This window comes from Leucobacter sp. OLIS6 (assembly GCF_002752355.1).
GTDB lineage: Bacteria > Actinomycetota > Actinomycetes > Actinomycetales > Microbacteriaceae > Leucobacter.
Genome location: NZ_MRAV01000011.1, coordinates 510,769 through 554,438 on the forward strand (window position 1 = coordinate 510,769; position 43,670 = coordinate 554,438).

At 70.3% G+C, this 43,670-nt stretch carries 39 protein-coding genes and 1 tRNA gene (1 of these 40 running past the window's edge); 22 read left to right on the forward strand and 18 right to left on the reverse strand.

The genetic code is table 11. The features are described from left to right. The 3 genes in view from BMH31_RS08810 to BMH31_RS08820 are tightly spaced (each overlapping or abutting the next) and all read left to right on the forward strand, a layout consistent with a single transcriptional unit that may run on beyond the window. On the forward strand, positions 1 to 328 hold the final stretch of the coding sequence (locus BMH31_RS08810) for an iron chelate uptake ABC transporter family permease subunit (RefSeq protein WP_241898205.1). 731 nt of this gene lie to the left of the window's left edge; the window shows 328 of its 1,059 coding nt (coding positions 732–1,059); its start codon lies off the left edge, out of view; the stop codon is at positions 326 to 328. After that, positions 325 to 1,356 carry an iron chelate uptake ABC transporter family permease subunit gene (locus BMH31_RS08815; RefSeq protein ID WP_099722758.1) on the forward strand — a complete coding sequence of 344 codons (1,032 nt, stop codon included), beginning with the start codon at positions 325 to 327 and terminating at the stop codon, positions 1,354 to 1,356. Before BMH31_RS08810 ends, BMH31_RS08815 begins: the two co-directional genes overlap by 4 nt. Further along, positions 1,353 to 2,168: an ABC transporter ATP-binding protein gene (locus BMH31_RS08820; RefSeq protein WP_099722728.1), complete on the forward strand. Its 816-nt coding sequence runs from the start codon at positions 1,353 to 1,355 to the stop codon at positions 2,166 to 2,168. Before BMH31_RS08815 ends, BMH31_RS08820 begins: the two co-directional genes overlap by 4 nt. Before the next feature lie 51 nt (positions 2,169 to 2,219). Here the strand turns inward: BMH31_RS08820 and BMH31_RS15570 are convergent, their stop codons facing one another. Continuing rightward, complete coding sequence (locus BMH31_RS15570; protein WP_199068086.1) at positions 2,220 to 3,404, reverse strand: amidohydrolase; 1,185 nt, start codon at positions 3,402 to 3,404, stop codon at positions 2,220 to 2,222. Next, entirely contained in the window at positions 3,401 to 4,774 is a 1,374-nt protein-coding gene (locus BMH31_RS15575; RefSeq protein ID WP_199068083.1) for a hypothetical protein, read from the reverse strand. Before BMH31_RS15575 ends, BMH31_RS15570 begins: the two co-directional genes overlap by 4 nt. 198 nt (positions 4,775 to 4,972) lie before the next feature. Between BMH31_RS15575 and BMH31_RS08830 the strand changes: the two genes are divergently transcribed. After that, positions 4,973 to 5,986, forward strand: a complete 1,014-nt coding sequence (locus BMH31_RS08830) for an AsnC family transcriptional regulator (protein WP_158234922.1) — start codon at positions 4,973 to 4,975, stop codon at positions 5,984 to 5,986. Positions 5,987 to 6,061: 75 nt separating this feature from the next. Here BMH31_RS08830 and BMH31_RS08835 read toward each other — a convergent pair whose 3' ends face one another. From BMH31_RS08835 to BMH31_RS08870, 8 genes are all read right to left on the reverse strand, one after another. Further along, positions 6,062 to 7,429, reverse strand: a complete 1,368-nt coding sequence (locus BMH31_RS08835; protein WP_099722730.1) for a carbohydrate-binding domain-containing protein — start codon at positions 7,427 to 7,429, stop codon at positions 6,062 to 6,064. 10 nt (positions 7,430 to 7,439) lie between these two features. Then, positions 7,440 to 8,213 (reverse strand): polyphosphate polymerase domain-containing protein, encoded by a 774-nt coding sequence (locus tag BMH31_RS08840; RefSeq protein WP_099722731.1) that lies wholly within the window; start codon positions 8,211 to 8,213, stop codon positions 7,440 to 7,442. Then, on the reverse strand, positions 8,210 to 8,863 hold the full coding sequence (locus BMH31_RS08845; RefSeq protein WP_099722732.1) for a DUF4956 domain-containing protein: 654 nt from the start codon (positions 8,861 to 8,863) through the stop codon (positions 8,210 to 8,212). The genes BMH31_RS08840 and BMH31_RS08845 overlap by 4 nt, the downstream gene beginning before the upstream one ends. Next, on the reverse strand, positions 8,860 to 10,038 hold the full coding sequence (locus BMH31_RS08850) for a bifunctional glycosyltransferase family 2/GtrA family protein (RefSeq protein WP_099722733.1): 1,179 nt from the start codon (positions 10,036 to 10,038) through the stop codon (positions 8,860 to 8,862). Before BMH31_RS08850 ends, BMH31_RS08845 begins: the two co-directional genes overlap by 4 nt. Further along, entirely contained in the window at positions 10,035 to 10,946 is a 912-nt protein-coding gene (locus BMH31_RS08855) for a phosphodiester glycosidase family protein (RefSeq protein ID WP_241898215.1), read from the reverse strand. The genes BMH31_RS08850 and BMH31_RS08855 overlap by 4 nt, the downstream gene beginning before the upstream one ends. 219 nt (positions 10,947 to 11,165) lie before the next feature. Continuing rightward, positions 11,166 to 12,677 (reverse strand): HAMP domain-containing sensor histidine kinase, encoded by a 1,512-nt coding sequence (locus BMH31_RS08860; RefSeq protein WP_099722735.1) that lies wholly within the window; start codon positions 12,675 to 12,677, stop codon positions 11,166 to 11,168. Beyond that, positions 12,674 to 13,426: a response regulator transcription factor gene (locus BMH31_RS08865; RefSeq protein ID WP_099722736.1), complete on the reverse strand. Its 753-nt coding sequence runs from the start codon at positions 13,424 to 13,426 to the stop codon at positions 12,674 to 12,676. The genes BMH31_RS08860 and BMH31_RS08865 overlap by 4 nt, the downstream gene beginning before the upstream one ends. Before the next feature lie 124 nt (positions 13,427 to 13,550). Beyond that, positions 13,551 to 13,627 (reverse strand) — tRNA-Arg (locus tag BMH31_RS08870). A gap of 178 nt (positions 13,628 to 13,805) precedes the next feature. Here BMH31_RS08870 and BMH31_RS08875 point away from each other — a divergent pair. From BMH31_RS08875 to BMH31_RS08900, 6 genes are all read left to right on the forward strand, one after another. Next, positions 13,806 to 14,339 (forward strand): adenine phosphoribosyltransferase, encoded by a 534-nt coding sequence (locus BMH31_RS08875; protein ID WP_099722737.1) that lies wholly within the window; start codon positions 13,806 to 13,808, stop codon positions 14,337 to 14,339. A gap of 75 nt (positions 14,340 to 14,414) precedes the next feature. Beyond that, on the forward strand, positions 14,415 to 16,145 hold the full coding sequence (locus tag BMH31_RS08880; protein WP_099722738.1) for an AMP-binding protein: 1,731 nt from the start codon (positions 14,415 to 14,417) through the stop codon (positions 16,143 to 16,145). Positions 16,146 to 16,235: 90 nt separating this feature from the next. Continuing rightward, positions 16,236 to 16,805, forward strand: a complete 570-nt coding sequence (locus BMH31_RS08885) for a SipW-dependent-type signal peptide-containing protein (protein WP_241898206.1) — start codon at positions 16,236 to 16,238, stop codon at positions 16,803 to 16,805. 15 nt (positions 16,806 to 16,820) lie between these two features. After that, positions 16,821 to 17,498 carry a SipW-dependent-type signal peptide-containing protein gene (locus tag BMH31_RS08890; RefSeq protein WP_099722739.1) on the forward strand — a complete coding sequence of 226 codons (678 nt, stop codon included), beginning with the start codon at positions 16,821 to 16,823 and terminating at the stop codon, positions 17,496 to 17,498. Between the two features lie 10 nt (positions 17,499 to 17,508). After that, entirely contained in the window at positions 17,509 to 18,783 is a 1,275-nt protein-coding gene (locus tag BMH31_RS15405) for a signal peptidase I (protein WP_143469831.1), read from the forward strand. Beyond that, on the forward strand, positions 18,783 to 19,334 hold the full coding sequence (locus tag BMH31_RS08900; protein WP_099722740.1) for a hypothetical protein: 552 nt from the start codon (positions 18,783 to 18,785) through the stop codon (positions 19,332 to 19,334). Before BMH31_RS15405 ends, BMH31_RS08900 begins: the two co-directional genes overlap by 1 nt. 9 nt (positions 19,335 to 19,343) lie before the next feature. Here BMH31_RS08900 and BMH31_RS08905 read toward each other — a convergent pair whose 3' ends face one another. Continuing rightward, positions 19,344 to 20,345, reverse strand: coding sequence for an o-succinylbenzoate synthase (locus BMH31_RS08905; protein ID WP_099722741.1), 1,002 nt, complete (start codon positions 20,343 to 20,345; stop codon positions 19,344 to 19,346). A gap of 72 nt (positions 20,346 to 20,417) precedes the next feature. On the opposite strand from BMH31_RS08905, the gene BMH31_RS08910 reads away from it, so the two are divergent. Further along, positions 20,418 to 21,359 (forward strand): 1,4-dihydroxy-2-naphthoyl-CoA synthase, encoded by a 942-nt coding sequence (locus tag BMH31_RS08910; RefSeq protein ID WP_099722742.1) that lies wholly within the window; start codon positions 20,418 to 20,420, stop codon positions 21,357 to 21,359. Between the two features lie 19 nt (positions 21,360 to 21,378). Here BMH31_RS08910 and BMH31_RS08915 read toward each other — a convergent pair whose 3' ends face one another. Next, positions 21,379 to 23,547 (reverse strand): malate synthase G, encoded by a 2,169-nt coding sequence (locus BMH31_RS08915; RefSeq protein WP_099722743.1) that lies wholly within the window; start codon positions 23,545 to 23,547, stop codon positions 21,379 to 21,381. A gap of 99 nt (positions 23,548 to 23,646) precedes the next feature. On the opposite strand from BMH31_RS08915, the gene BMH31_RS08920 reads away from it, so the two are divergent. The 3 genes from BMH31_RS08920 to BMH31_RS08930 are packed head-to-tail and all read left to right on the forward strand — an operon-like array spanning position 23,647 to position 26,712. Further along, positions 23,647 to 24,429, forward strand: a complete 783-nt coding sequence (locus tag BMH31_RS08920) for an IclR family transcriptional regulator (protein ID WP_099722744.1) — start codon at positions 23,647 to 23,649, stop codon at positions 24,427 to 24,429. 52 nt (positions 24,430 to 24,481) lie between these two features. Continuing rightward, complete coding sequence (locus BMH31_RS08925; protein WP_241898207.1) at positions 24,482 to 25,756, forward strand: AMP-binding protein; 1,275 nt, start codon at positions 24,482 to 24,484, stop codon at positions 25,754 to 25,756. Then, positions 25,753 to 26,712: a 1,4-dihydroxy-2-naphthoate polyprenyltransferase gene (locus tag BMH31_RS08930; protein ID WP_099722745.1), complete on the forward strand. Its 960-nt coding sequence runs from the start codon at positions 25,753 to 25,755 to the stop codon at positions 26,710 to 26,712. Before BMH31_RS08925 ends, BMH31_RS08930 begins: the two co-directional genes overlap by 4 nt. On the opposite strand, the gene BMH31_RS08935 is transcribed toward BMH31_RS08930, so the two are convergent. The 3 genes from BMH31_RS08935 to BMH31_RS08945 form a co-directional block, all read right to left on the reverse strand. After that, entirely contained in the window at positions 26,676 to 28,037 is a 1,362-nt protein-coding gene (locus BMH31_RS08935) for an acyltransferase (protein ID WP_158234923.1), read from the reverse strand. The two genes, BMH31_RS08930 and BMH31_RS08935, sit on opposite strands and share 37 nt — an antisense overlap. Positions 28,038 to 28,147: 110 nt before the next feature. Beyond that, entirely contained in the window at positions 28,148 to 28,819 is a 672-nt protein-coding gene (locus tag BMH31_RS08940) for a response regulator transcription factor (protein ID WP_099722747.1), read from the reverse strand. After that, positions 28,816 to 30,009 (reverse strand): histidine kinase, encoded by a 1,194-nt coding sequence (locus BMH31_RS08945; protein ID WP_099722748.1) that lies wholly within the window; start codon positions 30,007 to 30,009, stop codon positions 28,816 to 28,818. Before BMH31_RS08945 ends, BMH31_RS08940 begins: the two co-directional genes overlap by 4 nt. 344 nt (positions 30,010 to 30,353) lie before the next feature. Here BMH31_RS08945 and BMH31_RS08950 point away from each other — a divergent pair, with 344 nt between their 5' ends. The 3 genes from BMH31_RS08950 to BMH31_RS08960 all read left to right on the forward strand — a co-directional run bounded on the left by BMH31_RS08950 (position 30,354) and on the right by BMH31_RS08960 (position 34,598). Continuing rightward, positions 30,354 to 32,162, forward strand: coding sequence for an ABC transporter ATP-binding protein (locus tag BMH31_RS08950; RefSeq protein ID WP_099722749.1), 1,809 nt, complete (start codon positions 30,354 to 30,356; stop codon positions 32,160 to 32,162). Beyond that, on the forward strand, positions 32,159 to 33,991 hold the full coding sequence (locus BMH31_RS08955) for an ABC transporter ATP-binding protein (protein WP_099722750.1): 1,833 nt from the start codon (positions 32,159 to 32,161) through the stop codon (positions 33,989 to 33,991). Before BMH31_RS08950 ends, BMH31_RS08955 begins: the two co-directional genes overlap by 4 nt. Positions 33,992 to 34,100: 109 nt before the next feature. Continuing rightward, on the forward strand, positions 34,101 to 34,598 hold the full coding sequence (locus BMH31_RS08960; protein WP_099722751.1) for a hypothetical protein: 498 nt from the start codon (positions 34,101 to 34,103) through the stop codon (positions 34,596 to 34,598). Between the two features lie 7 nt (positions 34,599 to 34,605). On the opposite strand, the gene BMH31_RS08965 is transcribed toward BMH31_RS08960, so the two are convergent. Next, positions 34,606 to 34,920 (reverse strand): DUF4229 domain-containing protein, encoded by a 315-nt coding sequence (locus BMH31_RS08965; RefSeq protein WP_099722752.1) that lies wholly within the window; start codon positions 34,918 to 34,920, stop codon positions 34,606 to 34,608. A gap of 84 nt (positions 34,921 to 35,004) precedes the next feature. Here BMH31_RS08965 and BMH31_RS08970 point away from each other — a divergent pair, with 84 nt between their 5' ends. Both BMH31_RS08970 and menD read left to right on the forward strand, forming a co-directional pair. Next, on the forward strand, positions 35,005 to 35,499 hold the full coding sequence (locus BMH31_RS08970) for a PLD nuclease N-terminal domain-containing protein (RefSeq protein ID WP_099722753.1): 495 nt from the start codon (positions 35,005 to 35,007) through the stop codon (positions 35,497 to 35,499). Next, complete coding sequence (menD, locus tag BMH31_RS08975; RefSeq protein ID WP_099722754.1) at positions 35,496 to 37,310, forward strand: 2-succinyl-5-enolpyruvyl-6-hydroxy-3-cyclohexene-1-carboxylic-acid synthase; 1,815 nt, start codon at positions 35,496 to 35,498, stop codon at positions 37,308 to 37,310. The genes BMH31_RS08970 and menD overlap by 4 nt, the downstream gene beginning before the upstream one ends. 9 nt (positions 37,311 to 37,319) lie before the next feature. Here the strand turns inward: menD and BMH31_RS08980 are convergent, their stop codons facing one another. Both BMH31_RS08980 and BMH31_RS08985 read right to left on the reverse strand, forming a co-directional pair. Continuing rightward, positions 37,320 to 38,192: a PPK2 family polyphosphate kinase gene (locus tag BMH31_RS08980; RefSeq protein WP_099722755.1), complete on the reverse strand. Its 873-nt coding sequence runs from the start codon at positions 38,190 to 38,192 to the stop codon at positions 37,320 to 37,322. Positions 38,193 to 38,269: 77 nt separating this feature from the next. Further along, positions 38,270 to 39,556: an isochorismate synthase gene (locus tag BMH31_RS08985; protein WP_241898208.1), complete on the reverse strand. Its 1,287-nt coding sequence runs from the start codon at positions 39,554 to 39,556 to the stop codon at positions 38,270 to 38,272. A gap of 144 nt (positions 39,557 to 39,700) precedes the next feature. Between BMH31_RS08985 and BMH31_RS08990 the strand changes: the two genes are divergently transcribed. Genes BMH31_RS08990 through BMH31_RS09000 form a run of 3 tightly spaced genes read left to right on the forward strand, consistent with a single transcriptional unit; the run spans position 39,701 to position 43,075 of the window. Continuing rightward, complete coding sequence (locus tag BMH31_RS08990) at positions 39,701 to 40,600, forward strand: class I SAM-dependent methyltransferase (RefSeq protein WP_241898209.1); 900 nt, start codon at positions 39,701 to 39,703, stop codon at positions 40,598 to 40,600. Continuing rightward, on the forward strand, positions 40,597 to 41,655 hold the full coding sequence (locus BMH31_RS08995; protein WP_168187877.1) for a polyprenyl synthetase family protein: 1,059 nt from the start codon (positions 40,597 to 40,599) through the stop codon (positions 41,653 to 41,655). Before BMH31_RS08990 ends, BMH31_RS08995 begins: the two co-directional genes overlap by 4 nt. A gap of 43 nt (positions 41,656 to 41,698) precedes the next feature. Beyond that, positions 41,699 to 43,075 (forward strand): FAD-dependent oxidoreductase, encoded by a 1,377-nt coding sequence (locus tag BMH31_RS09000; RefSeq protein ID WP_099722757.1) that lies wholly within the window; start codon positions 41,699 to 41,701, stop codon positions 43,073 to 43,075. Positions 43,076 to 43,670 lie beyond the last annotated feature (595 nt).

A 43,670-nucleotide genomic window follows, 5' to 3' on the forward strand; every position in this document is an offset into this window, starting at 1 on the left:
GAGGTCGGTCGGCGTCCGGATCGGGGCGACGCGAGGCGCAGGATTCATCGCGATCCTGCTGCTCTGCGGCGCAGCGACCGCTGCGGCGGGCCCGATCGCGTTCGTCGGGTTGATGATTCCCCATGCGGTGCGCCGCATCACCGGTCCGGACCAGCGGTGGATCTTCGCCTACGCCCTCGTGCTGGCACCGGCTCTCGTCCTCGTGTCCGACGTCCTGGGGCGGCTCATGGTCTGGCCCGCGGAGCTCCAGCTCGGTGTGGTGACCGCGTTGGTCGGAGGGCCGGTGCTGATCGCGCTCGTGCGATCGTCGAAGAAGGTGGTGTGGTGAGGAACCGCACGCTCGTGCTGCGCATCGGCGAGGTGAGCGTCCGGTTCCGCGAACGCCACGCGCTGAGCGGAGGCGCCGTGCTCGCTGCGGCGCTCGCCACGGTCTTCCTCGCGTTGACGATCGGGGACGGCGGAATCCAGCCGAACTCGATCCTGCACGCGCTCGCCCCGGACGCATCCGGTTCGGAGCGTCTCGTGTTCGAGTGGCGGGGGGCCCGTGCGATCGCGGCCCTCCTATTCGGAGCCTGCCTGGCGATCGGCGGCGCGATCTTCCAGACCCTGACGCGCAATCCTCTGGGGAGCCCGGACATCATCGGGCTGGGTGCGGGATCGTACGCGGGCGTCGTGGTCGTGCTGATGGCCGGCGGGTCGGGTCTGCTCACCATGGCACTCGGGGCGGTCGCGGGCGGACTCGGCGCTGCAGCGCTCGTCTACGTGCTGGCGTTCAGAAGAGGCATGCACGGGTTCCGCTTCATCGTGGTCGGAATCGCGCTCGGCGCCATGCTCAGGGCGCTGACGAGCTGGTTCAGCGTGAAGGCAGACCTGGACGCCGCACTCCGTGCGGCGATCTGGGACGCCGGCACGCTCGCGGGCATGACCTGGGAGCAACTCGGCGGCGCATCGATCGTCGCTGCGGTCCTCTTCTGCTCCCTCCCGTTCGTGGCTCGTGTGCTTCCGCAGCTCGAACTCGGAGAGGACGCCGCAGCATCTCTCGGACTGCGAACGGAGAGCGCAAAAGCGATGCTGGTGCTCGCGGGGGTCGGGTTCACCGCACTGGTCACCGCGATCACCGGACCGATCTCGTTCATCGCGCTCGCCGCACCGCAGATCGCGAAGAGACTCACCGCACACGGGCAGCGCGCCGGCCTGATCCTCTCGGCGCTCGTCGGCGCGGCGCTGCTGGGTGCAGCCGACCTGGCGGCCCAGCACCTGCTGGCCGGGGTGAGCCTGCCGGTCGGCGGCGTGACCGTGGTGATCGGAGGCCTCTACCTCGTCTGGCTCCTGATCCGGGAAGGGAATCGAACATGAACGAAGCGGGCGGGGCCGCCGGGCCGTTCGGTCTGCGCGCCGAGGGGCTCACCGCGGGGTACGGGAGGAATCCGCTGTTGACTGATCTGGATGTTCGGATTCCCGGAGGTTCGTTCACCGCGATCATCGGCCCCAACGCCTGCGGCAAATCGACGCTGCTGCGCGCACTGGCGCGCCTGCTGCCGGCGCGATCGGGCGCGGTGCTCCTCGACGGTACGGACATCCGCGAGTTCTCGACCCGAGAACTGGCCAGGCGGATCGCGTTGCTGCCGCAGTCTCCGATCAGCCCCGAGGGCATCACGGTCGAGGACCTCGTGAGCCGCGGCCGTTACGCGCATCAGAGCGTGCTGAGCCAGTGGTCCCGGGAGGACGAGCGCGCGGTCGCCGCGGCGCTCGCCGCTGCCGGCGTCTCGGAACTCGCCGAGCGCCATCTGGAAGAACTGTCCGGGGGGCAGCGACAGCGGGCCTGGATCGCGCTGGCGCTCGCGCAGGAGACCGACGTACTGCTGCTGGACGAACCGACGACCTTCCTCGACATCACGCACCAGGTCGATGTGCTCGAACTCGCAGTGGACCTGCAGGATGCCGGGCGCACGGTCGTCGCCGTGCTGCACGAGCTCGCGATGGCCGGACGCTATGCGACGCATCTCATCGCCATGCGGGACGGGCAGATCGTCGCGGAGGGACCTCCGCGCGAGATCGTCACCGCGGAGCTGGTCCGTGAGGTCTTCGACCTCGATGCGCAGGTGATCCCCGACCCGGAAACCGGGGCCCCGGTCGTCCTGCCCCGCGGGGTCCGACGGGGGCGATGATCTCCGCTGCGCGGGTGGCCGCCCCGTCTCCGCCTGAAGCGTGCGGGCGCCTCAGGCCGCAGCAGCGCCTTCGCGTCCACCCCCGATCAATCGTGCCCGTTGCTCGGGATCCATCGCTGCGGTCGCTGCGGTCGCAGCGAGACCGAAGGCGGCATCGAGCACCGCTCGGTCCGCCGACGGAGAGGCGCCGTGAGCTGCGAACTCCGCGGTGTGATGAGCGGCGCCGCCGACGTCGTACCCGATCATGGGATGCAGGCTCGGGACGAGGAGCGAGACGTCCCCGAAGTCGGTCGATGCGATCGGGGCGCTCGCCTGGGGTACGGTGCGGCCCCGCAGTTCCATCGCCGCTCGGTAAGCGGCGCAGAGGCGGGCATCCTGCTCGAGGTGCGAGAAGCTGTTCCCGGGTTCGAAAGTGCTCAGGGAGCAGCCGGTCGCGAGCGCTCCGGCTTCCAGGCACTTCCGGATTCGCGCCGTGATGACCTCGAGCGCATCTCGGGTCGGGGCGCGCATCTCGACTCGTCCGCGAGTGCGCCCGGGGATGACGTTCACCGCTGATCCGCCCTCGTCGATGACGATCGAGACGATAGCGCCTCGGGGGAGCTGCTGCCTGGCGAGCGCGATCGCGGTCTGGGCGACGACCGCCGCGTCCAACGCATTGATCCCCTCATCGGGAGCGGCGGCGCTGTGCGCAGCCCGCCCGACGTACTCGAAGGACCACATGGTCATCGCGAGGGAGGAATTCCCCACGGAGTCCTCACCCGAAGCGTGCGCCATCATGGCGAAATGGACGCCATCGAAGGAGCCCTCCCGGATGAGGTCGATCTTCCCTCCGCGGGTCTCCTCGGCCGGAGTGACGAGCGCCAGTACGGTCAGCCCGGCCTCCTCCGCGATCTCGGCGAGCGCCAGAGCGGCGCCGAGCGTCGATGCGGCGTTGACGTTGTGCCCGCACGCATGGCCGATGCCGGGGAGGGCGTCGACCTCGATGCAGCAGGCGACGACCAGTTCTCCGTCTCCGAACCTCGCGGAAAGAGCGGTCGGTGCACTCGGCTGCCGCGAGCCGCATACGAACCCCGCAGCGGTGAGCAATTGCTGGATGCGTCCGCGTGCGCGGTGCTCTTCGCCGCCGAGCTCCGGATCCTGGTGCAGCGCATGGCTGAGCTCCAGCAATCGGGGCGACCAGCGCTCGAGAGACTCTGCGATCCGTGCTCCGGTTCCGGGATCGAGCGGCGCGCTCACTCCGTCACTCCAATCGTCCCGGTCGGGCTCACCTCGTAGGCAGGCTTCCGATAGCGGACCCCGGCGAGCCCTGCGACTACCGCCGAGGCCGTCATGACGGCCCAGATGGACCACAGACCGGTTTCCGATATCTTGCCGGCGTCGGTCACGGACGCCGCGGAGATCATGCGGATCGTCGCGGCCCCGATCGCGATGCCGACCGACAGTGCGAGTTCGTTGAGACCCGCGGCCGAAGACGTCTGATGGATGGGGACTCCTTCCACGGAGAGCGCGCGAGTGGCCGCCTGGTACATCCCGAGGGCGATGCTGAACAGCGTGAAACCCGCGCAGTACATCGTGAAACTGGAGTGCCCGAACGCCATGGTCAGGAAGCCGGCTCCCAGAATCGCGCCGGCGGCGAGCAGCACGGCGCGCTCCCCGAAGAGCGACATGAGCCGCATCGTGGACAGGGAAGAGGCGAAGGAGGCGATCGACGTGAGCGCGAGGACGAGGGCGACGCCGAACGGCGACAGCGCGAACCCGTACCCGACCTCGGCCGGGTCGGCATGCAGGAAGATCCCGTTCGTGCCGAAGTAGCTGATCGTCGCGAAGCCGAAGAAGAAGGTCGACAGGGTGATGGACCTGATCTGCGGGATCTGCAGCATCTGCAGATCGAGGAAGGTCCGGCGCTTCTTCGTCTTCCGGCTGTCGACCCGCACCCAGATCGCCAGGAATGCAAGTCCGAGCAACCCGATGCCGAGCGTGCGGACATCGAACCAGCCCCATTCCGGGCCCATCGCGAGGGCGACCACGAAACCGATCAGACCGAACGAGCACAGCGCGAGCGGCATGATCGCGAGCGGCTGGCGCGTCGGGGTTCCGGCGTCGGGCAGTACGAACGTCGCCGCGAGCGCGAGCGCCGCGATCGGAACCGCGATCCAGAATCCTCGCAGCGGATCCTCGGCACCGATGAGACCCGCGATGAGCCCGCCGAACCCGACCGTGATCATCAGTACGCCGATCATCACGCTGACGCCCTTGCGGGTGTGGGCCGGGCTGGTCGTGCGCAGGATCCCCATCATGAGCGGGATGAATCCGACCACGCAGGTGAGCAGCACCACGCCGACGGTGATGGTCGCGAGCGACGGAGCCCAGGCCATCGCCAGCGCCCCCGCCGTCACCGCGACGGTCGACCAGCGCAGCACCAATCGATAGCCGTAGCTGTCGCCGAGCCGCGAGACGATCGGTGTCATCACTGCGAACGAGACGTTGGAGATGAGGAAGAGGCCGTTGATCCCGGGATCGTCGATACCGATCACCGGTCCGAGGGCGGGGAGCAGCGGAGGCAGGTAGCCCTGCGTGACCCCGCTGAGCATCTCGACGACCGCCATGGCCAGGATGACCAGGACCGCGGATGGGGTGCGAGACGGTCTCGGGCCGGGAGGGATGTGCCTGATCATGTGGTGTCCTCTGTTGGAACTCAGCCGCAGCGTTGCGGCGCGACGCAACGCTGCGAAGCAGGATCAGGATAGGAAGCGAAGTGCAGATACGCTCAGAATGTGCATGATTCTGAATCGAAGTTGCGATCCGTGCAAGATACTGACGAACTATCGGAGTTCGACCTCGAACTGATCAATGCGCTGCAGATCGATCCGCGGGTGAGCTGGCAGCGCCTCGCGGGCATTCTCGACGTCGCACCGTCCACGCTGTCACGCCGGTGGCAGAGCCTGGTTTCCGCGGGCCTCGCATGGGTGACGACGTCGCCCGGGACACGCCATCTGGATATCGGGGCGACGGCGTTCCTCCTACTGGACGTCGTACCTGGGCGGATCTCCGCGGTCATGTCCCGCCTCGCTTCGGAGCCCATGTTCTCAACGGTCTCGCAACTCGCGGGGTCGAGCGATCTGCTCATCGACTGCCATGCCCCCACCGCGGAGGAACTGACGCAGCTGCTGACGGCCGGTGACCTCCTCGGAGCGGATACGAACCGCCGCGAGGTGCTGGTCGCGACGCGCATGCACCGTGAAGCGAACTGGTGGCGCGCGGGGGCGCTCGAACCGCTGAAGGCCCGACGGATCCACGAGCAGAGCTCAGCTCGGAGCAGAGGGGCGGCATTCGACGGCATTGATGCGTCCATCATCGCCGCGCTCGGCGAGGACGGTCGGATGAGCTGGGCAGAGGTCGGGGCTCGAAGCGGTGTGGCCGCAGCGACCGCTCGACGCAGGGCCGAGGCCATGCTGGCGTCTGGGGCGTTCTCGCTGCGCTGCGATGCGGCGGCGGCGCTCCGGCAGGGGCGGCACGGGGTGACCCTGCTGCTCGACGTGCCTGCGCCGCAGTTGGACGACATCGGACGTTGGTTCGGCAAGCGCAACGACTGCCGGGTGTGCGTCGAGGTGATCGGGCGAGCGAACCTGCTCGTCACCCTGTGGGTTCAGGACTGGACGGAGTTGCGGGCTTGCGAGCGAGAGGTCGCCGTGATCGCGCCGGGGACGAGAACCGTCGGCCGTCACACCGAGCTGCGGACGACGAAGCGTCTGGGGGTCCTGCTCGACGAGCGCGGCAGGAGACGCGGACGGCAGCCGCTCAGGCTGGTGAGCGGCTGAGCCGAGGAACGGAGCGGTGCAGTCGACGGGTCGCCGGACGGAGGAACCTCCGGCGACCCGGACCAGGGACGGGGCCTACTGCCCGGGGGCACCGCCACCGGGACCGCCCATCCCGCCGCCACCGGGACCCGCGTTCGCCTGCGAGGCGTCGTAGGGCGAGCCGTTCGCGGTGATCGTCGCACCCGTCACCGAAACCTCGCCGTTGCCGTCGAGGGGAGCGTCGCCGCCGTTGTCGGCGCTCGTGATGTCGAGCGTGCCACTGCTCACGGTGATCGTGCCGTTCGAATCGAGGCCGTCGAAGCCTGCGTGCACGGTGATCGTGCCGCCCGAGATTTCGAGGCGTTCTCCGGTGTCCGTCTCGCGGTCCTCGCCGCCGGTGTTCAGGCCCGCGGCGTTGATCCCGTCGTCGGCCGCGGTGATGTCGAGCGTGCCGTCGAAGATCGCGACATTGATCGCCTCGATGCCTTCGTCCGACTCGGAGATCGTGATCGTGCCACCGCCGATCGAGACGATCTGCTCGGCCTTCACGCCGTCGCCCGTCGCGGCAGCGGTGATCTCGCCGCCCGTGATGATGGTGTCGGTCTGGCCCTGGATGCCGTCATCGCCGGCGGTGATGTCGATGGCGCCGTCAGTGATGAGGATGTAGCCCTTGGTCCCGTCGTCCTCCTGATCGCTCTTCAACCCATCGCCGCCGGTCGCGGTCAGACGCAACGCGCCGCCTTCGACCACGAGCGAGTCCTTGCCGCGGAGCGCGTCGTCAGCGGCCGTGACGGCGATATCGCCCGAGAGGACGACGAGGTCGTCCTTGCTCGTGATGCCGTCGTTGCCGTTCGCGGTGACGGTGAGCGCGCCCTCGCCGCTGATGGTGAGATCGCTCGACGCGGAGATCGCCGCGTTCGCTTCGGCGTCGTCGGCATAGCTGGAGGCGTCGGAGACGCTGTTCTTCGTGCCGTCGGCGAGATGGATGGCGACGTCGTCAGCGGTCTGCACGTCGATGGCCGGACCTGCGCTGTTCGTGATCTCGGCGGCGTTCAAGATCAGCACGACCTGCGCGTCCTCGGGCGCCGCGACGACGACGCCGCCGGTGAGCGAGCCCGAGAGCTCGTACACGCCGGCTTCGGTGATGGTGACGGTTCCGTCTGCGGCCGTGACGCCCGAGGCACCGGACGCGAGGGTCGCCGAGTCGCCCGAGAGCTTCACCCGGACGGCGTCGTCGGCCGACCACTCGTCGGTGTTGACGGTCGTGTATTCCGCGTTGGCCGCGAGCACCTCATCCGGGCTGAGATCACCCGTGAAGGCGGACAGCGCTTCGGCGCTGCTGCCACCGGTGGTGGCGGCCTTCGCGGTCGAGGCGCCGCTCGCCTCGGTCACTGCGGTGGAGCATCCGGCGAGCAGCGAGGCTGCGAGCACGAGGGCGGCGGGAAGGATGATGCGTCGTTTCATGGGATGCCTCCTAGGCGATGTGAGCGGAAGTACGGAAGGGGCCGTTGAGCGTGCGAGACCACTTGTTGCTCGGCAGCTCCGGGTGGAGCGCCGCGGTGCCGGTGCCGAACTTGCTGATGCCGCTCGGGCGATGACCGGCTCGCCACAGGGCCCGATCGAGCCGGCTCGGGCTGCCGAGCGACTTCGACTCGATGATGAGGTGCTCGGGGAGGGCGATCGTGGTGTCGTCTCGATCGTGCCAACGGAGCCTCTGGTCGATGGTGACGCGGCTTCCGTCGGTCATGAGGAGTGTGGTTCGCTCGTACTGGCTGATGAGCGACGGGCGCAGGTCGTCGACGAGGGCCGCATCGTGCGCGTGCTGGGTGAGGAGCGAGGCGAGGAAATCTCGGCCCTCCCGCGTGAGTTCCTCTCGGTGCGATGGCCGGTACTCCATCCGCTCCTTCACGGTGCTCCCGCGGCCGCTCTTCGTCTTGAGCTCGAGGTAGGCGGAGCCCGTGTCGACGTAGGTGCGGGTCCGGATCTTGAACCGGCGGCGGCGGCGCTGGGCCGTGAGCCGGTAACTCAGGTGATCCTCGGTGTCGAAGTAGACCGAGTCGTAGGCGAAGGATCGCCGGCCGCAGATCTCCAGGATCCGGGCGCCCCGGGTCCCTTCCTCGATCGCGTCCCGAGCCTCCGCGAAGGGGAGGAGGTACTTGCGGTCCATCCGGGTGAGGAGTGCAGCCTCCGAGACGACCTCATCGAGCGAGGCGCGCGGGTACCGGTCGAGGTCCAGGCGGCCGTTCATCGTACGAGCCCGACTTCGCCGGCCTCTGCGACGCGGGGTGCTCCCTGTGCCTGCGGCGAGGTCCGTGCGGCACGGACGCCGGGGCGCCCGTGCGCGCCGCTGCGTGCGACCCGGTAACGCACGTCCACGAGCACCGAATCGTTCACGAGATCGAGTTGCTGCACGGTGACCTGGTGCACGGTTCCGCCGAGGCGACGGCCGAGCTCGTCGCGGAGTTCGTCCTCGTTCGCGATCGCGCGATCGAGGCGCACCACCTGGTGACGGGCGTGCGAGAGGAACGCCGGGTGGTCAGCGATCCACATGGTGAGGAGGATCAAGCCGATGAGCGCGGCCGGAATGAGGGGGCCCGACGAGGAGAGACCCCCGATGAGGCCCATCGCGAGCGCCGCGAAGTAGTAGGCCACCTCGCGTTGCGAGATCTCCGATGAACGCAGACGGATGATCGACAGGACACCGAAGAGGCCGAGGCCGAGACCTGCGGCGATCTCGGCGGTGCTGAGCACCGAGGTCACTGCGAGGACACCGACGTTCACTCCGATGAAGGCGACGACGAGGTCGCGCCGGCGATGGCGCGGGTAGTACAGGCCGAGCGCGAGGATCGTCGCCGCGACGAGGTCGATGCCTGCGATGATGAGGCCGTTCGTGGTCAAGATTCGCTCCTGAAGTCTCGGTTTCGGGTCTGGGTGTCGAGCGTGCGGACGGGGTCCGTCGTCCCCGTGATTACGAGTAGATCCGGAACGTCTAAGCCGTTCTTATGCGGAATCTGTACGGAGGCTTCAGGCTCGGTGCGGAAGACCGTGCGGCGCTGCACCCGGTAGCTCATGATGAAGAGCACGAGCTCGGTGATGATCTTGGCGGCGAGGAGCGGGACACCGATCCCGGTGAGGTACGACATCCATGCGATGTTCGAGAGCAGGAGGACGCCCGCGAGCAGCGCGTAGGAGACCGCCTGCCGGGCCGCTCCATCGCGGCCGCGGTGCAGGAACACGACGCGGCGGTTGACCCAGAAGTTCACGCTCGAACTCAGGAGCCGGGCGAGCACGATCGAGAGGGTGAGCATGCCCGTGAGCGCATCGAACACGAACAGCGCCGCGGCATCCACGAGGAACGACGCGAACGAGGATGCGGCGAACGCGAGCACCGGGGCGAGGACCCGGATCGAATCGAGGAGCGGTCTGAAGTGGCTCGACGCGTTGTCATCGAGATACACGGTCCGGATCGGCACCTCCTCGGCTCGGAGGCCGGCGCCGCGGAGCTCGAGCAGCGTTCGCTGCTCGTACTCGAAGCGATCGCCTTTCACGGTGAGGAGCCATCGCAGCGCTTCCGGCGGAAACCCGCGGAGCCCGGTCTGGGTATCGCTCAGCGACCATCCGGCGGCGAGCCGGAAGAGACCGCGAGAGGCCATGTTGCCGAACCGGCTGCGGAACGGGACCTCGCCGGAGAAGTCCCGGCAGCCGAGCACGATGGTCTGCGGCCGCTTCTGCCGCTCTGCCCCGACACGGTCGGCGACCGCGAGGATGTCGGCGACGGCGTGCTGTCCGTCGCCGTCCGCGGTCACCACCTCGTGGCCCGGATACCTCTCGAGCACCCGACGGAAGCCCGTCTTGAGCGCCGCGCCCTTGCCCCGGTTCTCGGAGTGTGCGACGACATCGGCACCCGCGCGGGAGCACTCGGCGAAGAGCGGTGCGAAGCCGGCGCCGGAGCCGTCATCCACGACGAGGACCCGGGACATCGAATCGCCCCGCTCGGACAGGGCGTGCACGAGCCGTCCGACGAGCGCGGGGAGCTGCTCGTTCGGCTCGTAGGAGGGGATGAGGATGATCATGATTCCGCTCCTGCGATGTAGAGGATGTCGCTCGTGCCGCGCTCTCCTCCGTTCGACGGGCGGTTGATGACCTCGCCGTTGAAGTACATGGTCGATGAGCCGCCGCCGTCGAGGTTGTACGCCGTCGTCGCGCCGAGGCTCTGCATGATCTTCGCGAGTTCGGTCATCGTGACGCCGCGGCTGTAGCCGGTGTCCCGGCCATCGACGACCACGAACACGAGGTGGTTGTCATCGATCACGCCGACGGCGGTTCGCGGCTGTTCGCCCTGGATCGAATGGTTGCCGAAGTTCGTGTCGACCTCCGTGGCGTCGATCCCGTCGAGGATCTGGCTGTCCTCGATGAGTGCCGGTCCGAAGCTCAGCGTGTTCCACACGCCGTCGGCGACAAGCTCGTCGGCGTCGGTGCCGGTCTCGTCGTAGATCTTCACCGAGCCGTCGGAGGAGAACGCGAGTCCGGTGCGGGCGGGCTCGTCGCGATACACGACGCCGTTCCGGATGACGATGCCGGTGTCGCGGAAGCCGTAGTAGTCGCCGTTGATCGCGAACACGGCGCCGTTGTCTTCGGCGATCCCGCTCGTCGTCTCGGTGATGTTCTCACCGAACTGGTTGTTCGCGAAAGCGGAACGGAGCTCCGTCGCATCGCCGAGGGTGACGTCGGCGACGTAGTAGGTGACCGTGTCATCGCCCGACCCGGTCGTCACCTGCTTCACGGCGACCGAGGTATCGCCCTTCGTGTACGAGTCGTCGCCGAGGGTCGCGGTGTCATCGGCGCCGTCGGCGTTCGCGGTGGTCGACGAGCGGGCCGTGCCTGCGTTCGCCGCCTCGTAGCTCGCGACATCCGAGATCTCGACCTTCGGGATGAGGAAGCGATCGACGGCCCAGGCCGCACCGCCGCCCATGCTGAGCATGACGACGAGTCCTCCTGCGAGGAGCGCGCTGCGGCGGTTCTTGCGTCGACGCTGACGGTCCGCGTCCGCTGCGCTGCGGGACGCCGGGGGATCGGGTCGGGGCTCCGTGGGGACGTCCGCGGCATCCGGAACGTTCTCATTTCGCGTCGGTTCGGAGTCGGGGTGGGAGCGATGCTGCGGGTTCATGCCCCCAGGAAACGGGACGGGACTAAGCGACTGTTATGGGGAAGCCGGTTGTTCGCCGTGGACGCGCCCGGGGGCCGTCGCGGCCGGCAGGCGGATCCGGAACACGGTCTCACCCGGCCGGCTCTCGAGCGAGAGTTCACCGTCGTGCGCGTCTACGATGGCGGAGGCGATCGCGAGCCCGAGCCCGGTGCCTCCGGTGTGCCTGGCACGCGACGCATCACCGCGCACGAAGCGTTCGAACACCGCTGCAGCGAGGGCCTCGTCGATTCCCGGTCCGTCGTCGCGGATCTCCACGATCGTCGTGTCGGCCTCCAGACGAAGGGCTGCGGTCACAACGGTTCCGGCGGGCGTATGCACGCGGGCGTTGTTCAGGAGATTCATGAGCACCTGATGGAGACGCATCGAATCGCCTGTGATCGTCACCCCGGTCTCCGGGACGTCGAGCAGCCACTCGTGGTCGCCTCCGGCGGCGCTCGCGTCGCTCACGGCATCGACGATGAGCTGCGTGAGGTTGACCGGTTCGGTGCGTACTTCGGTGCCTTCGTCGAGACGGGCGAGAAGCAGGAGGTCCTCGACGATCTTCGTCATTCGTACCGACTCCGACTCGATCCTGCCGAGCGTGTGCACCGCGCTCTCGGGCAGCTGCTCGGGAGACCGGCGCGTCAGCTCGGCGTATCCGCGGATCGAGGCGATCGGGGTGCGCAACTCGTGGCTTGCGTCGGCCACGAACTGGCGGAGCTTCTCCTCGCTCTCCTGCCGTGCGGAGAGCGCGCCGGAGACATGGTCAAGGAGGATGTTCAACGCCTGGCCGACCTGGCCGACCTCGCTCTCGGGCCGTGCATCACGCTGTTCGACACGCACGGGAAGCGCGACGTCCCCCTGGTGCAGCGGGATCTCGGCGACCTGCGTCGCGGCCTCGGCGATCCGGTCGAGCGGGCGCAGCGCTGCGCGTACGAACAGCGTGCCGGCGAACGCGGTGAGCACGATGCCGGCGAGGCCCGCCGCTCCGATGAGGAGCGAGAGCTGAAGCACCGTCGCGTTCGTGTCTGCGAGCGGGAGACCCATGATGAGGGCGCTGCTCCCGGTATTCGACGTGCCCCCGGCCTGCTGAGCGGTGCGCATGATCATCCGGTAGCTGCCGAGACCGCTGACCTCCACCGTTCTCGGGGTCCCGTCTTCGAAGCCCGCGTTCAACGCCGCGAGCTCCTCGTCGGTGAGGTTCCGCACCTTCCCGTCGCTTGCGATCACCTGCGCCGAGGTGGCCTCGCCGTTCCTGGACAGGCCGGCGATGGTTCCCTCGCGCTGCCCGGGCATTCCGAGTACTTCGGCGCCTGGCGGGGCGCCCCGACTCCCGGGGGGCTTGCCGTTCGGGGCGAACTGGTCGAAGGAGCGATCGGTCGCGGTGGCCAACTGCGTATCGAGGCGTTCGATGAGGTCGTTCCTCAACGCGATCGTGCTGAAGGTACCGACCGCGGCCGTGAGCACCGTGACGAGGACGATGATCCCGACCACGAGGGTGCGCCGGAGCGGCTGAGCCCGAGTCACTGCGCGGGCCTCAAGGCATAGCCCATGCCGTGGACCGTGTGGATCATCGGCGGACCCAGCCGGTTGATCTTCTTCCGGAGGTACGAGATGTAGAGCTCGACGACGTTGCTGCGCTCGTCGAGCTCATCGTTCCAGACGCGGCTGAGGAGCTGCGCCTTGCTCATCAGGTGCGACGGATTGTGCATGAGGAAGCTCAGCAGCTTGAACTCGGTGGCCGTCAGACTGATCGGAGTGTTCGCGCGACTGCACTCGAACGTCTCCTCGTTGAGCACGAGATCGCCCACGCGGAGCTCCGCTGCACCGCTCGAGACGAGAGTGAGGTTCGACCGGCGGAGCAGCGCGCGCAGGCGGGCGATGAGCTCTTCGAGACTGAAGGGCTTCGTGAGGTAGTCGTCTCCTCCGATCCCGAGGCCGGTGACGCGGTCGGATACGGCGTCCTTCGCGGTCAGCAGAAGAATCGGCATGAACAAGCCGTCGGCGTGCAGTCGCTGCACCACTCGGAGGCCGTCGATATGCGGCATCATGATGTCGAGCACCACGATGTCCGGCGTGACCTCACGGATCACGCTGAGCGCTTCCTGGCCATCCTTCGCGGTGCTGACGTCCCAGCCTTCGTAGCCGAGCGCGGTCGAGATCACCTCGACGAGCGACTCCTCGTCGTCGACCACGACCGCCCGGATCGGCGACCCGTCGGCGCGCGTGAGGACCGCCCAGTCGATCGCCGGGTCGGGGTACTGCTCGCAGCTCATACTCCCAGTATTCGAGCGGAGTTAAGCGGAAGCTGTGCGCGGTCCCGCGAGGGAACGCGTCGACGAAGCGCGCGCGGGGTAAGAAGAAACCCCCGCCGCTTCCGCGACGGGGGTTTCTGGTGAGTGGCGCGCCCCGAGGGATTCGAACCCCCGACCTTCTGATCCGTAGTCAGATGCTCTATCCAGCTGAGCTAGGGGCGCACTGTTGATCTCTCAACCCGGAAAACATTACCCGAAGTCCCGGGGAATGTGAAATCGGGTCGAGGATCCCGGGCGTGTTCGGCTCGGTGGCGCCGCGAGCGGTCACGCGAAAGCGCCTGCGGTGGGTCGCCCGGGCCGGTGCGCTGCGCGCCGTCGCGACAGCGGTTACGCTTGCTCCGTGTCTACCGAACTTCCGGCCGATCTGCAGCGAGCCGAGTCCCTGATCCGTGACGTCCCGGGCTTCCCGAAGCCCGGCATCGTCTTCCGCGATATCGCGCCCCTGCTGGCCGACGGGCCGGCGCTGCACGCGACCGCCGCGGCGCTCGTGGAGCCGTTCCGCGGTCAGTTCGACGTGGTCGCCGGGGTCGAGGCCCGCGGCTTCATCCTCGGCACGGCCGCCGCGGCGGTCGAGGGCGTCGGTTTCGTGCCGGTGCGCAAAGCGGGCAAGCTGCCGCGGCCGGCGGCATCGGAGGACTTCGCGCTCGAATACGGCACCGCCACGATCGAGGTGCATGACGACCTGCCGCGCGGTACCCGCGTGCTGCTCGTCGACGACGTGCTGGCCACGGGTGGCACGCTGGCGGCCGGACGCCGCCTGCTGGCGCGCGTCGGCTACGAGGTGATCGGCACCGCGGTGCTGTTCGAGATCGACGAACTCGGCGGCCGGGCGGTCGTCGGCGACGATCATCTGCACACGGTGTTCCGCGGCTGAGGGGCTCCGTTCCGCGACCCGCGAGACGGGCGCGCATGCTGCGCTGCGCAGGGGTCGCGCGGCAGAATAGCCGCTATGACCGAGAACGATGCCACCGCCGCCTTCTTCGCCGCACGCGATCAGCTGCTCGACCTGGCGGGGGATCCGGCGCGGGCCCGCTCCGAGTTCCGGTGGCCCGATGTCGGGCCGTCGTTCAACTGGGCCCACGACGTGTTCGACCGGATCGCCGAGGGTAACGAGATGACCGCGCTGCGGATCGCCGAGGAGGACGGGACCGAGCAGGCGCTGAGCTTCGCCGAACTGCGGCGCCGCAGTGATCAGGTCGCGAACTGGCTGCTGCGCATCGGTGCGCGCCCGGGCGACGTCGCGATGCTCATGCTCGGCAACCGGGTCGAGCTCTGGGAGCTCATGCTCGCGGCCATGAAGGTCGGCGTCGTGATCCTGCCGACCTCGGTGGTCCTGAGCGCGCACGAGCTCGCGGATCGGGTGGAACGCGGCCGAGTGCGCTTCGTCTTCGCCGGGCCGGAGGACGCGGTGAAGTTCGCCGAGGTCCCGGGCGACTACCGCGGCGTGGGAGTGGGCCTCGACGCGGGAAGTCAGGATCAGCGTGCGGCCCTCTACGATTGGCTGCGTTTCGAGGAGTCTCGCGCCGGCTCCGATGCGCCCGTGGCGAAGACCACCGCGAGCGATGATCCGGCGCTGCTCTATTTCACGAGCGGCACGACGAGCCTGCCGAAGATCGTGGTGCACACGCACACGAGCTATCCGCTGGGCCACCTCACCACCATGTCGTGGATCGGCGTGCGGCCGGGTGACGTGCACCTGGTGATCAGCGCACCGGGGTGGGCGAAGCACGCCTGGTCGAGCTTCTTCGGTCCGTGGCACGTCGGCGCCACGATCTTCGTCGCGAACTACGCGCGCTTCGAGCCGGCGCGTCTCGTCGCCGAGCTCGACCGGGCCGGCGTCACCTCGTTCTGCGCGCCTCCGACGGTGTGGCGCATGCTGATCCAGCAGAGGCTCGACCAGAAGCCCCGTGCGCTGCGCGAGCTGGTCTCGGCGGGAGAGCCGTTGAACCCCGAGGTGATCGCCCGGATCCGCGAGTGGTGGGGGCTCGAGATCCGCGACGGCTACGGCCAGACCGAGACCACCGCGCTGATCGGCACCATGCCGGGCGAGGCCGTGGTGCCCGGCGCCATGGGTCGGCCCCTGCCCGGGGTCGACGTGGTGCTCGTCAACCCCGCGACGGGCGAGCGCGGCGACGAGGGCGAGATCTGCCTGCCGATGGAGCCGCGTCCCACGAACCTCATGCCGGGCTACTTCGGCAACGACAAGGCGACCGCGAAGGCCACGAGCGGGGGCCTGTTCCACACGGGCGACGTCGCCCAGCGCGATGCCGACGGGATGCTCACCTTCGTCGGGCGCACCGATGACATCTTCAAGTCCAGCGACTTCAAGGTGTCCCCCTTCGAGGTCGAGAGCGCGCTGCTCGAGCACGCGGCGGTGGCCGAGGCCGCGGTCGTCGGGGCTCCCGACGACACTCGGCTCAACGTGACGAAGGCCTATGTCGCCCTCGCCGCTGGCTGGGACGAGAGCGCGGAGACGGCGCGGGCGATCCTGGCGCACGCGCGCGTCGCCCTGCCGCCCTACATGCGGGTGCGCCGCGTCGAGTTCTTCGAGCTGCCCAAGACGACCTCGGGGAAGATCCGTCGCGTGGAGCTGCGGCAGCGCGAAGAGGCGGCGCACGCCGCCGGCGAGCGGCCTGCAGGCGAATGGCGGGAGGGTGACTTTTCCGATCTGAAGGGGTAGCTTCGGGCTTGAAACCGGATGGGCGTTACTGTAGCGTTCAACTAAATCCGGGTGGCAACGGTGCTCCCCGGAGTTGCATGGGGGAAAACAATGACCGTTTCCAGTCAGACCGAATCCATTGACACCGACCGCCGGGCCGCGAAGCGGCGCAAGATCGGCGCCCTGCTCGCGGGCGGGCTCGTGCTCGGCGTGGGCGCCGCAGTCACACTCGCATCGTGGAACGATTCCGAGTTCGCGAAGGCCAACCTGACGGCGGGTACCTTCGTATTCCAGGGCTCCATCGACGGCACCACCTTCGCCGATCACGCCAGCTCCGGCGGTGCGGCCTCGTTGACCTTCAGCACGGGCTTCGACAAGCTCAGCCCGAACGCCGTGGTCTACGCGCCCTACGCGCTCAAGCTCACCGGCTCGTCGCCGGCGACGCTCACCCCCGCCACTCCGACGGTGACGGGTGCGCTCAGCGGCAAGGCGACCTTCGCCGCGGTGCAGACGACGACCTTCGGGTGCAACGCCGGCGCGTTCACGGGCGGCACCGCTCTGGTGACGACGATGTCTCCCGGCGACACGGTGAACCTCTGCCTCCAGGTGACGGCGGGATCCACCATCGCGCAGGGCGATACCGGAACCGTCGTCTGGCAGTGGGACGCCGTCTCGCAGTAGGTGCGGAGCACTGCTGTGACTGCGCCTGCGCCGAACGGGTCGGGGCGGTCGCGCCGAGCGCGCCGCCTCGACCTCGTCGCGCGCCGACGCGGCCTGACCTTCCGCCGAGTCCGCGCGCTCATGGCCGGGGCGCTCGTGCTGGGCGTCGGCGCGACCGCGACGCTCGCCGCCTGGACCGATCAGGAGAACGCGAAGACCACCCTCACCGCGGGCACCTTCGCGTTGGAATCCCTCGTCTCGGGCGGCAGCTGGACCGAAACGACGGCGCCGGCCGCGGCCGCGGTGCTCCCGCTCGCGGCGACCGGCATGATGCCGGGAACGAGCAAGGCCGCCTGGATCCAGATCCGGACCAAGGCCGGCAGCGGAGCCGGCACCGTGAACCTCACCGGCGTCACGCTCGCGACGACACCCGCCGACCCGGCCGTCGACCCGAACAAGTCGTTCGGCGACGCGCTCACGGTGCGCATCGGCACGGTCGCGACGACGGGCGACTGCGTTCCGACCTGGACCGGCGGCTCCCTCGCGACCAAGATCAGCACGTTGCCGACCGGGCTCGCCCCGGCGACCGTCGGTGCGAACTCCGCCACCGTCGCGATCTACTGCGTCGTGGTCACGCTCCCCACGAACGCGGCGAACACGGCGCAGGGCGGCAGCGTGACCCCGACCTGGGCGTTCACGGGAACCTCGAGCTGAGCGGGCACCGATGACTCAGGAACGCGCGGGCTGGGGGCGGGCGGCGCGGACGACGGGACGCGTCGTCCGCGAGACGCTGCTCACCGTCGCGGCGCTCGGGGGCGCCGCGTGCATCGTGCTCGTGATCCTCGCGTTCACGGGCGGCTACTCGCTCATCATGTTCAAGACCGGATCGATGTCGCCGACGATCCCGACCGGTTCCGTCGCGCTGGTGCGCGAGATCCCGGCCGCGGAGGCGAAGGTCGGCGACGTGCTCACGGTCGACCGGCCGGGCAAGCTCCCGGTGACCCACCGCGTCACCTCGGTCGCGCCCGCCGACGGCGACCCGAGCGAGCGCGTGATCACCCTGAAGGGCGACGCGAACCAGACCGAGGACCCCGAGCCCTACCGGATCGCCCACGCCCGGGTCGTGATCGGTTCGGTGCCGGGGCTGGCGACCGTGATCGTCTGGTTCGGCAGCCCGTGGATCATGGGCGGGATCACCGTCGCCGCCGCGATCCTCGTCACCTGGGCGTTCTGGCCACGCGAGCGGGAGTACCGCGATCGGAGGTCGACGAAGCGATCCGCTGCTCCGGTGGTGAGCGGCGCCCTGGCGCTCGCGGCGGTGCTGGGGGCCGGCGGCTCGGTGCTCCTCTCGGCCCCGACTCCGGCCGGCGCTGCTCCGATCGTGGCTGCTCCATCGAGCGCCTCGGACATCCTGAGCCTGAGGTCCGACCTCGCGCCCGACGCTGTGCTGCAGCTGAGCCGTGATCGTCCGGTGTACTGGCACGTGGACGCCGACGCATCGCGGGCGCCCGGCGACGGGTCTCTCTCGATCTCGCTCGCCGGGGCGGGTGACTCGTCGCTCGGCCTGCGCGCAGAGGTGCGGACCTGCGCGGCGGCCTGGACCTCGGATGGATGCCGCGCGGGGGAGCAGCTGCTCCGGGCCGATGGACCGGTGCTGCTCGACGGGCGGTTCTCGCGCGTGCTCACGGTCGCCACGCCGTTCGATGCGCACCTGCGGATCGCGCTCACCGCAGACCCGCGGCCCGGAGCCGGGGCGGACGGCGCCGAAGCCGGTCCGCTCGCGCGCGGCAGCCTCACACTGCGCGCCGACGCGGGCGAAGATACCGAACAGGTCGGGATCGGCGGGGAGGGCCCGCTCGCCCGCACCGGCTGGGAACCCGCACGCCTGATTGCGGCACCGGCCGCCGCCGCTGTGGGCCTCGGGATCGCGCTGCTCGCGCGACGTCGGGTTCGAGATTCTGCGGGCGATGCCGTCTCCGCCGAAGGGATCGCCCAGTGATGCGCCGACGAAACCCGGGGTGGAGCAGGGGGATCGCCGCGATCCTGTCGCTCGGCCTGCTCACCGGGCTCGCGGTCGGAACTCCCACGGTGTTGCGTCCCCAGCCCGTCGCCGCAGCGTGGACGGATCAGGAGAACGGGAAAACGACGATCACCGCCGGCACGGTGCCGAACCCAACCAATCTGACGTGCACGCTGAACGGAGTCCTGGGCCTGGGCGGGCTCCTGCAATCCATCACGCTGACCTGGAAGTCGGCTCTCCCGCCGACCGCATCCTTCCGAATCGGAATCGTGAACGGCGCGAACGGGACGCCGACGACGGGCAACGTCACGGTGACCCCGACCCTCGTCGGAGGGACGCAGGACACCTACACCGCGACGATTCCGATCGGATTGCTCACCGGCCTGCTCGCGAGTCTCATCGGAGGAACTGCGACCATCGGAGTGTCGGGAACCGCCGGCGATCACTGGGTCTCTCCGGGGTGGGCTCGAGCCGAGATCAAGGTCGCCCTGCTCGGCCTCCTCCTGGGCTCCAGCTGCACGCCGCTCTGATCCAACCGCTCACCCGAGCAGCGCGGCGCAGCGCGCGATCCGCTCCCGCCACCAGCGTTCGCGCTCGACGGGCGCGCGGAACCGTTCGAGGGCAGCGGCGTCGAGGTCCGGGCGGCGTACGGCGATCGCGCCGTCGATCGGGAGGAGCGGGTCGGCGGCCACATCGCCGTCGAGCAGCGCGACCGTGCCGAGTCCGCAGGCGCCCGCGAGCATCCCGTCGGGGAGCGCCGCGGCGAGGTGCAGACCCATCGAGATGCCGACCGAGGTGTCGAGAGCGCTCGACACGACCACCGGCAGCCCCGCCTCGGTCACGATGTCGAGCGCCCGGCCGATTCCGCCGAGCGGTTGCGCCTTCACGATCAGCAGATCGGCGGCACCGGCGCGGGCCACCGCGAGCGGATCCTCGGCCTTGCGCACGCTCTCGTCGGCCGCGATGCGGACCGGGGTGCCGTTCGCGGCGAGCCGCCGGCGCACCTCGGCGAGCTCGGGAACGGTGGCGCAGGGCTGCTCTGCATAGTCCAGGTCGAACTCGGCGAGCGCGGTGAGCGCGAAGACCGCCTCGTCGACGCTCCACCCCGTGTTGGCGTCGACGCGCACGCGCGCATCGGGTCCCATCTCCGCGCGCACGGCGCGCACCCGCGCGGTGTCATCCGCGAGGGATCGACCCCGTTCGGCGACCTTGACCTTCGCGGTGCGGCAGCCGGGGAAGCGCGCGAGGATTTCGGGCACTTCAGCGGCGGGTACGGCGGGCACCGTGGCGTTGACGTCGATCGACTCCCGCAGCGGTGCCGGGCTGCCGCCCCAGCCGAAATCGACGGCGGCACGCAGCCAGTGCGCGGCCTCGGCGTCGCCGTACTCGACGAAGGGCGAGAACTCGCTCGCGCCCAGGGGCGCGTCGAACAGCACGGCCTCGCGCACCGCGATGCCCCGGAACCGGGTGCGGGTCGGGATCGCGACCACGCGAGCGCTGGCGAGGAGCTCGTCGACGGGCACGTGCGGGATCTGTTCCATGCCCCCATTCTCGCGGGTGCGCATCCGCTCGGAGTGCAATCAAATTGCAAGCGGCCTGCGTAGGCTTGAGCCATGAGTGATCCCGCAGCGTCCGGTGCAGCAGCGAACCCGGTCTCCGACATCTTCGAACCCGCCGAGTGGGAGCTCGCTCCCGGCGCGGAGCGCTATACCGACATCACCGCGCACCTGAGCCGCGACGGGCGGATCGCCCGCGTCGCCTTCGACCGGCCCGAGGTGCGCAACGCCTTCCGTCCGCACACCGTCGACGAGCTGTACGACGCGCTCGAGCGGGTCCGCGTTAATCCCCGGGTCGGCGTCGTGCTGCTCACGGGTAACGGGCCGAGCCCGAAGGACGGCGGCTGGGCGTTCTGCTCGGGCGGCGACCAGCGGATCCGCGGTCGCGACGGCTACAAGTACTCGGACGATGAAGCGAGCGTGGGTCCCGAAGGCCTGGCGCGGGCAGGCCGGCTGCACATCCTCGAGGTGCAGCGGCTCATCCGCTTCATGCCGAAGGTCGTCATCGCCCTGGTGCCCGGATGGGCCGCGGGCGGCGGGCACTCGCTGAACGTGATCTGCGACCTGTCGATCGCGAGCGAGGAGCACGCGCGGTTCAAGCAGACCGATGCCGACGTGGGATCGTTCGACGCGGGCTACGGCAGCGCCTACTTCGCGCGGCAGATCGGCCAGAAGAACGCGCGCGAGGTGTTCTTCCTCGCCCGCGAGTACTCGGCGCAGCGCGCCTACGAGATGGGGGCCGTCAACGCGGTCGTGCCGCACGCCGAGCTCGAGCGCACCGGGATCGAGTGGGCGCGCGAGATCCTCGGCAAGTCGCCGACGGCGATCCGCATGCTGAAGTACGCCTTCAACGCGGTCGACGACGGGCTCGTCGGGCAGCAGCTGTTCGCGGGGGAGACCACCCGTCTCGCCTACGGCACCGACGAGGCCGTCGAGGGTCGCGACTCGTTCCTCGAGAAGCGCGAGCCCGACTGGTCGCCGTTCCCGTACCACTACTGAGCGGTCGGGCCGGCGCGGCCTACGCGGCCTGCTCGGCCTTCTTCGCGCGGCGCAGTTCGTGCAGCAGCGGCTCGGTGTAGCCGCTCGGCTGCACCGCGCCCTCGACGATCAGTCGTCGGGCCGCGGTGAACGCGAGCCCCGGCGTCGCGCCGTCGGCGCCGAGCAGCGGTTCGTAGGAGTGGTCGGCGGCGTTCTGCCGGTCCACGACAGCCGCGAACTCGACGAGCGCCGCGTCCACCTGCTCCTCGGTGATGACGCCGTGCAGCAGCCAGTTGGCGAGCAGCTGCGCCGAGATGCGCAGGGTGGCGCGATCCTCCATGAGCGCGACGTCGTGGATGTCGGGCACCTTCGAGCATCCGATGCCCTGATCGATCCAGCGCACCACGTAGCCGAGGATCGACTGCGCGTTGTTCTCCAGCTCGGCCCGCACCGTCTCGGGGTCGAGGTCAGAGGGGGCGGCGAGCGGGATGTCGAGCAGCCGGTCGAGACTGTCGGCACCCGCCGGGGGCAGCGCAGCCCGCTCGGCGAAGGCGTCGGCGAGGTGGTAGTGGATCGCGTGCAGCGTGCCGGCGGTGGGCGACGGCACCCAGGCGGTCGAGGCGCCCGCGCGCACGTGGCCGATCTTCTGCTCGAGCATGTCGTGCATGAGGTCGGGCATCGCCCACATGCCCTTGCCGATCTGGGCGTGCCCGGTCAGGCCGCAGGCGACGCCGATCTCGACGTTGCGCGCCTCGTACGCGGGGAGCCAGGGACGGGTGCGGACCGCGGCCTTCGGCAGGAACGGCCCCGCGTGCATGGAGGTGTGGATTTCGTCGCCGGTGCGGTCGAGGAAGCCGGTGTTGATGAAGACGACCCGATCCTGCGCCTCGGCGATGCAGGCTGCGAGATTCGCGGAGGTGCGGCGTTCCTCGTCCATGATCCCGATCTTGAGGGTGCGCTCCGGGAGTCCCAGCAGCTCCTCGACCCGGGAGAACAGGGCGACGGTGAACGCGACCTCGTCGGGGCCGTGCATCTTGGGCTTCACGATGTAGACGGAGCCGGTACGCGAGTTGGCACGGTCGCCGCGCAGGTCGTCGAGGGATCCGAGCGCGGTCATGATCGCGTCGACGATCCCCTCGGGCACCTCCCGGCCGTCGCGGTCCAGGATCGAGTCGCCGGTCATGAGGTGACCGACGTTGCGCACGAACAGTACCGAGCGGCCGGGCAGCGAGAGCTCGCCTCCGCCGGGCGCCGTGTAGACGCGGTCGGGGTTCATCGAGCGGACGAAGGTCTCTCCGCCCTTCTCGATCCGCTCGGCGAGCGAGCCGTCCATCAGTCCGCGCCAGTTGCGGTAGCCGAGCGCCTTGTCCTCGGCGTCGACCGCGGCGACGGAGTCCTCGAGATCCATGATCGTCGTGAGCGCCGATTCGAGCACGATGTCCTGCACCCCGGCGGCATCGCCGGTGCCGATGCGGCCGGAGCGATCGATCAGGATCTCCACGTGCAGGCCGTGGTGCGCGAGCAGGATCGAGTCGGGCGCCCCGGGTGCACCCGTGTACCCGACGAACCCGGCGGGATCCGCGAGGCCGACCGCGCCGCCGGCGGTCGCGACTGCGAGCGCGCCGTCGCGCACCGAATAGCTCGTCGAGTCGGTGTGGGATCCCGAGGCGAGCGGGGCGACCGTGTCGAGGAGTTCGCGACCGCGGGCGATGACGGCGGCGGCGCGCGTCGTGTTGAAGGAGGAACCCGGGGCCAGGTCCCCGTCGCGGGGGATCGCATCGGTGCCGTAGAGCGCGTCGTAGAGGGAACCCCAGCGGGCGTTGGCCGCGTTCAGCGCGAAGCGCGCGTTCAGGATCGGCACGACGAGCTGGGGGCCGGCGAGCCGGGCGATCTCGGGTGCGACGTCGGCGGTGCTCGCGGAGACCGCCGCAGGTTCGGGGCGCAGGTAGCCGATCTCGGCGAGGAACGCGCGGTACGCCGTCGGCTCCGGGGTGCCCGGCGCGGCGCGGTGGTAGTCGTCGATCCGTTGCTGCAGTTCGGCGCGCACCCGCAGCAGTTCGGCGTTGCGCGGGGCCAGTTCGTGCACGAGGTCGCTCACCCCGGCCCAGAATGCGGCGCGGTCAATGCCGTGCCGGTCGAGGGATTCCTCAGCGAAGGCGGCGATGGGCTCCGCGACGGAGAGGTCTGCGCGGGTGGCGTGAACGGTCATGCGGGACTCCTGTGTCTGGCCGACTCCGGGTCGGGGCGATGCGGTCAACGATAGCGACTTGATCCACGATTCGGAGTAAGCATTCCGTATAGTGGAATCATGATCGACAGTGGGCAGAGTGGAGCCGGTCCGTCCGGACAGGTGCAGTCGGTGGCCCGCGCCTTCGGGCTGCTCGAGGAGCTCGCGGCCGCGGCGGTCACGGCCCACGACGGGGCGATGCAGCTGGCCGAACTCGCATCGCGGACGGGGCTCGCCGTCCCCACCGCGCACCGCCTGCTCCGCACGCTCCAGGGGCTCGGGTACGTGCGGCAGCTCGAATCGCGCGCGTACGCGCTGGGCCCCGGACTCATCGGCCTGGGCGAACGCGCCACGCCGCGCCTCGCCGAGCGGGCCCGCGCGACGCTCGTCCGTATGGAGGAGGCGGCGCAGGAGACCGCGAACCTTGCGATCCTCGACGGCGACGACGTCGCATACATCGCGCAGGTGCCGTCGCGGCATCGGATGCGCATGTTCACCGAGGTCGGGCGCCGCGTACTGCCGCACGCGAGCGGCGTCGGCAAGGCCATGCTCGCGACCCTGCCGGAGACGCGGGTGCGCGAGATCGTGGCGCGCACCGGCCTGCCCGGGTACACGCCGACGACGCTCACGACGGTGGACGCGCTGCTCGCCGATCTCCGCGGGATCCAGCACCGGGGCTTCTCCATCGACGACGGCGAGCAGGAGGTCGGGGTGCGCTGCATCGCGGTCGCGGTCCCCGGGGCGCACCCGCCCGCCGCGCTCTCGATCTCGGGACCGGCAGCCCGCATGACGGACGCCATCGTCCGCACGGCCGTCGACGAGTTGCTTCGCGGAGCGCGGAGCCTCGGCGACTCGGCGGGCTGAACGGGCTCCGGTGTTCGGCCCGGATCCTGCGACGGCCGGTATCCTGGAGGGTGTGACTTCGAAAGCTCCGATCCGAGCGATCCCCACCGGTGATCGGGCCTGGCTGCTGGCCGCGCTCGCCGACGCGCTCGACGGCGGAACCCCCGTGCTCCCCGTTCCCGACGGCTCCGAGAGCGCGGCGCTGGGGGCGCTGCAGCAGCTGCCGGAGAACGAGCTGCTCGAGGGCACCGCGCTCGTGATCCTGACCTCGGGGTCGAGCGGAATTCCCAAGGCCGTCGCGCTGTCGGCGTCCGCGCTGCGGGCCAGCGCCGAGGCGACGCACGAGCGGCTCGGCGGGCCGGGCCAGTGGATCGTGGCGCTGCCGACGCACCTGATCTCGGGCGTGCAGATGCTCGTCCGGTCGATCGTGTGCGGCACCGAGCCGGTGTTCTTCGACGACCCGAGCGGCCGCCCCTTCGACCCCGCCGCCTTCCTCGACGCCTGCGACGCGGCCGACGGCGGTTCGACGGGCCGTCGCTACGTCTCGCTCGTGCCGGTGCAGTTCGCGCGGTTGCTCGAGCTCGCCGAGCAGGATCCGGACGCTGCCGAGCGGCTGCGCGCCATCGACGGCGTGCTCGTCGGCGGGCAGGCCGTGACCCTCGAGGTGCGTCGTCGCGCCCACGCTCTCGGCGTGCGGCTGCGCCGCAGCTACGGCATGACCGAGACCGCGGGCGGCTGCGTGTACGACGGCGTCGAGATCGGCGACACCCGGGTGCGGATCCGTGCCGGGGAGGTGCAGCTCGCGGGGCCGAGCCTCGCGCTCGGGTACATCGGGGACCCGGTGCTCACCGCCGAGAAGTTCGCCGAGGAGGTCGGCCGTGACGGCGTGCCGACGCGCTGGTACCGCACGGGGGACGCCGGCGAACTGCTCGGCGGCATGCTGACCGTGACCGGTCGTCTCGACCGCGTCCTCGTCTCGGGCGGCGTCAACGTGTCGCTCGACGAGATCGAGCGGATCGCACGCGAGCACGCCGGATGGGACTCCGCCGTCGCGGTACGGGTGCCCGACGCCGAGTGGGGCGAACGGCCCGGGCTCGTGGTCGAGATCGCCGATTCGGCGGGTGCCGCGCGCGCCGACTTCGACGCGATCCGCGCCGTGATCCGCGAACGGCTGGGCGCGGCGGCCGCCCCCGAGTGGTCGACCGAGATCGACCGCATGCCGCGCCTGCCGGGCGGCAAGCCCGATCTGCGGGCGATCGACGAGTGGATCGGCCGGCTCCGCGCGAGCTTCGCCGAGACCCGCGCGGCAGGCAGCGCCGCCGCGCACAGCCAGGAGGACGACGCATGAACCAGCACGCCAAGGACCCCCGCCACTCGGGCAACCCCGCGGTGCGCGCCGCAGCGGAGCGCCTCGAGCGCGAGGGGCACCGCGCGGCCATCACCTGGCGGGACTGGGTGGGCGGTGCGCGTCTGCGCACGCTGCCGCTCGCGATCGCGCCGGTCGCGGCCGGCGCCGGCGTCGCCCACATGGTGCGCGGCTTCTCACTGCCGCTGACGCTGCTCGCGCTCGCCGTCGCGGTGTTCCTGCAGATCGGCGTGAACTACGCGAACGACTACTCCGACGGGATCCGCGGCACCGACGCGTTCCGGGTGGGCCCGGCCCGCCTCACCGGCTCCGGCCTCGTCGACCCGAAGCGGGTGCTGCGCACCGCGCTCGTGTTCTTCGGCCTCGCCGCGGTCGCGGGTCTCGCCGCGGTGATCATCAGCGGCCGCTGGTGGTTCCTGGCGCTCGGCGTTGTCGCGATCCTCGCCGCCTGGTTCTACACGGGCGGCAAGCGGCCCTACGGCTACGCCGGTCTCGGCGAGCTCATGGTGTTCATCTTCTTCGGTCTCGTCGCGACCGTCGGCACGGTGTACCTGCAGACCGACGTGCAGACGCAGGAGGCCTGGATCGCGGGCGCCGGTGTCGGGCTGTTCGCCGTCGCGGTGCTCGTGGCCAACAACCTGCGCGACATCCCGACCGACACGCTCGCGGGCAAGAAGACGCTGTCGGTGCGGATCGGCGACCGCGCGTCGCGGATCCTCTACGTCGTCTGCGTGCTGCTGCCGTTCGTGGTCCCGGCGCTCTACGTCGTGGTCGACCCCGGCATGGTGCTCGTCTGGTTCGTGCTCTTCCTCGCGGTGCCCTGCGCGGTCATCGTGCTGTTCGCCAAGACGGCGAAGGAACTGGTGCTGGTGCTGGCGCTCACGAGCTTCGCGGCGCTCGCCTACGGCGTGCTGGTCGGCGTCGCCTTCGCCTTCTGAACCGGACGGCCCGTCGCCGGGGCTCTACCGGTGCGGCTGGCGATCAGACCCGCGCCCATGAGCGCGGCGCCGACGATCCAGGCCCAGAGCGCTCCCGTGCCGACGAGCACGGTCAGCACGCCCGCCGCCCCGGCGACGGTGCCGAGCACGGCACGTGCGAGCGGTGACCGCTCGGCCGCTCGGGCCGCAGCGGTCCCGGCCACGGTGACCGGCGCCCGCTTCGGCCCGCGCTCGAAGCGGGCGAGCGCGAGGACGACCGGGGCGACGGCCAGGCCTGCGGCCACCAGCCAGGCGGGTCGGGTCGCCCACCACTCGATCGACAGCGGGACGGGGAGCGCGGAGCCGCCGACGAGCAGCAGCCCGGCGAGCAGCACGACGACGGGCATGTGCCAGGAGTACACCGTCATCGCGCGCGAGTTCAGCGCGTCCGATGCCCGCTGGACCGCGGGCAGCTCGGCCCAGCGCGCGAGCGTCGGGCGGACCGCCGCGAACAGGGCGCACTGCGCGATCCCGAGCAGCGCGAGCGCCGCGGTGGGCGGGTTGAGCGCCTCGAAGAGGTTCGCCGGGGACGCGCCGATCGCGACCAGGGCGACGATCCCGCCGATCGCGATCGCCGCGGTGCGCGGGCTCGGTGCGATGCCGTCGGCGAGGCGGTAGCCCAGCTGCTGCACGAACACCCAGACGAGCAGCAGGTTCGCGAAGCCGATCGCGTCGACGCCGGTCAGCAGGCGCAGGCCGTCGACGGCGCCGATCGCCAGGCCGAGCCCGAGCAGCGTCGCGCGAGGGGCGCGCTCGTGCAGGCGGAGGGTGAGCGGGACGAGCGCCGAGCAGAGCACGTAGACCCCGAGGAACCACAGCGGCTGGCTGATCCGCCACCCCGCGGTCGCGACCATCGCGGGGTCGAGCCCGGCGGCGCTCAGACCGGCGAGCGCGAGCGCGGTGGCGGCCGCCGCCAGGAGCGGCACGGGAAGCAGGCGCCGCAGTCGCGCGGAGACGTAACCGGCGGCGGATGCTCCCCGTGCGCGCATGCGGCGGGAGTGCAGGGCCGAAGCGAACCCTCCCATGATGAAAAACAGCGGCATCATCTGCGCGACCCACGAGAACACGGTGAAGCCGTCCCAGCGTTCGAGCGCGTTCTCGAGCACGACGGTGCCGTCCGAGACGCTCACACCCACCATGAGCGCGTGCACGCCGACGACCGCGAGCAGGCAGGCCGCGCGCACGAGGTCCACGGCGCGGTCCCGCCCGCTCGGCGCGGCGGCGGGGGCGGAACGGGCGATGCGATGGGCGGTCGCGGTGCGCGGAGCCGGAGCGATGATGGCCATGGGGCGGTCCTTCCGATGGGGTCGGAAGAAACGGTCCCGCGCAGGGTCTGCGGCCGGCATCGCCCCCGGGCGCCAAACCGACCCCCTACCGCGGTGCTACCCCGCCTCGTTCAGCGGTCGGGCTGCACGAGGCCCGCATCGTAGGCGAGGATCACGGCCTGCACCCGATCGCGCAGCCCGAGCTTCGCGAAGATCCGCGTCACGTGGGTCTTCACGGTCTGCTCGGCGATGAACAGCTCCGCCGCGATCTCGGTGTTCGACCGCCCGCGCGCGATCCGCTCCAGGATCTCGCGCTCCCGCTCGGTCAGACCCGCGAGCCGGAGGGCGTGGCGGTCGCTCGGCGGTCGCTGCTCGGCGAAGCGTTCCAGCAGCCGACGGGTCACGCTCGGGGCGAGCAGGGCATCGCCCGAGGCGACGACGCGCACGGCCTGCACCAGGTCCGCGGGAGGCGCGTCCTTCAGCAGGAACCCGCTCGCCCCGGCGGCGAGGGCGTCGTGCACGTACTCGTCGATGTCGAACGTGGTGAGGATCACCACGCGCGGGCGGTGGTCGACCCGAGGCGGTGGATCCATGAGGCGGCGGGTGGCCTCGAGCCCGTTCGTGCCGGGCATGCGCACGTCCATCAGCACGACATCGGGGCGCAGCCGTTGCGCGAGCGCGACGCCCTCCTCGCCGTCGGCGGCCTGCCCCACCACCTCGATGTCGGGCTGCGCGTCGAGGATCGCCGCGAAGCCGGCGCGAACCATGGCCTGGTCGTCGACGATGAGCACGGAAACGGTCATGGGGTTCGAGCCTCCGGGGGCTGGGGGTGCAGGGGGACGAGCGCGGTGACCGCGAACCCGCCATCGGGCGAGGGCTCCGCGGTCAGGACTCCGCCGAGCGCGACCACGCGTTCGCGCATCCCGCGGATCCCGTGACCGCTCGGGTCGGCCGCGGGCACGGCGCGACCCGGCAGTGTCGTGTTGCGGACCCGGACGATCAGCGCGTCGGCCTCGGGGTCGAGGTCGAGCTCGACGACGGCGTCGGCGCCGGGGGCGTGCCGAGCGACGTTGCCGAGCGATTCCTGCACGACGCGGTACACGGTGAGCGCAGGGAAGCGATCCACCGACTGCCGTACCTCGGCCGGCAGTCGGTCGAGCAGCTCGGCCCGCGACCGCGAGACGAGCTCCGGCAGCTCGGCCAGGCCCGGCTGGGGCGCGTCCTCGGCATCGCCGTCGGCGCGCAGCACGCCGAGCAGCGTGCGCATCTCGCCGAGCGCGAGCCGCGCGGTCGCGGCGAGCTCGTCGAACTCTGTGGCGACCTCGTCGGAGATCCCCGAGTGCCGGTAGCGCGCGCTCGCGGCCTGCACCTGGATCACCGACATCCCGTGCGCGACCACGTCGTGCATCTCGCGTGCGATCCGGGTCCGCTCCTCGGCGACCTGTCTGCGGGCGAGCGATAGCTCGGAGGCCTCTTCGGCCTCGGCCAGACGTTGCCGGTTGCGGATCCAGGACCGGGTGAAGAGCGCGATCAGGATCGCGAGGCCCGCGAGTGCGACGAAGACGATCAGGTCGGCGATGACGGGCCCGACGGCGAGGCGCTGGCCGCGTGCCAGCGTCACTGCGAGCGCGGTGCCCGCCGTGAGGATCCCGCCTCCCGCGGACATGAGCCACTGGCCCTGCAGCGCGGCGATGCCGAGGGTCGCGGCGAAGCCGATCGTGGTGGCGACCGGGACCGGCCACGGCGCGGCGCCCGTCGCCGCGAGCGCGTTCAGCTCCGAGACGGCTCCGACGACGGCGACGGCGACGCCGAGCACGGGGAACCGGACCGACAGGAGCAGCCCGGCGGAATGGAGCAGCGCCACGACGATGCTCACGACGGGCGGGACCCCGTAGACGGTCGCACCCAGCGAGGCGCTGACGGCGAGCAGCGCGAGCGCGAGCGCCGAGACGGCCGCCCAGGCGAGGAGCGGGATGCGAGGCCGGGCGGTCATGCGGCAAGGGTACCGCGCGGGGTGCGCGGGATTCCGAGGTCACTTCGAACGGGGGCGGCGTAGCGCGGCGGGCTCGGTGCGGGAATCCGTCGCCCGATTCGAAATCGACCCTTGCCTCCGGCTCCGCGGCGGCGATAGGCTGACTTCCGGTATCCCACGACCCGGAAAGGAGCAGGCACATGGTACGCATCATCCCGTCCCAGTTCGCAGCTCTTCCGGGCATCGCGCTGTCCGGACGCTAGTTCCGCCGCTCCGCTGGCCGCTCCAAGAGCCCGCCAGCAGCAGAGCCAGCCGCACGACTCCAGCTCACGCGCATCTTCGCGCACGCACGCACCTCAGGGAACATGACCACTTCACACGCCGACACGGCACCTCAGTCCCAGCGACTCTCGACGCTGCGCGCACTCGCGCGGCTCCTGCCCTTCGCGAAGCCCGCCCTGCCCCGCCTCATCGGCGGGCTGATCGTCGGCCTCGCCGCGGCAGTCACCAGCCTGCTCATCCCGCTCGCGCTCCAGTACGTGATCGACGGCCCCCTCACCTCGGGCGACCGCACGGCGTTCCTCTGGGCGGCCTTCGGCGTGCTCGCGCTCGGAGTCGGCGAGGCGCTGTTCGTCTTCCTGCGCCGCACCCTCGTCCTGACGCCCGCCGCCGCGGTCGAGTACTCGGTCCGGCAGGCCTTCTACCGACGACTGCAGCGCCTGCAGGTCGCCTTCCACGACCGGTGGCAGTCCGGGCAGCTGCTCAGCCGAATGATGCAGGACATCGGCCTCATCAGGCGCTGGCTGGCCTTCGGCTCCATCCTGCTCGTCATCAACGTGACCACCATGATCATCGGGATGGCGCTGCTGTTCCGCTGGCACTGGGCGCTGGGCGTCGGCTTCGTCGTCTGCAGCATCCCGATCTGGGTGGTCGGCTGGCGCTTCGAACAGCGCTACGGCGCGCTCACGCGCACCAGTCAGGACCAGGCGGGCGATCTCGCGACCGCGGTCGAGGAGAGCGTCCACGGCATCCGCGTGCTGAAGGCCTTCGGGCGCGGCGGCCACGCGCTCGGCGACTTCGAGCGCAAGGCCGAGACGCTGCGCGCGACCGAGATGAGCAAGGCGCGCGAGATGGGCGTGATCTGGTTCTGGTACGAGCTGGTGCCGATCATGGCGCAGAGCACGTGCTTCATCATCGGGGTCGTGCTGGCCGCGCAGGGGCAGCTCACCGTCGGCGAGCTGTTCGCCTTCTTCGCGCTGGCCGCCGCGATGCTCTGGCCGATGGGATCCCTCGGCTTCCTGTTCTCGTTCCTCATCGACACCCGCACTGCGACCGATCGCGTCTTCGAGGTGTTCGATGCGCCGATCCTCATCGAGGACCCCGCCGAGCCGCGCACGATCGCGGAGCCGAACGGCGCGCTGGCGTTCCGCGGGGTGCACTTCCGCTATCCGGATGCGAAGGAGCCCGAGGCCGATCTGATCGACGGGCTCGACCTCGTGCTGCGCCCGGGCGAGACGATGGCGCTCGTCGGTGCGACCGGCAGCGGCAAGACGACCCTCACCGCGCTGCCGACCCGGCTCTACGACGTCACCGCCGGATCGGTCGAGATCGATGGCGTCGACGTGCGCGAACTGCGGCTCGAAGAACTGCGCAGCCTCATCGGCGTCGCGTTCGAGGAACCGATCCTGTTCTCGGCCAGCGTGCGCGAGAACGTGCTGCTCGGGCGCCACGATCTCGCCCCGGGAAGCGCCGAGGCGGACTCGGTGCTGCGCGAAGCGCTCGACGTCGCGCAGGCCGGTTTCGTCCACGATCTGCCCGACGGGGTCGATACCGAGGTGGGGGAGGAGGGGCTCAGCCTCTCCGGTGGTCAGCGGCAGCGCCTCGCGCTCGCCCGCGTGGTCGCGGCCAACCCGTCCGTGATGGTGCTCGACGACCCGCTGTCCGCGCTCGACGTCGACACCGAGGCGCTCGTCGAGGCCGCGCTCCGGCGCGTGCTCTCCGGCACCACCGCGCTGATCGTCGCGCACCGGCCGTCGACGGTCGCCCTCGCCGACCGCGTCGCGGTCATGCGCGACGGCCGCATCGACGCGGTCGGTACCCACGGCGAACTGCTCCGCAGCAGCGAGCACTACCGCTATCTGATCTCCAGCATCGAAGAGGAGGGCCGGCGATGAGCCCCGAGACCGTCCGCGGAACCCGCGGAGAGGATCGCGAGCACTACACCCGTGCCGAGAGCCGCGCGATCCGGCGGCGTTCGCTGCGCCTGCTCGGTTCGATCCTGAAACCGTTGCGCCGGCTCGTCCTCCTCACGATGGTCGTCGTGATCGCGTCGACCGCGCTGCGGGCCGTCGGGCCCACGCTGCTCGCCTTCGGCATCGACGAGGCGCTGCCGCGCGCCGTGGACCAGGGCGACTGGTGGCCGGCGATCGGCATCGGTGCCGCGTTCCTCGCGACCGGCGGCATCGGCGCGGCACTCGTCGGCTGGTACGTGATCCTCATCGCCCGGGTCACCCAGGCGGTCATGCTCGAGCTGCGCATGCGGATCTTCCGGCATACCCAGCGACTCAGCCTGGAGTTCCACGAGGGCTACACCTCGGGCCGCATCATCTCGCGCCAGACGAGCGACCTCGAGTCGATCCAGGAACTGCTGCACGGCAGCCTGAACGAGCTCGTGGACGCCGTGCTGCTGGGCACGTTCACCCTGATCGCGCTGTTCCTGCTCGACTGGCGCTCCGGTCTCGTGCTGCTCGGCTTCGGCCTGCCGCTCGTCGCGCTCATGTGGTGGTTCGTGCGCGAGTCCCAGAAGGGCTTCCGTTCGACGCGCGTCGTCAGCGCCCGGCTCATCGTCCAGTTCGTCGAGACCATGACGGGCATCCGCGCTGTGCAGGCGTTCCGTCGTGAGAAGCGGAACGATGCGGTGTTCGGCAGGGTGTCCGACGACTACCGCCGGGCGAACGTCCGCGTGATCCGGCTGTTCGGCGCGCTCGATCCGGGCCTGATCCTGCTCGCGAACCTGACCATCGCGGTCGTGCTGCTCTGGGGCGGCCTGCGGGTGATGGATGCCGGCCTCGCGATCGGCGTGCTGCTCGCGGCGGTGCTGTACGTCCGCAACTTCTTCGGGCCGATCGAGGACGTGGCGATGTTCCTCAACTCCTACCAGTCCGCGGCGGCGGCGCTCGAGAAGGTGTCGGGCGTACTCGAGGAGGAACCGACCGTGCGCGATCCGGAGGCGCCGGTGCGGCTGTCCGCCGCTCACGGTGCGCTCTCCTTCGAGAGCGTGCGCTTCGGGTACGCGAGCGGGCGCACGGTGCTCGACCTCATCGGTCCCGAGCAGCGCGATCTCGTGCTGCCTGCGGGGCAGACGGTCGCGCTCGTCGGCACCACGGGAGCCGGCAAGTCGACCCTGGCCAAGCTGGTGGCGCGCTTCTACGATCCGAGCGAGGGCCGGGTCGCGCTCGACGGCGTCGACCTGCGCGACCTCGCGCCGGCGGACCTGCGGCGCGCGATCGTCATGGTGACGCAGGAGGCCTACCTGTTCAGCGGAACCGTGGCAGACAACATCGCGCTGGGCAAGCCCGACGCGACACCGGATGAGATCCGGGCGGCGGCGCGGGCGGTCGGGGCCGATGCCTTCATCGAGTCCCTGCCCGACGGTTATGCCACGGACGTCAACAAGCGCGGCGGCCGCGTGTCCGCGGGGCAGCGCCAGCTGATCTCGTTCGCGCGCGCGTTCCTCGCGGATCCCGCGGTGCTGATCCTCGACGAGGCGACCGCGTCGCTCGACCTGCCGAGCGAGCGCCAGGTGCAGGACGCGCTGCAGCGCCTGCTCGCCGACCGCACGGCGATCATCATCGCGCACCGGCTGTCGACGGTCGCGATCGCGGATCGGGTGCTCGTGATGGAGCACGGACGTGTGATCGAGGACGGGGCCCCGAGCGAGCTCATCGCTTCGGGGGGCAAGTTCGCCGGTCTGCACGCGGCGTGGGAGGACTCTCTGGCGTAGCGGGAGGCGGAGTTATCCACAGATCAGGGGATCCGGGCCCACCGCCTCGGCTCCCCTGACAGCATGGGTACTCCACCCCCTTCCCACCTCGAGAACGGAGCCCCGTGGCATGACCGAACCCCAGATCTGGACCATCATCGGCGTGCTCGCGGCGAGTACGGTCGGCCTGGCGGCCTTCATGACGCAGACGCTGCAGCGCAGCGTCGCGGGACTGCGCGACGAGATGGTGGGTCGGTTCACCGCACTCGACGGGCGCATGGATCAGTTCGACGGCCGTGTCGAGCGACTCGAGCGCAAGGTCGACGGTCTCGATCGAGATATGCGTCAGTTGTCGGGCAAGGTCGATGGTCTGGAACGCGATATGCGGGTGGTGTCCGAGAAGGTCGATGGTCTGGACCGGGACATGCGGGTGGTGTCCGAGAAGGTCGATGGTCTGGAACGGGACATGCGGGTGGTGTCCGAGAAGGTCGATGGTCTGGACCGGGACATGCGGGTGGTGTCCGAGAAGGTCGATGGTCTGGACCGGGACATGCGCGTGCTCTCCGGCAAGGTCGACGGTCTGGAACGGGATGTCCGCGTGATCTCGGAGCAGATACTTCCGGAGTGAACTGTGGCTACTGCTCGCGAGGTGCGGAAGACGCTGCAGAATCCGAAGAGTCGTCTGCAATGCGCGGCTCGGCGGCGTCCACCGCATCGTCCTCGATCACATCGTCCTCGGTGCGCTCCTTGGTGCGCCAGGCGTAGATGCTCTCCGACGCGGCCGACCGCTGGCGGTTCAGGAAGATGACCGAGAGGCTCACCGCAGCGAGCGTCGCCACGATCGCCGACAGCCACCACGTCCATCCGATGAGCATGAGAGCGGCGAAGGGCACCACGAAGAACAAGAGGCGCAGCACGATGTAGACGAGCCAGGCAGAGCGGGATTTCACCCTTCGAGTGTACGCGGGCCGGCTGGGCCGCCCCTCAACGGGCGGATCCAGCGCACCGACAGCCGGGCTGGGTACGATGGATGCATGGTACGAGTGGCGATCATCGGAGTGGTCGTCGCCGTTGCATTCACGCTCTATGCGCTGATCGACGCGGCGATGTCGGAACCGTCGCGGGCCCGTGGCGTGAGCAAGCCGGTCTGGGTGGTGCTCACCGTCGTCCTGCCGGTGATCGGAGGCATCCTCTGGTTCACGATCGGCAAGGGCCAGCCGCAGCCCGCGCGTCCGGCTGCACGCCCCGACGACGATCCCCGCTTCACAGCGACGCGGCTCACCCACGATCAGCTCGACGACCACATGCGGGAGCTTGAAGACCGCCTGCGCGAACTCGACGCCGAGACCTTCCCCGGCGAAGGCCCCGCAACCGACATTCCGGATCCTCCCCGAGGCGCCGAGCCCGAACGGAACGGGGATCGGGCCGCGGATGCACCGGAGTCGGGCACCGACGATCCGCGGCATCCGCAGGATCGGCTGAGCGGGACGGACCGCCGGCCCGACGACCCCGAGCCGGGTCGGAAGTGAGCACGGCGCCCGCTGCCGAATTCTCGATCGCGCTGCTCGCGGACCTGATCCGCGGCGGAGTGCGCGACCTGGTGGTTTGCCCCGGATCCCGGTCGCAGGCGCTCGCGCTGGCCGCCGCAGCCGCGGAGTCCGGTGACGCGGTTCGCCTGCACGTGCGCGTCGACGAGCGCTCGGCCGGGTTCTTCGCACTGGGCGTTGCACGTGAAACGGGCGTTCCTGCGCCGATCATCGTGACGAGCGGCACCGCGGTCGCCAACCTCGTGCCTGCCGCCCTCGAAGCGCACGAAGCTCGGGTGCCCATGCTGCTGCTGACCGCGGACCGGCCGGACGAACTCCGGGGTATCCGGAGCAATCAGACCACCCGGCAGGGGGAACTGATCAGCACGTTCGCCCGGCTGGTGCTCGAGGTGCCGGCCCCCACCGCAGCGCCGGCCTCGACGGAACCGCCCTGGATCGCCGGTTTCGAGCCGGATCGTCTGGCTCGGACAGCGCTGCAGGCCGCCCGCGGAACATCCGAGCGACCGGCGGGTCCCGTGCAGCTCAACCTCGCGTTCCGCGAGCCGCTCTCCGGTCCTCCGCTCGGCGGGAACGTGTCTTTCGGAACTGAGACGATGACTGTTCCCGAACTCTTCGGTGCTGCGCGGGCGGAGTCGGAACGCGGGACGGAGCTCGCCGTGCCTCCCGGCATGGGCGCCTCGGCGCTCGACGGCCCGAATCCCGAGATCTACGTGCACGACGATGACGTCCGCACGGTGGTCATCGCGGGTGCTGACGCCGGAGATCGGGCCGAGGCCTTCGCTCACGACGCCGGTCTGCCGCTGCTCGCCGAGGTTGTCAGCGGCGTGCGGTTCGGACGCGAGGCGGTGACCGCCTACGCCACGCTGCTCGACGATCCCGAGCTCGGAGGCGCGGTGGAGCGGGCGATCGTCTTCGGACACCCGACACTGACTCGACACGTGCCGGCGCTGCTGAAGCGCGATGGCGTCGAAGTCGTCGTCGTCGACCCGCACCTCGGCCGCGGAGTGGAACACTACGATCCGAGCGGCGCTGCGCGAGTGGTGCGCACCGTGAGCGTGGGCGAGGCCCACGATCCGCGGGCGGGCAGGCAGTGGCTCGGTGCCTGGATCGTCGCCGATCGTGCATTGCGCGAGGCGCGGAGCACGGTGCACGAGCCCGACCTGGCGGCTGCGCTCGCCCCCGGATACCGGGAGCGCAGCGACTACGCGCGCGCCGAGGTCGCCGTCATGCGCGAACCCGTCACGCGCGAGCTGCTCGCCGAATCCGTGTGGCGGGCGACCTGGCCGCACGACCGTCTGGTGGTCGCCGCTTCGCGGCTCGTGCGCGTGCTCGACGGGATCGCCCCACCCCGACGGATCCGGGTGGTCGCCAACCGCGGCCTCGCCGGGATCGACGGGACCGTGGCGACCGCGCTCGGCGTCGCCGCCGTGAGCCAGTCCGCGGACGATCCGCGGCAGGCGGCGGGAACCACGCGCGTGCTGATCGGTGATCTTGCGCTGATGCACGACGCGGGGTCCCTGCTCCTCGACCCCGAAGAGCCCCGCCCGCGGATCCAGGTGTTCGTCGGCGTCGACGGCGGCGGCACGATCTTCGACGGGCTCGAGGTCGCGGCAACCGCGGATCGCGACTCCTACCGCAGAGTCATGACGGTGCCGCGTTCGATCGGGTTGCGCGAGCTCGCCGAGGCCTACGGGTGGGCCTACGAGCGGGCTGCGACGCGCAGCGAACTCGACCGGATCTTCACCGCTCCTGTGATGGGTCCGACGATCGTCGAGGTTCCGCTGGTCGAGTAGACCGCGGGCTCAGGCCGGCCAGCGCAGGTCGATCGAGTCCTCGATCCGCGCGCGTTCGGCTGCGACATCGAAGTCCGGTTGCGGCCATTCCGGGGCCATGCGGTGCAGCTCCGAGATGACGATTCGCTGCACCGCGGCACGGGCGTACCACTTGGCGTTCGCCGGGACGACGTACCAGGGCGCGTGCTCGGCGTTGGTGCGCTCGATCGCGATCTCGAAGGCAGCCATGTAGTCGGGCCAGAGCAGACGCTCGTCGACATCGCCCGGGTTGTACTTCCAGTGCTTCTCGGGGTCGTCGAGGCGTGAGAGGAGCCGGGCGGCCTGCTCCTCGGGGGAGATGTGCAGCATGATCTTGACGATCCGCACGCCGGCGTCCGCGATGCGGCGCTCGAAATCGACGATGGCGCTGTAACGCCGCTCGATCTCCGCCGGGGGTGCGAAGGCGCGGACGCGTTGAATGAGCACGTCCTCGTAGTGGGACCGATCGAAGAGCCCGATGACTCCGGGGCCGGGGACCCGGGGCTCCACGCGCCAGAGGAAGTCGTGCGTGCGTTCCTCCGGCGTCGGACCCTTGAACGCGGTGAGGGCGAGCCCGTACGGCTCGAGCTGGGAGAACACGTGGTTCACGATCCCGCCCTTGCCGGCGGCATCCATGGCTTGGAGCACGACGAGCAGCCGATCCTCGGCTCCGAGGCGGCTCTGCGCGAAGAGCTTCTCCTGCAGGCCGCGCAGTTCCTGTGCGGACGCGGCGAGCTCGGCCGCTCCCGCGCGCTTGTCGGCGGCGGTTCCGGGAGTCGCGGAGGGATCCACCCGCCGCAGATCGAAGCCGGGGCCGACGCGCAGCAGCGCCGAGACGTCGTCGGTCCAGAAGTGCTTCGTCATGGGGGCCTCCTTCGGCCTGGGGCGCGGACGTTCAGCCAACGCTACCCCCGAACCGCTGAGAACCGCCGAAGTCGCGATCAGGCGGAGAAGGCCTCGACGACGGGGCGGAACTTCGAGACGGTCTCGACGAACTCGTGCTCGGGATCCGAGCCGGCCACGATCCCGCCCCCGGCGGTCGCGGTCAGGGTCCGGGTGCCGTCGGGTGCGGATTCGAGCTGTCCGCAGCGCAGCGCGATCACCCATTCGCCGTCGCCGGCGGCGTCGATCCACCCAACCGCTCCCGAGTACCGTCCGCGGTCGAACGGTTCGAGCTCCGCGATCGTCTCGATCGCCGTGCCGGTCGGCGTGCCCGCGACCGCTGCGGTCGGATGCAGTGCTCCGACGAGTTCCAGCGCGCCGCGGTCGGCGCCGAGCCCGGCGCCCAGATCGGTCGCGAGGTGCCAGACGTTGGGCAGGCGCAGCGCGAACGGCTCCTCGCTCGTGTGCAGCGATCGCACGTGCGGGGCGAGCGCCGTCACGACGCTCTGCACGGCGAAGGCGTGCTCGTGCTGGTCCTTCGCGCTCGTCAGCAGTTCGTCGCGCGCGCGTCCATCGGCGGCGGCGTCCCCGGCGACCCGTGCGCGTGTGCCGGCGAGCACCCGCGCCGAGACGGCGCCGCCGGTGGACCGGATGAGCGTCTCGGGGCTCGCGCCGATCAGGCCGTCGACCGCGAAGGTCCAGCAGTCGTCGTAGCGCTCGGCGAGGCGGCCGAGCGGCACGCGCAGGTCGTCTCCGGCGGGGATCTCGGCCACGGTCTGCCGGGCCAGCACCACCTTCTCGAGCGCTCCGTCGTCGATGCGGCGGACGGCCTCGCGGACTCCCGCGAAATATGCGTCGGTCTGCGGTCCCCGCGCAGTGACGTCGAGCGCGGCTCCGCGCCACCCGCCGGCGGGGCATGCCTCGGGCAGCTCGGGATCGAGCGCGGTCGCGGTGGCGTCAGCGCCGGTCGGAGCGACCGTCACCTCGGTGATCCATGCGAGGCCGCGGTGCCGTGCGATGAGTAGGCGGGGGACCACGAGCACGCTCTGCGCACCGCTCGTCGCGGCGAACGCGAAGGTGCCGAGGGCGACCAGGCCGCTGCCCGGCAGGCGCACCGGGTCGTGGATCTCGGCCGCGGTCGCGATCTCGCGCCAGGCGGCCGCGGCGCGGTCGAAGCGGTCGGGGCCCGAGAATACGAGGCGCAGTGCTTCGCCGACGCCGACGCAGCCGCGATCCCCGCGGGTCCAGACGAGCGGCTCGGCCGGATCGGCGAACGCAAGGAGGTCGGGGAGCTCGGCGAGGGGTCGCGTGACGGCACGAAGGCTCGGAACGGACACGCTGCTCACCCTGACAATCTACTCTCCCGCGATGCGTGAGCCGTGCGAGGCCCGCGCGCGGAGCCGTCCGCCCGCGCCCGCGCAGGAAGAGGCGCGTCCGGGCGCGCGGAAAGCCCATGCGATGCGTCCAGCGGAACGGGCTAGCATGGTGGGGTGACCCGCCCCGATACCGCCACGAAGCTTGCAGCCGATGTTTCCGCGATGTTCGACGAGGTGTCACCGCGCTACGACCTCATCAACGATGTGCTCTCCGTCGGCAACTCCCGGCTGTGGCGCGTCGCCATGACCAAGGCGCTGCAGCCTCGCAAGGGCATGCGGATCCTCGACCTCGCGGCCGGCACCGGAACGGCGAGCGCCGCGATCGCGAAGCATGGCGCCCACGTCACGGCCGCGGATTTCTCCGAGGGCATGCTCGCCGAGGGGCGGATCCGCCAGGCCGGCAACGACCTCATCGACTTCGTCTGGGCCGATGCCACGCAGCTGCCCTTCGAGGACGACAGCTTCGACGCGGCGACCATCTCCTTCGGCCTCCGCAACGTCGAGGGGCCCGAACGGGCGCTCGCCGAGATGTTCCGGGTGGTGAAGCCCGGGGGCCGCGTGGTCATCTGCGAGTTCTCACGGCCGACCTCGTCCCTCATGCGCGGTCCCTACACGGCGTACTCGCGAGCGGTGCTGCCGCGCATCGCGGGACTCATCAACAAGTCGGCGGCCGAGGCCTACCGCTATTTGAACGAGTCCATCGAAGCGTGGCCCGCGCAGGACCGCCTGGCCGCCATGCTGCGCGAGGTGGGCTTCGAGCGGGTGGCCTATCGCAATCTGACCGGCGGGATCGTCGCACTGCACCGCGGCTTCGTGCCGCGCGAGCCCGTTGAGATCCCGACCGCGGAGCCTGCGGCGAAGACGCCTGCGCGGGCGAAGAGCACCTCGAAGCCGAAGGTCGCCGCGTCGAAACCGAAGGCGGCTGCCCGGACGAAGTCCCCGGCCGAGCCGAAGACCGCGCCGGCGAAGCCCGCACCGAAGCGCACCGACGCACCGTCAGAGGAAGAGGCATGAAGCTGACGAACGCCGCAGACACCGCAACTCAGGCCCTGCCCATGCGGCTGTTCCGCGGGGCGCAGGACCGGAGGCACGCGCAGCGCGTGCAGGAGCAGCTCGAGCTGGTCGAGGCCGGGCTCATCGAGCACCTCGGCTTCGCCTCCGATGTCGCGGACGCGCCCGCCCGGTACCTCATGGAGGCCGGCGGCAAGCGGATCCGACCGATGCTCACGCTGCTCACGAGCGAGCTCGGCACGGGCCCGAACGAGCTCGTGCGCCGTGCTGCGCAGGCCGTCGAGATGACCCACCTGGCCTCGCTCTACCACGACGACGTGATGGACGACGCGAAGCTCCGCCGGGGCGTTCCTGCCGCACAGACGGTCTGGTCGAACTCGGTCGCGATCCTCGCGGGCGATCTCCTGTTCGCCCGCGCGTCCAGCCTGGTATCGGGCATGGGCGAAGAGGCGATCCTGCTGCAGGCGCAGACCTTCGAACGGCTGTGCCTCGGGCAGTTGCACGAGACGGTCGGCCCGAAGGCGGGCGACGACCCGATCGGGCATTACATCCAGGTGCTCGCCGACAAGACGGGCGCGCTGATCGCGACCGCCGCGCGCATGGGCGTGATGTTCGGCGAGGCCGCGGCCGAGTACGCAGACCCCGTGACCGAGTACGGCGAGCGCATCGGCGTCGCGTTCCAGCTCGTCGACGACGTGATCGATCTGTCGCCGAAGAAGGAGGCGACGGGCAAGCGGGCCGGCACCGATCTGCGCGCCGGCGTCGCCACGCTGCCGGTGCTGCTGCTCCGCCGTCGGGCCGAGAACGGCGATGCTGCCGCGAGCGAGCTCCTGGCGCGCATCGACGCGGGCGTGGCCCGCATCGCCGCGGGCGAGGATCCCGCGCTGCTCGACGCCGAGGTCGAGGCGCTGCGCGAGCACGAGGTGACTCGTGAGACCGAGGCCGAAGCGAAGCGGTGGGCGTCCGAGGCGGTGGCGCAGCTCGATGCGCTGCCCAAGTCCTCGGTGCGCCGTGCGCTCGAGCGCATGGCCGATTCGATCGTGAACCGCGAAGGCTAGATTCCGCGAGCGTGCGGAGGCGACTGGAAGAGATAGAGGGCTGATGGAGAAGATGCGACTGGCGATCGTCGGCGCCGGGCCGGCGGGTATCTACGCCGCCGACCTGCTGATCAAGGCCGAGCGCGACTTCGAGGTCGAGATCGACCTGTTCGAACAGCTGCCCGCCCCGTACGGGCTGGTGCGCTACGGCGTCTCTCCCGACCACCCCCGCATCAAGGGCATCATCACCGCCCTCCGCGAGGTGCTCGATCGGGGCGATATCCGCTACTTCGGCAACGTCCGCTACGGCACCGACATCACGCTCGACGACCTCAAGAAGCACTACAACGCGGTGATCTTCTCGACGGGCGCGATCCGGGACGCCTCGCTGAGCATCCCGGGGATCGACGCCGAGGGCTCCTACGGAGCCGCGGACTTCGTGAGCTGGTTCGACGGGCATCCCGATGTGCCGCGCACCTGGCCGCTCGAGGCCGAGCAGGTCGCCGTGATCGGCAACGGCAACGTGGCGCTCGACACCTCCCGCATGCTGATCAAGCACGCGGACGACCTGCTGCCCACCGAGATCCCGTCGAACGTCTACGAGGGGCTCAAGGCGAGCCCGATCCAGGAACTCCACCTGTTCGGGCGTCGCGGTCCGAAATACGTGAAGTTCACCCCGCTCGAGCTGCGCGAACTCGGCGAGGTGCGCGATGTCGACATGGTCGTCGACGAGCGGGACTTCGACGTCGACGACGCCTACGCCGACGAGACCCTGGCGAAGAACAAGCAGGTCATCGTGATGTCCCGAATCATGGACAAGTGGCGCCAGGAGCAGCGTGACCGCGAGGCCGGCGAAGTCGCTCCCGCGTCGCGACGCCTGCACTTCCACTTCTGGTCGAAGCCCGTCGAGGTCGTGACCGAGGATGGACGGGTCGCCGGTCTGAAGATCGAGCGCACCGCACCCGACGGCAACGGCGGGACGATCGACACCGGCGAGTTCGAGGTGATCCCGGTGCAGTCGCTCTACCGCGCGATCGGCTACTTCGGGTCCCCGCTCGACGAGATCCCCTTCGACGACCGCCGCGGAGTGATCCCCAACGAGGCGGGCCGAGTGCTCGATGCCGCGGGGGAGCGCGTGCACGGGGTGTACGCCACGGGCTGGATCAAGCGCGGCCCCGTTGGCCTCATCGGCCACACCAAGTCCGACGCGATGGAGACGCTCGAGTGCCTCATGGAGGATCGCGGCACGTGGTGGAGTCCCGAGGACGCGTCGCTCGAGGCGATTCCCGCGCTGCTGTCGGCACGCGAGGTGCCGTACACGACGATCGAGGGATGGCACCGGCTCGACGAGCACGAGCTGGGACTCGGCGAGGCCGAAGGGCGCACCCGCATCAAGGTGGTTCCGCGCGATGAGATGACGCGCATCGCCCGGGGCGAGTAGTCCCCCGTCCGCTCCCGCGGACGCGCCGAACCCAGGCCGCTCGGCATCGCCGTCCTCCGCTCCGGAGGCGCGAAGCCGGGCGGCTTTCGTCGTATCCGGAGACGGCTTCGCGGCCGCGGCATCGGCCGAACAACGGGCAAACGGCGGAAACATGCGGAGACACGCGCGAGATACGGTCTCGTGTTGCGGGTGGGGTGGGGTGCGCGTAATGTATTCCCTTGTCAGCGCGACAGTGCGAGACGCGGAAGCGGCTCGGGCGGTTGGCGCGGATGGATCCCTCTGGATCATCGAAACCCCGACTTGTTGTGTCGGCAGGCGCGGTGCTAGAGTGAGGATCCGCTTCTTACCACTACCGGGTGGTTCTGGTTCCTTCGGGGGCTGGGGTTCTGCAGGGCTGTTGTCGTGTGGGTTCTGGTGCTGGCTCGTTTGGGTTGGTTGCTGGTTCGGTTTTGGTGTGGTAAGTTGGAGAGGTTGTCTTTCGGAAAGCTTTGGCGAGTACGGGGGGCGTCTGGTCCTTGAGAACTCAATAGTGTGCACTTGATTGTCAAATGCCAATTTATTATCCCGTCCATCTGCGCCCTTTGGGGTGTGGGTG

Bases quoted from the DNA above. Each gene is read 5' to 3' on its own strand.
- BMH31_RS08995 (WP_168187877.1), top strand. From the start codon at position 40,597: ATGAAGCTGACGAACGCCGCAGACACCGCAACTCAGGCCCTGCCCATG.
- BMH31_RS08850 (WP_099722733.1), bottom strand. From the start codon at position 10,038: ATGATCATCCTCATCCCCTCCTACGAGCCGAACGAGCAGCTCCCCGCG.
- BMH31_RS08930 (WP_099722745.1), top strand. From the start codon at position 25,753: ATGAACCAGCACGCCAAGGACCCCCGCCACTCGGGCAACCCCGCGGTG.
- BMH31_RS08855 (WP_241898215.1), bottom strand. From the start codon at position 10,946: ATGCTCAGCATGGGCGGCGGTGCGGCCTGGGCCGTCGATCGCTTCCTC.
- BMH31_RS08920 (WP_099722744.1), top strand. From the start codon at position 23,647: ATGATCGACAGTGGGCAGAGTGGAGCCGGTCCGTCCGGACAGGTGCAG.
- BMH31_RS08865 (WP_099722736.1), bottom strand. From the start codon at position 13,426: ATGAGCTGCGAGCAGTACCCCGACCCGGCGATCGACTGGGCGGTCCTC.
- BMH31_RS08835 (WP_099722730.1), bottom strand. From the start codon at position 7,429: ATGAAACGACGCATCATCCTTCCCGCCGCCCTCGTGCTCGCAGCCTCG.
- BMH31_RS08980 (WP_099722755.1), bottom strand. From the start codon at position 38,192: ATGACGAAGCACTTCTGGACCGACGACGTCTCGGCGCTGCTGCGCGTC.
- BMH31_RS08885 (WP_241898206.1), top strand. From the start codon at position 16,236: ATGACCGTTTCCAGTCAGACCGAATCCATTGACACCGACCGCCGGGCC.
- BMH31_RS08970 (WP_099722753.1), top strand. From the start codon at position 35,005: ATGGTACGAGTGGCGATCATCGGAGTGGTCGTCGCCGTTGCATTCACG.
- BMH31_RS08840 (WP_099722731.1), bottom strand. From the start codon at position 8,213: ATGAACGGCCGCCTGGACCTCGACCGGTACCCGCGCGCCTCGCTCGAT.
- BMH31_RS08960 (WP_099722751.1), top strand. From the start codon at position 34,101: ATGACCGAACCCCAGATCTGGACCATCATCGGCGTGCTCGCGGCGAGT.
- BMH31_RS08955 (WP_099722750.1), top strand. From the start codon at position 32,159: ATGAGCCCCGAGACCGTCCGCGGAACCCGCGGAGAGGATCGCGAGCAC.
- BMH31_RS08915 (WP_099722743.1), bottom strand. From the start codon at position 23,547: ATGACCGTTCACGCCACCCGCGCAGACCTCTCCGTCGCGGAGCCCATC.
- BMH31_RS08910 (WP_099722742.1), top strand. From the start codon at position 20,418: ATGAGTGATCCCGCAGCGTCCGGTGCAGCAGCGAACCCGGTCTCCGAC.
- BMH31_RS15575 (WP_199068083.1), bottom strand. From the start codon at position 4,774: ATGGCGGTCGTCGAGATGCTCAGCGGGGTCACGCAGGGCTACCTGCCT.
- BMH31_RS08905 (WP_099722741.1), bottom strand. From the start codon at position 20,345: ATGGAACAGATCCCGCACGTGCCCGTCGACGAGCTCCTCGCCAGCGCT.
- BMH31_RS08940 (WP_099722747.1), bottom strand. From the start codon at position 28,819: ATGACCGTTTCCGTGCTCATCGTCGACGACCAGGCCATGGTTCGCGCC.
- BMH31_RS15405 (WP_143469831.1), top strand. From the start codon at position 17,509: ATGACTCAGGAACGCGCGGGCTGGGGGCGGGCGGCGCGGACGACGGGA.
- BMH31_RS08820 (WP_099722728.1), top strand. From the start codon at position 1,353: ATGAACGAAGCGGGCGGGGCCGCCGGGCCGTTCGGTCTGCGCGCCGAG.
- BMH31_RS08935 (WP_158234923.1), bottom strand. From the start codon at position 28,037: ATGGCCATCATCGCTCCGGCTCCGCGCACCGCGACCGCCCATCGCATC.
- BMH31_RS08950 (WP_099722749.1), top strand. From the start codon at position 30,354: ATGACCACTTCACACGCCGACACGGCACCTCAGTCCCAGCGACTCTCG.
- BMH31_RS08880 (WP_099722738.1), top strand. From the start codon at position 14,415: ATGACCGAGAACGATGCCACCGCCGCCTTCTTCGCCGCACGCGATCAG.
- BMH31_RS08900 (WP_099722740.1), top strand. From the start codon at position 18,783: ATGCGCCGACGAAACCCGGGGTGGAGCAGGGGGATCGCCGCGATCCTG.
- BMH31_RS09000 (WP_099722757.1), top strand. From the start codon at position 41,699: ATGGAGAAGATGCGACTGGCGATCGTCGGCGCCGGGCCGGCGGGTATC.
- BMH31_RS08945 (WP_099722748.1), bottom strand. From the start codon at position 30,009: ATGACCGCCCGGCCTCGCATCCCGCTCCTCGCCTGGGCGGCCGTCTCG.